Genomic DNA, 56,753 nt, shown 5'->3' with positions numbered 1-56,753 from the left:
CACCGCCGTTCGGGACGCGCTCACCGCCACGCTGACGGAGGCCGGCACCCCGCCGCTGGTCATGTGCCACATCTCGCACGTCTACGAGAACGGCGCCTCCCTGTACTTCACCGTGGTCTCGGCCCAGGGCGACGACGACGCGGTCGCGCACTGGACCCGCGCCAAGCACGCCGCCAACGAGGCGATCCTCGCCGCGGGCGGCACCATCACCCACCACCACGGGGTCGGCACCGACCACCGCGACTGGTACGTCCGGGAGGCGGGCCCCCTCGGCGTCGAGGCGCTGCGCGCCGTCAAGCGGCGGCTGGACCCGGACGGGCTGCTGAACCCCGGCGTCCTGCTGCCCTCCGACTGACCCCCACCGACCGACGCCACCCATCCCCGTGAGACAACAGTCCGGCACCAGCCGTCAGCCCGGAGGCACATCGATGCGACAGTTCACCGCCGTCGTCAACCCCACCGCGGGCGGGTCCACCTCGGCCGCGGCACTGCTCGCGGTGGCCCGGCTGCTGCGGGAGGCGGGGGCCGGGCTGGAGACCGAGTACAGCCGGAGCCTGGCGCACGCACGGGAACTCGCCCGGCAGGCCGGCGACCGCGGCCGGGTGGTGCTCGCCGTCGGCGGGGACGGAATGGCCGGCGGCATCGGCGGCGCCCTCAGCGGGACCGGGGCGGTGCTCGGCCTCGTCCCCGCCGGCCGCGGCAACGACTTCGCCCGGATGCTGGGCCTGCCCCGTGATCCCGCCGCACTCGCCGACCTGCTCCTGCACGGCGAGCCGCGCCCCGTCGACACCGTCGAGGTCACCTCGGCCGTCCACGACCGCGCCGTCGTGCTCGGCAGCGTGTACGCCGGCGTCGACGCGCTCGCCAACCGCCACGCCAACCACGCGCGGCTGCTGCGCGGCACCGCCTCGTACTACGCGGGCGCGCTGCGGGCGATCACCACCTGGCGCCGAACCCGCTACCGGGTCACCGTAGACGGGCAGGAGCACTCCTTCGGCGGCTACACCGTGGTGGCAGCCAACTCCGGCTACTACGGCTCGAACCGGCGCATCGCCCCCGGCGCCCGGGTCGACGACGGCCTACTGGACGTCGTCATGATCCACGAAGCGCCGCGCCGGCTGTTCTTCGCCCTGATGAACGAACTCGAGTCGGGCACCCACGTGCACCGGCCGCAGGTACGGGTGGTGCGGGGCAGGGAGGTCCGCATCGAGGCCGACCGGGCGGTACCGTACGGCGCCGACGGCGAGGTCGAGGCCGTCCTGCCGGTCACCGCCAGGGTGCTGCCCGGCGCCCTGCGCGTCCTGCACTGAACACACCGCCGGGCCGGACGCCGACACGGCACCCGGCCCGGCGGCGAGCGGGTCTCAGACCTGGGTGTTGAAGCGTTCCCACACCCGGTGCGCGCCCAGCAGTTCGGTGACCCGCGACAGCGCGGCCGTACCGGATTCGGCGACGACCACGCCGGGAGCGTCGGTGGGCACGCCCGCCGCCCCGAGGGCGGCCTCGCCGCCCGCCCAGACACCGATGGCCTTGCCGTGCCGGAACGCCTCGGACACCAGCAGGTTCACCCGGGGGTCGGTAGTCCGCCCCTGCGCGGGCGACGGGGCGGACTTGGCGTCCCGCGCGGTGTAGGCGTCGCTGCCCACGCCCGGCGTCCCCGCCAGCAGGACGGCGTCGAACTCGACCGAACGCGCGGTGGCGTAGGTGCGCTGGACGCTCAGCGCCCCGTCGCCCGAGCCGAGGGTGCCGCCGGTCGGCGCCACGACCAGCGGGACCATGCCGGCGTTCAGGACCGCCTCGCGCACGGCACGCACGCCGTCCACGTCGCCGTCCTCGCCGGTCACGATGCCGATGATGCGGCCGTCGGCCGGCCACGTCCGGCCGACCTGCGACAGCGCCGGGCTGGGCTCGACGTCGGCCAGTGGCACCGTCGGCTTCGGGGCCGGCAGCCCGAGGCCCGCGGCGACCGCCTCGCACAGCTCCGTGTCGATGTTGGCCAGCACCTGCAACGCCCGTTCCTTGATGGCCTGTTCGTAGCACTTGCTCAGCTCGAAGGTGTAGGCGCCGATGATGTGCTCGCGCTCCACCGGGCTCATGCTCAGCCAGAACCGGCGCGGCTGGCTGAAGTGGTCCGCGAACGACTCCGGCGCCTGACGCACCTTCGTCGCCTCCGCGACACGCACCGGCGCCTCGATGTACGCCCCGGTGTCCGCTCCCGCGGTGAACGGGCAGCCACCGTCCAGCGAGTTGGGCCGGTAGGGGGCGACGCCCCGGTGGACGGCCGTCTGGTGCATGCCGTCGCGCAGCATGTCGTTGACCGGCGCGTGGGGGCGGTTGATGGGGATCTGCGCGAAGTTGGGGCCGCCCAGGCGGGTGATCTGGGTGTCCAGGTAGGAGAACAACCGCCCCGCGAGCAGCGGATCGTCGGTGATGTCGATGCCCGGCACGAGGTGGCCCACGTGGAAGGCGACCTGCTCCGTCTCGGCGAAGAAGTTGGACGGGTTGCGGTTGAGGGTCAGCAGCCCCACCGGCTGCACCGGCGCCAGCTCCTCGGGGACGATGTTCGTCGGGTCCAGCAGGTCGATGCCCTCGAAGGTCTGGTCGGGGGTGTCGGGGAAGGTCTGGATGCCGAGCTCCCACTGCGGATGGGCCCCCGACTCGATGGCGTCGGCGAGGTCCCGGCGGTGGAAATCGGGGTCGACGCCGTTGATGAGCTGCGCCTCCTCCCACACCAGGGAGTGCACGCCCAGCCTGGGCTTCCAGTGGAACTTCACCAGCGTCGTGCCGCCCTCCGCGTTCACCAGACGGAAGGTGTGGACGCCAAAACCCTCCATCATCCGGAAGGAACGCGGGATGCCCCGGTCGGAGATGTGCCACAGGGTGTGGTGGGTGGCCTCGGTGTGCAGGCTGACGAAGTCCCAGAAGGTGTCGTGCGCGCTCTGCGCCTGCGGGATCTCCCGGTCCGGCTGCGGCTTGACGGCGTGGATGATGTCCGGGAACTTGATGGCGTCCTGGATGAAGAAGACCGGGATGTTGTTGCCGACCAGGTCGAAGACGCCCTCGCTGGTGTAGAACTTCGTCGCGAACCCGCGTGTGTCCCGCACGGTGTCGGCGGACCCCCGCGAGCCCACCACCGTGGAGAAGCGCACGAACACCGGCGTCTCCACGTCCTCGGCGAGGAACGCGGCCTTGGTCACGGAGGCCGCCGTGCCGTAGCTCTGGAAGACACCGTGCGCCGCCGCGCCGCGGGCGTGGACCACGCGCTCCGGGATGCGCTCGTGGTCGAAGTGCATGACCTTCTCGCGCAGGTGGTGGTCCTGCAGCAGCACGGGCCCGCGCGGCCCGGCCTTCAGCGAGTGGTCGGTGTCGTACAGCCGGGCGCCCTGAGCGGTCGTCAGGTAGCTGCCGGACTGCGCCATCCTGGCCTGGTCGGCGCCCGTGGGCTGACCGGTCGGCGACACGGTGTCCGGACCGCTCTGGTCCGGCTTGGGGGGCAGCGGATCCCGCGGCTCGGTGGGTTCGGCGACCGAGGGGGACTCGGTGGCGGGCCTGCCGGGAATCCCCTCGGCCGGTCCACCACCGTCGCCCTGCAGGCTCTCCGTGACCTTGTGGGCTACCCGCTTGAGGGGGTTGGCCTCGCTCATCAGCCATTTCTCCGTTCTGGGCGGGCCGCTGCGCGCGGCCGGACGTGTTCGAGCACCGACTGCCGTGGTGGCGCCGTGACCGCGTACCCAGACACCGGGGCTCAAGGCATGCGCAGTTGCGGCGGGTCGTGTCCGATGAGATCGGGCGAGGCGTGCGGGACAGCGGACGTTCGCTCAGCCGGCGGTCTCCTCGTCGGTGGTCCCGCCCTGACGCCGGGGCGCGGCGGCGGCCTCCGCCGGAGCGTCGGACGGAACCGACTCGGCCCGGGCCGCGATCACGGCGCACGACGACTGGTCCATGGGGGAGCTCCTTCTCACCGGTGCCGTACCAGCGTCACCGGCCCGGATGCGGCGCGCCACCGGAGACGAGCGCACGGGGGAGCGGCGCACACGATCGCGCGCGGGGCGGCACGGCATCGCCCCCGCGTCCGCCGGGCCCTGGGCCACGATCCCCTGGGGCCGGCCTTGCTCGAACATGCGCGGCGGCCGTCGACGGCCGCCGCGCGCCGTTCAGGAGGACTTCGTCGGCGTCTCCCCGTCCGGCCCACCCGCCACCTGCGTCACCCGTACCGGATCGAAGGAGACCCGGGTGCGCGCACCGCCGTCCGCCCAGACCACGTCGACACCGGTGTCGTCGGCCGTGACCTCCGTGACGGCTTCCGCCAGCGGACCGGGGCCCGGCGCGGCGGTGAGGGCGGCCAGACAGACGTGCACGGTGGTACCGCCCGCCGCGCCGCTGAGGCGGGGCATCCGCGCCCACGGGGTGTAGGCGGTGCCCCGCGGGGCGCGGACCGTTTCGGGGCCGGCCTCCCAGCCGTGCAGTCCATGCAGCGCCGAGACCAGGGACTCCTCCGGGCCGGTGGCCCACCCGGTGTGCGTGACCCGGGCCCCCGCCGGTGCTCCGGCCACCCGGTGCACCCGCAGTTCGTACGGCCCGTGCGCCACGGTCACGCTCTCCACGCGCAGCCCCGGCACCATCGGGGGCCCGCCCGCGAAGACGGGCCGGTGCCAGGACGCCGCCCAGCCCCAGCCGTCGCCCTGTCCGGCGCCGAGTGGACGGATCCGGCGCCGCACGCTGCGCCGGCCGTTCACCTCCACCGACAGATGGTTGTCCGCGACGTTGTCGGACGCCGTCGGACCGGTCCGCGTCGAGTACGCCTGCCGTCCGTAGTGCGGGTCGTCCTCGGCGGCCGACTCGCCCTCGTGCGGCCGTACGTGGTCGCTGCCGTGGTTGTGCAGCCGGACGATCCCGTCGGCGCGCGTCGCCTGCACCAGCAGTCCCGGCGCCGGCAGGGCGAGCACCCGGTCGGCCTCCTCCACCGGCGCGGGTTCCTCCGTGGCCGTCCACAGCGGATGACCGGCGGGCGCCAGCAGCGACACGAACGCCTTCGACGCCCAGTAGGGCGAGGCCGGCCCGGAGTACGGCTGCAACGTGGCCTCGTGCGGCCCGTACCAGCCGAGGCCGAGCAGCCCGTCGCCGGTCAGCGCCCCGCGGTCGAGGAAATGGCGCAGGCTGCCGCTCGCCAGCCGCCGGGAGGCGCCCGGCGTCAGCGGGGTGTGCCCGGTCAGCGCGCCCAGGCTCACGGCGGCCGAGGCGGCGAAGCGGTACGTCAGCGACCGGCCGAAGTGCAGCGGCGCCCCGTCCGCGCCGAACATCAGGGCGAAGCCGTCGAGGTGGGCGCGCAGCCGCTCGCCGTGACGGACGGCGATCCCGGTGTCACCGCGCAGGTGGGCGTCCAGCACCGGATACAGGTGCAGGGCCCAGCCGTTGTAGTGGTCGAAGGCGCGGCCGTCGCCGTCGGCGTACCAGCCGTCGCCCCGGTACCAGCCCTCCATCAGCTCCGTCGCGCGCTCACGGGCCGCCGCCGTCTCGGCGTCGCCGCGGCCGACCGACTCCAGGAATCCGGCCACGGTGTAGGGGAACAGGTACCAGTTGTTCGGTGCGGGCACGTGCCGCAGCGCCCCGCGCAGCCACTCCTCCGCCCGGTCCTGGACCCCGGCGTCGAGGTTCTTCCACAGCCAGGGCGCGGTCAGCCGCAGCCCGAGCGCGACCGACGCCGACTCGACCATGGGCTGGCCCTGCACGTCGTGGTCGAGGATCAGCGGCCAGGACTCGGTGTCGTCGCGGCCGGGCGTGCGGGTGCCCGACGCCAGGCCCCGCGCGTAGCGGTCCAGGAAGCCGTGAGGATCGTCGCCGCCGGCGCCCGCCACCCGGAAGGCCGCCGCCAGGAACGTGCGGGCATAGCCCTCCAGGCCGTCGGACCGGACGCCCGAGCGGGAGGGCCGGCCCGGCAGGTCGAGCAGGGCGCAGCCGGGGGTGCTCCAACGCCAGGCCGCGGTCAGGAGCCCGTCGGCGACGGCCTCCCAGTGGGCCCGGGTCCAACCGGTGTACGGGCTCGACGCGCGGTCCTCGGCGGGCAGTTCGAACGGGATGCTCATGCCAGGAAGGCCAGCCTTTCGCGTCGTACGGGATGGAGGAAGCCGGCACCGGACGCCCAGCGGGCGGTCTCGGAGAGCGCGAGATCGGCCAGCCGGCGCCACTCGTTGCCCTCGGAACCGGCGAGATGGGGGGTGATCAGCGCGTGCTCGGCGTCCCACAACGGATGCTCCGGCGGCAGCGCCTCGGGATCGGTCACGTCGAGCACGGCCCGGACCCGGCCCGCGAGGACGGCGTCGGTCAGCGCCTCCTGGTCGACGACCGCGCCGCGCGAGGTGTTGATGAGCACGGCGCCGTGCGGCATCGCGTCGATCAGCTCACGGCTCACCAGGTGGCGGGTGGCCGGCAGCAGCGGCGTGTGCACGCTGACCGTGTCGCAGCGCGCGAACAGCTCCGCCGGCTCCACGCGTTCGACCCCGAGGGCGGCCGCGTCCGCGTCACCGACGTACGGGTCGTGCAGCAGCACGTGGATGTCGTGCGGGCGCAGCAGCTCGATCACCCGGCGGCCGATCAGCGAGGCCGACAGGATGCCGACGGTGCGGTGGTAGTTGCCGACGGTGCGCGGGGTGCGCAGCCAGTTGCCGCGCGTCCGGGACACCCGGTAGTCACGGGCCCGCTCCAGGACGCCCTTGCCGGTCAGCAGGATCATGCCGAGGGTGTACTCGGCCACCGGCACGGCGTTGGCCGCGGCGGCGGAGGAGACCTCGATGCCGCGCTCCCAGCACGCGTCGGTGACATGCCCGCGGACGCTGCCCGCGGTGTGCACCACGGCCCGCAGCCGCGGCGCGGCACGCAGCACCTCCGCGTCCAGCGGCGGACAGCCCCAGCCGGTGATCAGCAGGTCGGTGTCGGCCAGCAGGGACCTCGCCCGCGGTGTGGACAGGTCGTCCAGCACCGGGAACGGGGCGAGGTCGCAGAGCGCGCGGAACGCGGCGAGCGACTCCGGGTCGAGGACGGCCGAGGCGGCGTCCTCGGACATGGCCACGGCGGCGCGGGGCCGGAATCCGGGGCCGGGGGCGTGCACGGTCACTTGACGGCTCCGGCGGTCAGTCCGCTGCGCCAGAAACGCTGGAGCAGCACGAAGGCGAGGATGAGCGGCAGTACGGCGAGCAAGGAGCCCATGATCACCACGGGGTAGTACTCCGGTGAGACGGACGCGGAGCTGTTCCACTGGTACAGGCCGAGGCTGACGGGATACAGGTCCTGGTCGGACAGCATCACCATGGGCAGGAAGAAGTTGTTCCAGATGGCGGTGAGCTGGAACAGGAACACGGTGATCAAGCCGGGGCCGAGCATCCGCAGCGCCACCCGGGCGTACGTGGTCAGCTCGCCCGCCCCGTCCACCCGCGCCGCCTCCAGGACCTCGTCGGGCACGTAACCCCTGCTGAAGATGCGGCCGAGATAGACGCCGAACGGATTGAACAGCACCGGGATGAACACCGCCCAGAAGGTGTTGACCAGGCCGGCCTCGGAGGCCATCAGGTACAGCGGCAGCGCGAGGACCGTCTGCGGCACCATGACCGCCGCCAGCACCAGGCCGAACAGCTTCTCCTTGTGGCGGAAGCGGTACTTGTCGAAGGCGTACCCGCAGGCCACGCTCAGCAGCGCGCCCACACCGGCACCCAGCACCGCGTACAGCAGGCTGTTGACGTACCAGCGGCCGTACAGTCCGCCGTCCATGGCGAACAGGTCCTCGAGGTTCTGCACGAAGGAGAAGTCGCTCAGGGACAGCAGGTCGCTGCCGAACAACGCGTCCCGGTCCTTCGTGGCGGCGAGCACCAGCCACAGCACGGGCAGCAGGGTGTAGAGGACGGAGATGGCGACGACCACGTTGACCGTCGTACGGCCCAGCAGCTTCGGGCGCGGCAGGGAGCTGTCGGTGGCGCTCATCGGGCCTCCTCGGCGACGTCGGCGCGGCTGGTGAAGCGGGTGACGCCGTAGGACAGGGCGATGGTGCACACCAGCAGGACCACCGAGGCGGCCGCCGCCAGGCTGTAGTTGTTGCGGGTGAAGGCCGCGTCGTAGATGTACATGCTCGGTGAGAACCGGGAGTTGATCATGGGGGACGACTGGCTGAGCAGCATCGGCTCGGTGAAGAGCTGCAGCGCCCAGATCAAGGTGAAGATCGCCACCATGACGACGGAGGCGCGCACCAGGGGCGTCTTGACCTGGAGCGCCGTGCGCACCGGTCCCGCCCCGTCCACCACGGACGCCTCGATCACCTCGCGGGGCACGGCCTGCAGGGCGGCGTAGAAGACCACCATGTTGTAGCCCAGGTTGCTCCACACGGCGATGTTCACGATGGACGGGATCACCGTGTGCACGCCGAGGAAGTCGATCGTGATGTCGGCTCGGGCGAACAGGTCGATCACCGGGCTGATGCCCGGGGTGTAGAGGTACAGCCAGATCAGGGCCGCGATGATGCCGGGCACCGCGTGCGGCAGGAACAGGCCCAGCTGGGCGAAGGCGCGCAGGCGGACCACGCCGGAGTCCAGCAGCAGGGCGAGGGCGAGCGCGCCGGCGACCATGAGCGGGATGTAGATCAGGCAGTACAGCGCGACGGTGCCGAGCCCGCCGAGGAACGTGGGGTCGGTCAGCACGGCCGCGTAGGAGCGCAGACCGACGAAGACGGTGCGCTCGGGGCCGAAGCCGAGGCCGGGCTGGTCGTCGCTGTAGAAGCTGAGGTAGACGGCGGTGCCGACGGGGATCAGGAATATGGTGAGCAGAAGGGCGAAGAACGGCGTCATGAGCACGCCGCAGGCGGTCAGTTGACGGCGCCTGGCCGCTCTGCGGGCGCGCAGCCCGGCGGCGGAGGGGGCCGGGTCGGCGGCGCGGACCGTGCCGGCCGGCACCCGTTGCTGGGTGGTCGCGGTCATGGGGTGTCACCTGCCTTTCGTCGGCTCAGGTGCTGTGCTGGGTGGTGGAAAGGCCGAGGGCCTTGAGGTCGGGCATGGTCCCCTCCTGCGCGGTCCGCAGGGACTCGACGATGCTGCCCTGGCCGCCGCCGACGCGGGCGAAGGAGTCCTGCATCACCTTCTGGGTGGCGCTCATCCGCGGCCCCCAGACCCATTGCTCGCCGATCTTCGCGGCCTCCTCCTCGAACAGGCCGTAGATGTCCTGCCCGCCGTAGTACGACCGGTCGAACGCCTCGCGTCCCACGGAGACCAGGCCGGGGGCGGCCGGGTACTGACTGCTGGTGCCGCTGGAGAGCCGGGCGCGCAGGGCGTCGGGGTGGGAGACCTGCCACTCGATGAACTCCATCGCGGCCTCGGGGTGACGGCTGTCCTTGGTGACGGCGAAGGTGGAACCGCCGTGCGTGCCGACGGCCGGGCGGCCGGTGTCCCACTGCGGCAGCGGGGCGATCCGCCACTGACCCTTCTGCCCGGGCCGCGCGTTCATCTGCGCCCCCGCGTCCCAGGCCCCGCTGAGCCGGGTGAGGACCAGTCCGTCGCCGATCTGCGCGTCGGACTGTCTGCTCTCGACGGCGTTCATGAAGACGTCGTCGCGGTCGATGAGCCGTTGCCAGTACGACGCCACCCGCCGGCTGGGCGCATCGGCGAGGGACACGTTCCAGGCGCCGCGGGAGGTGTCGAACCACCTGGCTCCGGCCTGCCAGGCGTACGCGGCGAACTGCGTCATGCCGTCGGTCGGGAACAGCACCAGCCGCCGGCCGGGCGCCTTGCGGCGCACGGTGGCCGCCTGCTCGGCGAACTCGTCCCAGGTGCGGGCGACTTCGAGCCCGTAGTGGTCGAACAGGTCGGCGCGGTAGTGCATCACCATGGGCTCGACGTCCAGCGGCACGCTGAACACCCGCCCCTCGAAGGTGGTCAGCCCGAGCGCCTGCGGCAGCAGTCTGCGGCGCAGGCGCTCGCCGACCAGGTCGGTGATGTCACGGGCGACGCCGTCGATGGCGTACCCCGGCACCTGCGGGTACTCGATCGTGGCGACGTCGGGGGCGTTGCCGGCCCGGGCGGCGTTGCTGAGCTTGGCGTAGCCGCCCTGCCCGCCGGAGGGGATCTGCTGGAAGTCGACCTGGATGCGGTCGTGCGTGCGATTGAAGGCGTCGACCACCTCCTGGCTGCCGCGCAGGGCGGACCAGAAGGTGATGCGCGTGGTACGGCTCGTGCCGCCCGACGGCCTGCCGTTGTCCCCGCTGCAGGCGCTCACGGCTCCTGTCAGCGGTACGGCGGCCATCGCGGCGAGCACGGATCGACGGCTGCGTCGACCGGGCATGGCGCCTCCCGCGGCTCCTGCGTGTCTGCGGACACGACTGTTCGGGACACGGGAATACTCAACGCCCCAGCGCAAACGGTCAATAGATCGATCAGAAGAAAATAAAACGCTCAAACGCTCATTCAGTTGACCCGTCAGTCGACCCGCCAGATGAGCTGTCCCTCGAGCCGTCACCCGAGTCGTCGGCCGCGTCGTCGATGCGTCGCGTCGATCCCCGCACCATCAGCCGGGGCAGCAACTCGACCCGCCGGACCGCCCCTCCGGTCTCCGGCGCACCCCTCAGACGCTGCAGCAACAGCTCCGCGGCCACCCGGCCCACCTCCGCCTTCGGCGGGGACACGGCCGTCAGCGCGGGCGTGGCCAGACCGGCCACCACGTCGTCGTACGCCACCACCGAGCAGTCCTCCGGGACCCGCACCCCGTCGGCCGCCAGTCGCTGGACGAGCATCACCGCGTCCACGTCGCCGTGCAGCACCACGGCGGTCGCTCCCACCTTGCGCAGCAGCGCGGGCAACTCGGCCGTCTCGTGCGCGGCGTACGGCCCCTCCTGCCCGGCGTCCGGCGCGCTCAGCGCCCACGCCCAGTCCTCCACCAGCGGATGCTCGCCGGCGATCCGCGTGAACGCGGCCCGCAGCGAACGCGCCGTCGGACTGTCCTCCCGCGTCGCGAACACCATCCGCCGGTGACCCAGCCCCACCAGGTGCTCCACCGCCAGGTGCGCCCCGTACCAGTGGTCGGAGCACACCGAGTCGAGCCCGTGCGGCGCGCTGCCCGGCCGCGGGCGCCGCTCCATCAGCACCGTCGGCACCTCCAGTGCGGCCAGCCACCCGTGGTCGGCCTCCTCGGCCGCCAGACTCCGCCACCGGGGCGCGATCAGCAGGCCCCGGGCGCCGTCCTCCAGCGCGCGCTCGACCAGCGGGCGTTCGGCGCCGGCCGCCTGGGGCGCGATGTGCAGCGCGAAGCGCAGGCCGGCCTCGTCCAGGACCGTGCGGGCGCCGTGCAGGATCTCGTTCAGATACGAGTGCCGGGCCGGGACCACGACGGCCACCCGGTCCGCGTCCTCCAGGCCGCCCGTGGGCGCCTCCCGGGCGGGCACCGTCGAACGGACGACGCCGTGCCCGCGCAGCAGCCTGCCCTCGCGGGTCAGCTCCTCCACGTCCCGGCGCACCGTCACCACCGAGACCTGCAACTCGGCGGCGAGGTCACGCACCCGCGCGGAGCCGCGCGCCTGCACCGCCGCCAGAATGCGCTGGCGCCTGAGATCGACCGGCTCCCGCATCGGACCTCCCCCACCCGGAGATGTTCGTTTGAGCGTTTCAGCGCCATCATAACGATCGCGCGGTCCGGTCGTCCGGGTGCTCGGTCCCCCGTTCAGGGCTCCGGATCGGCGAGGAGGGGACCCAGCGGCCCCAGGTCCAGGTTGAGGTCGCTCCGGCTCAGGCCGTGCTGCGCGCACAGGTCGTCCATGCGCTCGTCGAGCAGCATGAGCGCCGTGCCCAGCCGGTCCTCCTGCTCCGCGCTCAGTGTGCCCTCGTCGAAGCGACGCACGGCCTGGCGTTCCATGAGCTGCCGGAGCAGTTCCACGACGGTCAGCACGAGGGAGGCCAGGTCCTTCGTGACCCGCTCGGGGTCCAGGTCGAGGGCGTGGGCCGGGCGGGCGGTCACAGCGGCCCGCTGTCCGACCAGGGAGCGGGCATCCGCTCGTTGACCGACGACAGCAGCGCGTGCAGTGAGATGCGCACCAGGGGAACGTCGGCGATGGCCAGCACCAGGTCCCCGCTGACGACCACTCCGGTGGCCAGGACCCGGTCCAGCAGGTCCACGAGCGGGAGCCCGACGGGCGCGTACGGCTCCGGGCCGTCCCAGGGCACGTGCGCCGGGCCCGGCGAGCGGGTGTCCACGCCGGTCACGGAGCGTCCTCCCGTTCCGTGTGCTCGCTCTCCTCGTCCAACCGGGCGAAGGAGTACGGGATCCAGGGCCCCGACGCGCTGACCTCCACGGCCGGGTGCCGGCCGTCCGCCCCGATCCGGTCCAGGGCCGCGGCGAAGGCGGCCCGCTCCGCGTCGTCCACCAGGTAGGCGGCGTTGAGCAGTTGCGGGGCGCGGCGACCGGTCAGCTGCTCGCTCTGCGGACGGTGCCGCGTCGCCGCGACGGCGTGGCGCCGCAGTTCCGCGTCGACGGCCTCCGCCTCCGCCAGGGCCTTCCCGCGTGCGTCCAGCCGAGCGCGCCGTCGTGCGCTGGCGCGGCTGAGGTAGGCCCGTCCGCCGGTGCCGGTGCCGGTTCCGGTGCCGGTGTCGGTGGCGCTTTCGAGGGGGGCGTTCGTCTCGGCGGCGTGCACCTTCACCGCCCACTCCGTACGGTCCGCGAGCCGGTCGAGCAGGGATGCGAGCGCCGCCTCACGCGAGGCGACGGCCCGCGCCGCGTTGAGGTCGCCCCGGTACAGGGTCGCCATGGGCAGCGGCACCACGGTGCCTGCCCGAGAGGCCGCCTCGACGCCTCGGTGGTGGGCCCGGGCGCAGCGTTCGAGGTCGTCGGGGGTTTCGAGACGTTCCCTCAGCGCGGTCTCGTCGAAGAGCGCCGCCGGCACGTCCTGGACGACCAGGCACAGGCTTCCGGCCCGCAGGACGCGCAGTGGACCACCCTCCTCGTGCGCCGTCGTCATGACCAGCGTGTCCTCGGAGGGCGGGGTGCGGGTGACGGCGAACGCCCAGACGACGGTGGGGGACCGCGCGTCCCGCGCGCCGGGGGCCGGAACAACGGCCGGGTGCCGGCTCACCGGACGGCCTCCACCGTCTCCTCGGCGGCGTCCTCGAGGGCGTCGAGCCGGGCGCGCAGGCGCGCGTTCTCCTCGGCCAGCGCGTCCCGGGCGGCCCGCGAGGAGAGCGCCGGGTCGGTCTCCCACCAGTCGATGCCCGCCTTCCTCGCGGTGTCCACCGAGGCGATGAACAGGCGCAGCCGGATGGTGAGCAGCTCGATGTCGAGCAGGTCGATCTTGATGTCGCCCGCGATGACGATGCCCTTGTCGAGGATCCGTTCGAGCAGGTCCGCGAGGTTGCCGGTGACGGGCGCGTAGGGCTGCGGGCCGAGGTCGGTGCAGCCGCGGTCGACGTCGGTCACGGAGCGCTCCCCGGCATGTCACCGACGCGGGCGGGCGCGTTCGTCGTCACCGTCACCCTCCTCGTCGTCCTCGTCCGTGTCGCTCTCCTCGTAGCCGTCGTCCTCGTCGTCCTCGGCGGTCTCATCTTCTCCGTCGTCCTCCTCGTACTCGTACTCCTCCTCCAGCGCCTCCTCGTGGGTCCGGACGACTTCGCCGTCGCGGATCTCACCGCGCCAGCCCTCCACCTCCCCGTCGCCCCGCAGGGTGACGTACCGCGCGAAGTGCTTCAGGTCCAGCCGCAGCCGGCGTCCCTGGGCACGCCACAGATTGCCGGTCTTCTCGAAGAAGCCCGACGGGTAGTACTCGACGACCACGACGATCCGGGTCAGTGAGGGCGCCAGCGCGTGGAAGGTGACCGCCCCGTTGGTGCTTCCCTTGGCTCCTTCGGAGGTCCAGACGATGCGCTCGTCGGGCACCTGCTCCTGGACGGTCGCCTTCCAACTTCGGCTGGACGGACCGATTTTGACGTTCCAGTCGGAGCCGGTCTCGTCGTTCCGGCCGACGCTGCGGACCCCCTTGGTGAAGCGGCTGAAGTCCTCCAGACACGTCCACTGGTCGTAGGCGGTGCGCAGGGGGACGCCGACGTCGACGGTCTCCATGATGTGCGTGGCCTTGACGCTGCCGCCCCGCGCCCCGCCCCGCGCGCCGGAGCCCCGGCCGTGGGCGTAGTCCGTCAACCGGTCGGTCAGCCCGCCGATCCGGTCCCCCGCTCTGCCCACGAGGCTGTGTCCCTTGGCGGAGAGGTAGCCGCCGAGGGCGTCCTTGAGCCCGCTCACGGGCGACGCCTCGTCGTGTTCGTCGCGGACGCGTCGGTCCTGGGTCGTGGTCATCCCCGGCCCTCCGCGCCCGGACGACCCGTGGTCCGCTTCGCCGGAGCGGCGGTCTTCTTCGCGGGAGCCCTCTTGGCGGGAGCCTTCTTCGCCATGCGGCCGGGAGCGGCCTTGCGCGGCGGCGCGTTCCCGGCCGGCTTGTCGGCAGCCTTCCGGGCCGCCTCCCGCGGTGGCGCGGGAACGGGCTCGTCGCCCTCCTCCTCGGCCTCGTCCTCCTCCTCGGGGTATCCGTCCTCCTCCTGGGGGTGTCCGTCCTCGTCCTCGTAGCCGTAACCGTCCGAGTCGTCGTCGTAGTAGTGGTCGTCGTCGTACTCCGTGTCGTCGTAGTCCTCCTCGTCGCCCTCACGGCTCGCGCCCGTGAGTGCGTCGGTCCGGTCGCGGAGGGTGTCGGCCAAGCCGGTGAGGCGGCGGTTCGCGGCGGCGGTGAAGGCCGCGCGCCCGGCGGTCAGCAGCTCGCCCCGCACCTGTTCCGTCAGCTCCTGCAGCTGTGGCGCCTGCTGGAGCCTGCCCAGCCCCTGGGACAGCACCCGGCCGGGGGAGAGGCCGAGGCGCCGGCCCGCCAGGTAGGAGCCGACCGCCAGGGCCAGTCCGGCCTTCCGTGTGCGGCCCAGCAGATACCCGCCGGCCACGGCCGCCGCCAGGGCCGTTCTGTTGTCGTTCATGGATGCCCTTCCTGATGCCTTCCGTGTGCCGGGACCACGGTCACGGGCATGCGGCCGTGCCGGCGGACCGCGGGACGTTCGAGGAGCGCGAGCAGCCGCTCCTCCTCCCTCTCGAAGGCCGCCTCGTCGATGGCGCCCTCGTCCAGGGCCCGGTTGAGCGCGGCCAGGCGGGCGTGGACCGTGCGTGGGTCGTGGGCCTGGCGCCGGGCTTCCTGGAGCAGGTGGTCGGCGACCCACATCGTGCCGCGCACGGGCGCCAGCGGCAGCAGCAGGAGACCGCTCACGATGCCCACCGCGTCACCGCCCGGCCGGCGCGGGACGCGGGTCCACGAAGCTGTAGCACGGCAGGGGCCCGGTCACGCTGAGGGCCAGCCGGTCCCCGACCTCGCGTGCCCGATCGTCCAGGGCCTGCCGGAACCGGGGCTCGTCGGCGGAGCGCACCAGGAACGACGTGCTCAGCACCTGCTCGTCGTCGACCGGGCCCTGCACGGTACGGACGGCGAGCGGAGCGAGGTGGGTGAGGACCTCCTGCGCCGCGTGCCGTGCCTCGCGGCGCACGCTCCGGGCGAGTGCCTCGCCCAGCCGGACGTTGGCCTCGTAGTCCGGCCGCCGCCGTGTCCGGCGGGCCAGCGCCCGCAGGTTCTCGTCACGGCGTACCAGTTCGGCGAAGTAGCCCGGCACGACCGCTCCTTTGACGTTCATCTCGACGCACCCCCGGACGCGGTCGAGCTGCTTCGTCCAGTGCGCCGCGTCGGACCGCAGCTCGGAGCGCAGGACGCCCGCTTCGGGGGAGAGGACCGCGAACCGCATGGGCAGTACGGGGCCCTGCGCCGCAAGTTCGTCCAGCACCGCCTGATGGGCCGACAGGTCACGGCGCCGGGGAAGGAGCCGGACGGGCGCCGCCGACACCGCCGCGCACAGCCCGGACTCGGTCAGCAGCCGTACCGGGGCGCCGTTCACCCCCTGGGCGCGCGGGGTACGGACTCCGGCGGGCGTGATGCCGTAGACGTACAGGGCGTCGAGGGCGGTGGCGGTGGCGGCGGTGGTGGTGATGGCTGCGGTCACGGTCATTCCTCCGTCTCCGGGCGTCGGCGGGTGCGCGGGCGTGGACGGTCGTCCTCGGCGCGGGGACGTCCGGCCGGCCGGCTGCGGGGCCGCTGGGGGCTCCGGCCGCGTTCCTCACGCCCGGCGCGGGGCAGCGGCTCCTGTTCCTCCGTCTCCTCCTCGGGGGTGAGCAGACCCCGCACCTTGTCGGTCAGGGAGCGCGCGGTGCGCCTGGCGCCCGCCCTGCCGATGGTGGCGGCGACCGGGCCGCCGAACAGTTCGGGGACGGTCTTGGAGCGCACGTCGTGCTCCAGGTCGAGGCGGTTGCAGGCTTCGGCGAACCGCAGGTACGTGTCGACGCTCGCGACCACGATCCGGGCGTCCACCTTGAGGATCTCGATGCCGACCAGGGAGACGCGTACGAAGACGTCGATCACCATGCCCCGGTCGAGGATGAGTTCGAGTACGTCGTAGAGGGTTCCGGCGCGGGGCGCGCAGACTATGTCGTCGTCGTAGGTGATCATGCGGTCCTTCCGGGAGCGGGCCTCGGGGGCCGGTCACTGGTCCTGGGCACCGCGCCGGTAGCGGGCGATCCGGCGGTACTGCAGCAGATCGCCCGCCGGGTCCAGTTCGACCTCGTAGGTGGCGAGCAGGCTGGTGGTGTCCGGGATCCGCGCCAGCTCCAGCACGTCCACGTTGACGATCCAGCCGTCCTCCTCGCTCCGGCACACCGCGGAGACGCCTTCCAGGCGGTGCCGGACGAGTTCGGCCAGCCCGTCCGCGGCGCGCTGGGCGGCGTCCCGGGCGTCCCGCACGCCACGCCCGCGCGAGGTGGGGGAAGTCGTGCCGCGCCGCCGCTCGCCAGGTTCTGTCATGCTGACCACTCTGGCCGCGTGGTCCACTCGGCGCGTGTGCAGTTACCCCATCCGGGGCTGCGGTGGACGCCCGCTCACGGCGGCGGGCACCGCCCTGCGGGTGCGCGGGCCGGTGTCAGGCGCCCGGTGCGGTGCCCCGGCGCCGGCAGTGCAGGAAGAGGTGCGGTTCCGGCACGGCGTCCGGGTGGGCGGGGGTGAACAGCAGCTCCTCCCGGTCCAGAACCTCCAGACCGGCCCCGTGGACCAGGTCGGTCAGGCCCTGTGCGGGGAAGCTGGTCACGCGCACGGGCCGGCCCATGAAGAGACCGTCGACGCCCTCCACGTCCAACGGCACGGTGGCGAGCACCAGATGTCCCGCCGGTTTCAGCGCCCGCACCAGCCGCCGCACGACCTCGGCCTGCGTCCGGCGGTCCATCTGGAGCAGTGAGAAGTACACGCACACCGCGTCGAAGGAGTCGTCCGCGAGCGGGGTGTCGAGGATGTCGGCACATCGGAAGGACGCGGCGGGCACCTGCCGGGTCGCGAGCTCCACCATGACGGGTGAGACGTCGACGCCCAGCACGTCGTGGCCCGCGCCGGCGAGGGTCTCGGCCGTGGGCCGGCCCGTGCCGCTGCCCACGTCCAGCACCCGGCTGCCCGGCGCGAGCCGCCCGAGAAGCCACTCCAGGGAACGCCGGTGCGCCTCCGAATCCGCGAACGCCTTCTCGTAGGCGGCGCCCAGCGCGTCGAACACGGCGGCGGCCTGCGGCCGTTGCTGCTCGTCGGTCACGAGGGTCCCTCCGTGGGGTGTGCCGGTGCCGGGCATCGTTCCACCGCGGGCGGGCGGCCGACAAGGGCGCCCCCCGCCGGGCGCGCCGCCGACAGGCCGGCCGCCGGTGACCGGTCGGCGCAGAGCCTGGTACACCGACGCGGTGGTGAACCCGTGGACCCGGTGCGCGACGGCGTCCGACATCCACGACGTACGGTCCCACCGGGCGGGACCGGTCCCCCGGGTGCGGCGGTTTCGGGTCACGCCGGGATCCCCCTCGGCCGGGCGCGGTGGTACGCGCGCGTGCCCGGCCGGGGCCGCGTTCTCCCCGGCGACGGCCGCCGAACGACGGGTGTCCGGCTCAGGAGCGGCGCCCGTTCCCCTTGGGCGGCAGAAGCTGTTCGCGCAGCGCGGTCAGCTGGTGGGAGGCGTCCACGGCCCGCGCCTCCTCCAGCGTCGTCAGGGAGAGCAGCAGGACGTCCGCGACGACGAGCGCCGTGAGCGCCTCCGACGTGATGCCCGTCGGCGTGTGCGGGGCGGTGAGGACCGCGTCGACGCGGTCGCCGAACTGCTCGCCCAGCTCGTCGGTGACCAGCACGACCCGCGCGCCGACCGCCCGGGCCCGCTCCACCAGCACGGTCAGCTCGTGCAGCGCCCGGCCGGGCTGGAAGATCACCACGGCGTCGCCCCGGCGCAGCGCCAGCAGGTCGTCGGCGAGGGCGAAACCGGTGGCGCCGACGAAGCGCGAGCGGCGGCCGATGCGGCCGAGCGCCAGGGCCAGATGGCGGGCGGCCGGCTCCGAGGCCGCGACCCCGAAGGCGTGGATCTCCCCGGCGTCCGCGAGCGCCGCCACCGCCGCCCGCAGCGCGTCGGAACCGGTCAGCCGCCGGGTCTGCTCGATGCGCTCCTGGGCCTCGTCGAGCACATCGCCCCAGATGGCGTCCAGGTCCCGGCCGACATGGGCGATGCGCTGCTTGAGCCGCACCTCGGGTGCCACGGCCGCGGTGAACCCGGTCGCCAACTCCCGCTTCAGTGCGGGCAGTCCGGCGTACCCGAGGCGCTGGAGCGCGCGCACCACGGTGGCGTTGCTGGTGCCGCTGGCGGTGCCGAGTTCCTGGGCGCCGGCGAAGAGCAGGTGCTCGACGGGCGCGCCGACCAGGTACTGGGCGACCGCGCGCTCGGACGCGGAGAGGCTGTCCCAGTGATCGCGTACGGCCGCGCGGAGCCGGGCCATGCCCTCGGACTCGTCCGCGCCCTGGTACTCGGAGTCTCCGGGCTCTGAAATTTTCATTACGGACATTGACTTCCCTGTGACGGCCGTTACTCTCCTGGACAACGCATTCCAAGAGGAGCGCTGCTCGTAACCGACGTTACAGGACGTCGGCTCTCCGGGCAGCGCTCCCGCAGCGAGGAGAAGAATGACAGCCCCCGCCCCCTCGGCCTCCCCGGCCTCCCGAACCCTCCCCCTGGTCGAGATCTCCGGCGCGCCCCGCGACCGCGGCCGCCAGTACGGCGAGGCCGTCCGCCCACAGTTGCGGGCCGCCATGGCCTACTACGAAGAGGCGTTCGGCCGGTCCGCCGCGCTCACCTGGGCCCAGGTCACCGCACGGGCCGCCCGCTGGCAGCAGCCCGTCGAGGCCTACGCCCCCGACCTGCTGCAGGAGATGCGCGGCATCGCCGAGGGCGCCGGCGTGGACCTGCTCGACGTCCTCGCCCTCAACGCCCGCGGCGAGGTCCTCTACGACAACTCCTTCGCCGACATGGAGGAGTCCCCCGGCCCGGCGTCCGAGGAACGCGCCGAGGGCTGCACCTCCTTCGCCGCCTTCGGCCCCGCCAGCGGCGACGGCCACGTGTGGGCGGGGCAGAACTGGGACTGGCGGGCCGCCGCCGGCGACACCGTGGTCATGCTGCGCATCGTCCAGCCGCCCGCCCCCACCCTGATCATGCAGGTCGAGGCCGGACAGGTGGGCCGGCAGGGCGCCAACTCCGCCGGCATCGCCCTCAACGCCAACGGCCTCGGCGGCCGGTTCAGTTCCGCGATCGGCCTCCCGCAGACCGTCGTGCGCCGCAGCGTCCTGGACCAGCCGGCCATCACCGACGCCCTCGACGTGCTCTGCCGCACCCGTGCCCACATCGCCTCCAACGCGCTGCTCACCTGCCGCGAGGGCTTCGCCGTCGACCTGGAGACCACACCGGCCGGACACGGCTGGCTCCACGCGACGGACGGGCTGCTCGTGCACGGCAACCACTACCAGGCGGGCGTCCCCCGGGCGCTCGCCGCCGACTACCGCCCGCTCTCCCCGGACTCCCTGGTCCGCGTGCCCCGCGCCGAACAGGGCCTCGCGGCCCTGCGCGGCTCCACCGGCCCCGACGAGTCCCGCAAGCTGATCAAGCAGGCCATGTCCGACCACCTCGGCCACCCCGAGTCCCTGTGCACCCACCCCGACCCGCGCAGACCCGCCGTCGAGCACTGGGCGACCCTCGTCTCCTCCTGCGTGGACCTCACCACCGGCGACTACCACGTCACCGCCGGCACCCCCTGCGACCGCGACTACCAGCACCTCCCCTGGAACCTCTACGACGGCCCGTACGGCGACGCCGCCACCGCCGGCCGTCCCGCCTGACACAGGAGATCACCGATGACGAAGAGAAACGCGCGCACCGCGGTGACCGCCGGTCTGGTCGCCGCGGGCCTGATCACCGCCGCCGGATGCAGCGGCGCCGACACCGCCGCCACCGGCGCCGCCCCCGTCGACGCCGCCTCGCTGAAGCTCACCCCCACGACCCCTGCCGCCCACGGCCCCGTCGGCAAGGTGAACTGGCTGCTGGAGGACGAACCCGACTCCCTCGACCTCGACACCCAGGGCAGCAGCGCCGGCCGGGTCGTCCTCACCAACGTCTGCGAACGCCTCTACCAGCTCCAGCCCGACATGACCGTCAGGCCCCTGCTCGCCGAGAAGGCCGCCACCCCCGACGACAGGACCCTCGTCCTCACCGTCCGCGACGGCGTCACCTTCCACGACGGGACCCCGCTCACCGCCGACGACGTGCTGTGGAGCCTGCAGCGGCACGCCGACCCGGACATGGAGCAGAGCGACGAGTTCGGCAACGTCACCTCGATGAAGAAGACCGGCGCGGCCGAGGTCACCATCCGCTTCAAGACCCCCGACGCCCTGTTCACCAAGGCCCTCGCGGGCGACGCCGGCATCGTCTGGAACAAGGAGCAGGTGGAGAAGGCGGGCCGCGACTTCGGCACCCCGGGCCAGGGCGACGCCTGCTCGGGCCCGTACGAGCTGGCCGGCTGGAAGTCCGGTGACTCCATCACCATCCGCGCCCACGACGGCTACTGGGGGGACAAGCCCCTCACCGAGGAGGTCGTCTTCCGCTGGGCCTCCGACAGCGCCCTCGTCAACGCGCTCAAGACCGGTGCGGCGGACGGCACCTACGCCGAGTCGCCCAACACCGCCTCCGCCCTGCGCGGCATCGAGGGCCTCAGCCAGTACTACGGCCCCTCCACCGCCACCCTCGACCTCATCCCCACCGACCGCGGCGGGCTGAAGGACCCGCGCATCCGCCGCGCCCTGTCCCTCTCCCTGGACCGCGCCGGCATAGCCAAGTCCGGCTACGGCGGCCTGGTCGAGCCCTGGGCCACCCCGGTCGGCTCCGGCTCCTGGGGCTACGAGAAGGACACCTTCGCCGCCGCCCAGAAGGAGCTGGACGCCGCCGCCCCCGCCGCGCCCGACGCCGACGACCTCGCCGAGGCCAGGAAACTCGTCGAGGAGGCCGGCGCCCCCACCGACCCGGTCGTGATCGGCACCGACAGCAGCCAGGGCCGCACCGTCGTCGCCAACGCCGTACGCGCCGCCCTCCAGCGCATCGGGATCAAGGCCGCCGTCAAGACCGTGCCGACCGCCCAGTTCGAGGAGTTCTACAGCGACCCCCAGGCCCGCGCCGGCATCGACGTCCTCGCCGGCGACTGGTACATCTCCAAGGCCGACCCCATGGGCTTCTACGACAACGGCCTGTCCGACTCCTCCAACAACTGGGTCGGCTTCGAGGACGCCGACTACGACCGGAAGGTCCGCCAGGCCCTGTCCACCCTCGACGACGCCGAACGCGCCGCCCTCGCCGTCGACGTGCAGCGGCGCTTCACCGAGGCCGCGGTGTGGATCCCCGTCGCCCAGGTGCCCACGGCCCTGGTCCTCAGCACCCGGCTGACCGGCGCCCCCGCCTCGCAGGCGTACCTGTACTACCCGTGGGCCGCCGACCTCGGCGCGAAGAAGGGCTGAGGGCACCATGGCCGTCCGCATCGCGCGGCGCCTGGCCGGTTTCCTGGCCACTCTGCTCGCCGCCTCCTTCGTCATCTTCGCCGCGGTCTACGCCGCCCCGGGCGACCCGGCCGTCTTCCTCGCCGGCGGCCGGGACAAGCTCACCCCCGAGCGCCTCGCCACCGTCCGCGCCCAGTACCACCTGGACGAGCCGCTGGTCGTGCAGTACGGCCGCTGGCTCGGCGACTGCCTACACTTCGACCTCGGCCGCTCCTTCAAGTACGGCGACCAGGTCGCCGACCTGATCACCGCACGCCTCGGCACCACCCTCGAACTGGTCGCCTACGCCACCGTCCTGTTCGTCGTCCTCGGTGTCGGCGCCGGAATCCTCGCCGCCGTACGGCAGTCCACGTGGGTGGACTCGGCGGTCGTCGGCGGCACGACGCTGGCCGCGTCCGTGCCGTCCTTCGTCGCCGCGATCGCGCTGGTGTCGCTGTTCGGCGTGCAGCTCGGCTGGTTCCCGGTCACGGGCAGCGGCCGGGGCTTCGCCGGGACACTGCACCATCTCACCCTGCCCGCCCTGTCGTTGGCCCTGGGCGCGCTCGCGCTCATCAGCAGGGTCACCCGGCAGGCCATGGCGGAGGCCGCCGCCTCCGACCACGTCGAGGCCGCCCGCGCCTCCGGCGTCCCGGAGCGCGAGATCGTCCGCCGGCACGTGCTGCGCAACGCCCTCGGGCCGATCATCACCATGTGCGGCCTCGTCATGGCGGGCATGCTCGCCGGCACGGTGGTCGTGGAGACCGCCTTCGGCATCAGCGGCATCGGCTCCCTGCTGGTGGGCGCCATCAACACCCACGACTTCCCCGTCGCGCAGGCCGTGCTCCTGCTGATGGTCGCCGGCTACATCGCCGTCACCACGCTGGTCGACCTGCTCCACCCCCTCCTCGACCCGCGCGTGAAGCAGGAGGCCCGCACCGCATGACCGCGCTCACCCTCGCCCCGGTCCGCGTACCCGATCGCCGGCCCGTCGGTGTGACCGTCGCCGCCGCAGTCCTCCTCCTGGTGGTCCTCGCCGCGCTGCTGGCCCCGTGGCTCGCGCCCTACGCCCCGGACGCCATCGACCTGTCCGCCTCCCTCGCCGGCACCAGCGGCGACCACCTCCTCGGCACCGACTCCTCCGGTCAGGACCTGCTCTCCCGGGTCCTGCACGGCGCCCGCAGCAGCCTCGTGGCGCCCGTGCTGCTGCTCGCCGTGGCCGCGCTGCTCGGCGTCACCCTCGGAGTGCTCGCCGCCTGGCGCGGAGGCTGGACGGACGCCCTGGTCTCCCGGCTGACGGACGTCATGTACGCCTTCCCCGGCCTGCTGTTCACCGTCCTGATCATCGCCGTGTTCGGCACCGGCACGACCACGTCCGTGCTGGCCCTCGGACTCGCCTACACGCCCACGGTCGCCAAGTACACCCGCTCCCTCGCGCTCGCCGAGTCCCGCAAGCCCTACGTCGACGCCTACCGCATCCAGGGCATGGGCGGCGCCCGGATCTGCGCCCTGCACCTGGTGCCGAACCTGGGCCGCGCGGTCGTCGGCTACCTGGTCGTCCTGTTCGGCGAGGCCCTGATGTCCCTGGCGACCCTCTCCTACCTCGGCTTCGGTGCCCAGCCACCCAGCTCGGACTGGGGGCTGATGGTGCAGGAGGGGCAGGCCGCCGTCGTCCAGGGCGCACTGCTGCCCGCCCTCGTGCCCGGCACGGCCATCGCCCTGGTCGTCGTCTCCTTCAACGTGGTCGGCGTCTGGGCCGCCGACCGGCTCGGAAGGCAGGCCTGATGCTGCTCACCCTCGACCACCTCACCGTCCGGCTGCCGGGCACCGCGCGGCCCGTGCTCGACGACGTCACCCTGCGCGTGGCCGCGGGCGAGGTCGTCGGCCTGGTCGGCGAGTCCGGATCCGGCAAGTCCACCACCGCCAAGGCGGCCCTCGGCCTGCTGCCGGGCACGGCGACCGCCTCGGGGACGGTCCGCGTCGACGACGCCGACGTCCTCGCCCTCACCGGCGAGGAGCTGCGCCGGCACCGGGCCCGTACCGTCGCGATGATCCACCAGGACCCGCGTGCCGCCCTCAACCCCGTCCGCCGCATCGGTGACTTCCTGCGCGAACGCGGCGCCGACCGCGACCGCGCAGCGCAACTCCTCGGCGCCGTCGGCCTTTCCGATCCGGAGCGACGGCTCCGGCAGCGCCCCCACGAGCTGTCCGGCGGCATGCTCCAGCGGGTCGTCATCGCCGGCGCGCTCGCCGCCCGGCCCCGCCTGCTGCTCGCCGACGAGGCCACCAGCGCGCTCGACGTCACCACACAGGCCGAGATCCTCGCCCTGCTGCGCACCCTGCGCGCCGAACAGGGCGCCGGCCTGCTGTTCATCACCCACGACCTGCACCTGGCAGCGGCCTACTGCGACCGCGTGTACGTCATGTACGCCGGACGCATCGTCGAGGAGCGCACCGCCCAGGCGTTCTTCGCCGCCCCCGCCCACCCCTACACCCGGGGCCTGCTGGACTGCTCGCCCACCCTCGGCGACACCTCCCGGCCGCTGCTGCCCATCCCGGGCCGCCCGCCGTCCCTCGGGGACGCCTTCCCCGGCTGCCCGTTCGCGTCCCGCTGCCCGGACGCCGAACCGGCCTGCGAGACCTGGCGGCCCGAGGCGGCGGAGCTGCCCGACGGGGGAGTGGCCGCCTGTCGCCGTGCACCGGCCGCCGTACCCACCGCGACGGAGAGGAACCTGTCATGAGTACGGAGCCGAGGAACGGCCCGGACGCCCTGCTCGTCGTCGACGGGCTGCGCAAGACCTATCCCCTGCCGGGACGCGGCCGGCTCACCGCCGCCGACGACGTGTCGTTCTCCGTGGCACCCGGCGGCTCCCTCGGCATCGTGGGGGAGTCGGGGTCGGGCAAGACGACGGTCGCCCGCATGCTGGTCGGGCTGGTCCGCCCCGACGCCGGCACGGTGACGGTCGACGGCCGCCCTCGCTCCCCGCGCCCGCCGCGGCGCAGGCAGGCCCGGCTGGCCCGTGCCCGGGAGGTCCAGATGGTCTTCCAGGACCCGTACATCTCCCTCGACCCGCGGCTGACGGCGGCCCAGTGCCTGCGCACCACCCTGCGTCTGCACGGACGGGACGAGGCGACCGCCGTCCGCCTGCTGGAGCGGGTGGGGCTCGGTGAGCGGGAGGCCGACGCGCGGCCCCGGCAGCTGTCCGGGGGCCAGCGGCAACGGCTCGCGATCGCCCGGGCGCTCGCCGTGCAGCCGCGCGTGCTCGTCCTCGACGAGGCCGTGGCCGCCCTGGACGTGTCGATCCAGGCGCAGATCCTCCAACTCCTCGACACCATCCGCCGGGACACGGGCGTGGCGCTGGTCTTCGTCAGCCACGACCTGGCGGTGGTCCAGCACGTCACCGACGACGTCCTGGTCATGCACCGGGGGAGCGTCGTCGAACAGGGCCCGACACAGCGCGTCCTCGCCGAACCGGCCCACGACTACACCCGGCTGCTGCTGGCCGCCGTCCCCCGGGAGGGCTGGGACCCCGAAGGCGCGGTTCCGGCACGGGCCTGACACCGCCCGGCCGACGGGGGCGGGCCGGGGCCGAGTCCCGCCGAGGACGAGACCGGCCAGGCCCCGCACGACCGCGACGGCGCCCGCCCAGCGGCACCCGGACGGAGAACGGGCCGCCGGCGGCCTCGACCCGCAGGCTGGGACCGGTGTCCGCGCCGACCTCGCCCGGGACTCCGCCGAGCCCGGCCTGCGCGAGGCCGTCGGCAAGGCAACCGGCGGGGCAGGGCTCGCCCGCCGCCTTCGGCTTCGCGGGTGGGCCGCCCGGGCGCGAGCAGCCGGTCCCGGTCCTCGAGCCGAGGGCCGGCCGGTCCTGACCGATGAGTCGCCCGGCTCACGGACGGAACCCGCTTCGGCCGCCTCCAGCTGCGCATCCTCGACGACTACGGCTTCGGCACGCCGGTCGCCCTTGCGCGGCTCGGCTGCCGGTCCCGCGCCCGTGAGGTGAGGGATTCCTGAGAATCCGCGAGGCGTTTGAACGCTCCGGCCCCCGGTTCCGTATGGAGCCGGGGGCATTTCCGTACCCGAGTCCGCCATGACGTAGGAGCACGCCTTGGGACACAACAGGCGCAGACGCCCGACGGGCGCCCGACGCGCGACCTTCGCAGCGGTCGCGCTGATGATGGGCGGCGGCGGTCTGGTCGCCGTGAACGTGTACGCCTCAGCGACCGGGGCCGGCGCGAACGACCCCGTTCCGCTCGGCAGTTCCGGGATCGCGGCCACCGTCGACTGCCCCGACCTGACCGAGCGGCTGACGACCGTTCCGGAGCAGGCGCGGGCGGACGTCGACACCGAACTGGCCCGCCTCGACGAGCAGATCGCCACGGCCTACCGCCAACTGCAGGAGGCGGCAGCCACCGCGGACGACGGCGACCTCGACGAGGGCGCCGTCCTCGACCCGTTGAAGACGGAGCGGGCCGGCACGATCGAGCGCATCGTGGCGGCCGTCGACCGCGTCGGCGACCGTCCCGCGGGCCTGGAGGCCCTGGCGGACTGCTCGCTGCGACGCGTCGAGGCGGCCCCGGCACAGGACGGCGAGACGTCGGCCGGAGGCCAGGACGGCGGTGACCGACAGCCCGGCCAGGACACGCAGCCGGATGCCGGCGAACAGCCGGGCGGCGACGAGCAGCAGGGCAACGGCGGACAGGCGGGCAACGGCCCCGTCGCCGCGGACTACGCCGACATCACCACCGTCCAGCCCGCCGCGGCGAGCCCGCGCCGGGAGGCGGACGCCTCACGCGGCTCCTTCACGACCAGTTGCGGCGTCAACGCCGAGGGCCTGTTCAACTCCGACAACGTGATCGCCGCCCCGGGCGTCACCAACGGCGCCCACCACTTCCACGACTACGTCGGCAACCAGGCCAACGACGCCTTCGTCAGCGACGAGGAGCTGGCCGCCGCCGACACGAGCTGCGTGGACCAGGGCGACAGGTCCTCGTACTACTGGCCGGTGCTGCGGCTGCAGAACGGCACACAGGAACAGGACGCCGAGTCCCCCGGCGGCGGCATCGAGGGGAACGCCGGCGAGATCGTCACCCCAGCGGAGGTGACGCTGACGTTCGTGGGGAACGAGCGCGGCGAGGTCACGGCCATGCCGCGCCTGCTGCGCATCATCACCGGCGACGCCAAGGCGTTCGTCAACGGAACCGCGAACGCGAACGCCTCCTGGAGCTGCACCGGCTTCGAGGACCGGCAGCTGAAGGACAAGTACCCGCTCTGCCCGGCCGGCAGCGACGTGGTGCGCACCTTCACCTTCCAGAGCTGCTGGGACGGACGGAACACCGACAGCGCCAACCACCGCACCCACGTGGCCTTCGCCGCCGCCGACGGCACCTGCCCGGACGGGTTCCGGCCCATCCCGCGGCTGGTGCAGCGCGTCGTGTACGACGTCGACGCGCCCAGTCTTCGGGACGGTGGCAGGACCACGCCGCTGTTCGCCGTGGACTCCTTCCCCGAGCAGCTGCACAAGCCGGTAACGGACCACAGCGACTTCATCAACGTCTTCGACGAGGCCCTGATGCGGGAGATGGTCGACTGCATCAACGCCGGCCGCGAGTGCGGTTCGGACACGCCTCCGGGATCGGGCCCGGGGCAGGGCGAGGACCCGCAGGAGCAGCCGACGCAGGCCCCCGAGAGCCCGGAGACCCCCGAGAGCCCGCAGGCCCCCGAGAGCCCGGAGGCCCCCGAGAGCCCGGAGGCCCCCGAGAGCCCGGAGGCCCCCGAGGCCTCCCGGACACCGGACGACGGGGCCGGCCAGGGGGACCCGGGGGACGACGACGGCCCGCAGACCGCCGAGCCGTCGAACGGGCCGACCGCCACCGCCTCGGCACCCGCCGACCCCGGCCAGGACGGCCAGGACGGCCAGAGCGGGGAGAACCCCGCACCCCCGACCCGGGACGGCCAGGAGAACGCCTCCGGCAGCGCGGCGCCCAAGGCCGCCACCTCGCCCGCGGCCACACCGGACGACGCGAGCGGTGCGGCGGCACCCGGTCCGACGCGGGACGCGGACGGCGGTGACGCAGCTGCCGCCGGGTCCGCGAGCGAGCCGCAGGGGACGCAGGGCGGGCTCGCCGAGACCGGCTCGGGCCTGGGGCTGTGGCCGGCGGCGGCCGGTGGTGTCCTCGTGGCCGCCGGCTGTCTGGTGCTGCTCCGTTCCAGGCGGCGTTCCGTGTGACACCACGGTGACCCCGGGGGGCGGGGGAGGGGTCCCGCCCGCCCGGTGGTCCACGTGCGTGTGTCGGTCCCGCGAAGCACCTCGTGTCCGGAGGGGGGTGCGGTATACGTCCCCTCATGGACTACTACGACCTCGGCGCCCACGGCCGCCCCGTGACGACCTCGTCCCCCGAGGCGCAGACGTGGTTCGACCGCGGACTGGTGTGGACGTACGCCTTCAACCACGAGGAGGCCGTCTCCTGCTTCGAGGCCGCCGCGGCGGCCGACCCGGACTGCGCCATGGCGTACTGGGGCATCGCCTACGCCCTCGGTCCGAACTACAACAAGCCGTGGGAGGCGTTCGACGAGCGGGAGCTGACGCGGACCGTCGACCGCGCCCACGCAGCCGTGGAGCTCGCCCACGAGAAGGCGGCGGCAGCCGGTGCCGTCGAACGCGCCCTGATCGGCGCGCTGCGGGCCCGCTACCCGCAGGCGCGGGCCGCCGAGGACTGCTCGGTGTGGAACGCGCCGTACGCGGAGAGCATGCGTGCCGCGTACGAACTCGCCCCCGACGACCTGGACGTCGCCGCGCTCTACGCCGACGCGCTGATGAACCTGACGCCCTGGCAGTTGTGGGACCTGCGCACGGGTCTGCCCGCCGAGGGCGCCCGCACGGTCGAGGCGAAGGAGGTCCTCGACCGGGCGCTGGCCACCGAGGCCGGCCGGGAGCACCCGGGCGTCGTGCATCTCTACGTCCACCTCATGGAGATGTCGCCCACCCCCGAGGCCGCCCTGACGGTCGCCGACCGGCTGCGCGGACTGGTCCCCGACGCCGGCCACCTCCACCACATGCCGTCGCATCTCGAAGTCCTCTGCGGCGACTACCGGCGCGTGGTGTCGGACAACACCGCCGCGATCGCCGCCGACGAGAGGTACCGGGCCCGCGCCGGGACGATGAACTTCTACACCCTCTACCGGTCGCACAACTACCACTTCAAGATCTACGGTGCGATGTTCCTCGGCCGGTCCCGGCCGGCCCTGGAGACGGCCGCGCAGCTGGAGGCGTCCATCCCCGAGGAGCTGCTGCGCGTGGAAAGCCCGCCGATGGCCGACTGGCTGGAGGGCTTCCTGGCCATGCGGGTGCACGTCCTGATCCGGTTCGGCCGCTGGGCCGACATCCTCGAGCTGCCGCTGCCCGCCGACCCCCGCCTGTACTGCGTGACGACCGCGATGCTGCACTACGCCCGCGGCGTCGCCCTCGCAGCCACCGGCAGGGTCGCCGAGGCGGAGGCCGAGCGCACGCTGTTCCGCGAGGCGGTGGCCCGGGTGCCGCAGACACGCACGCTGTTCAACAACACCTGCGTCGACATCCTCGCCGTCGCCGCGGCCATGCTCGACGGCGAGCTGGAGTACCGCAAGGGCGACCACGACGCCGCGTTCGCCGCCCTGAGGCGGTCGATCGAGCTGGACGACAGCCTCCCGTACGACGAACCGTGGGGGTGGATGCAGCCCACCCGGCACGCCTACGGCGCCCTGCTCCTGGAGCAGGGGCGGGTGGCCGAGGCCGAGGCCGTCTACCGGGCCGACCTGGGGCTCGACGACACCCTCCCGCGCCCCCTCCAGCACCCCGGGAACGTCTGGTCCCTGCACGGACTCCACGAGTGCCTGCTGCGTCTGGGAAGGCAGGGGGAGGCGCGCATCGTGGCGCAGCAGCTGCAGCTCGCCGCGGCATTGGCGGACGTACCGGTCGAGACGTCCTGCTTCTGCCGCCTCGAAGCCGTCCCCTCCGCGGGGGAGACGGGCGGCTGCTGCGCCACGGACCGCTGAACGGGCCGGCGGCCGGTCGTCGAGCGCGTCCGGCAGCCACCGGGGGACTCCTTCTCCGGCGTCTTCGGCCCGCCGTGGCCCGTACGATGCGCGGCGGCCGACGACGCCTGCGCCTCCCCGCCGGGGCACCAGGCACCGAGCCGGGCCGGGCGTCTATACGATGGCGCCTCGGAAAACGGACAGCGGGCGGAAGGAAGACAGGGCGTGACGGATCACCGGCGTCCCCGGCGACGGGGGCAGGGCGAGCTGGAGGCGCTCGTGCTGTCGGCGCTGCGCGAGGCCGAGGGCCCGGCGACGGCCGGCTGGGTGCAGGAGCGCCTGGGCGGAGACCTCGCCTACACCACGGTGATCACGATCCTGACCCGGCTGCTGGACAAGGGCGCCGTCACCCGGGAGCGCTCCGGCCGGTCCTTCGCGTGGACCCCCGCCTCGGACCAGGCCGGCCTGGCCGCCCGGAAGATGCGCAAGGTCCTGGACGCCGAGAGCGACCGGGAAGCGGTGCTGGCCAGCTTCGTGACCGGCCTGGGACCGGACGACGAGCGGCTGCTGCGGGAACTGCTGGGCGACTCGCGCGACGACGGCGAAGCCTGACGCGGCATGGGGCTCTTCGTCTTTCTGCCGCTGGTCCTGCCGTTGACGGCATGGCCGATGGCGCGTCTGGCCGAGCAGCATCTGCATCCGCGGACCGCGACCCGGCTGCTCACCGGCGTGGCCGCGGTGATGGCCCTGTGCAGCACGGTGTGCCTGGCGCTGGTCATGGTGGTCGGCACCGCGCAACTGCCGGGAAACCCACTGCCCGACGGCTGGTCGGATCCTCAGGTGCGGGCGGCGGTCCCGTACGACGAGGTGGTCGGCAAGGCGGCGATCCCCGCGCTGTGCGCGGTGGTCGTGGCCTCGGCGCGGGCGCTGTGGCGGCACGGCCGGGTGCGCCGCCGCGCCCACCGCGCGCTGGCCGGGCTGCCGGGCACGTCGGTGGCCGTCCTGCCGGACGACGTGCCCTACGCGTACGCGCTGCCCGGCGGTCGCCGCGACCGCGTGGTGGTCACCACGGCCCTGCTGGACCGCCTCGACCCCGCCGAGCGGCGGGCGCTGTTCGCCCACGAGCGGGCCCATCTGTCCGCCCGGCACCACCGGTTCCTGCTCGCCGTCAGGCTGGCCGCGCTCGCCAACCCCTTCCTGCGGCCCCTGAGGACGGCCGTGTCCTTCACGGCGGAGCGGTGGGCGGACGAGGAGGCCGCGCGGGCCGTCGGCAGCCGTCGGACGGTGGCGACCGCGATCGGCAAGGCGGCCCTCGTGTCCCGGGGCACCCCGGTCGCCACGCTCGCCGGTCTCGCGGCGCCCGGCCCCGTGCCGCGCCGGGTGGCGGCCCTGCTCGGCCCGGCCCCCGCGGCACGCACCTGGCCGTCGGTGTTCACCTCGGTGGGACTGGCGGCGTGGGCAGCGGCCTTCGGAACCGCCGTGTCGGCGATGTCGTCGGCGAACTCGGCCGTCACCATGTTCCTGATCCTCCGCGCCGCGACGCCCCTGTGAAACGCGGCGCCGGCCGCGTCGGCGTCGGCCTCCCCGCGGACGCACGCCCGGGAGACCTGCTGACCGTACGCGCCGCGGGCGCCTGCCGCCCGTCCATGGCCTCCGGCCTCCCGCTTGACGGCCGCCCGTCCGCGGTCGCAGCTCGCGACGAGGCGCCCGCCCGCCGGTTCGCCGCGCGTCCGCGGCGGACGGGCGCAGCCCGGACGTGGGCGCACAGCCCCGACGATCCCGTCCGGCTCCCGTCGAGCGGCCGGCCGAGGGCGCCGGGTGGCGGTCAGCCCATCAGCCCGGCGGCCAGGGTCGCCCCCAGCTCCCAGCAGGCGGCGAGGTCCGCCTTGGCGGGCTCCCCGGTCACGTTCACCGCCGGTGCCGCGCGCTGCCAGCCGAGGCCCGTGGTCACCGACTCGATGCCGCGCACCGCGCCCGTCGTGTCACTGCCGCCGTGCACGTAGTAGCCGAACGGCCGGCCGCGGGTCTCGTCCAGGCACGGGTAGTAGACCTGGTCGAAGAAGTGCTTCAGGGCCCCGGACATGTACCCCAGGTTCGCCGGCGTGCCCAGCAGGTACCCGTCGGCCTCCAGCACGTCCACCGCCGTGGCCGTGAGCGCCGCCCGTCGGACCACCCGGACCCCCTCGATCTCCGGTGCGGTCGCCCCGGAGACGACGGCTTCGAGCAACGCCTGGCAGTTCGGCGACGGCGTGTGATGGACGATCAGCAAAGTGGCCACAGCCCGAAGCCTGCCGTCCCACCCCCTGCGCCCGCAAGAAAACGCCGCCCCGGAGCGAAGGCGCGCGGTCTTTGCGGACCGTCCGGCCGGACCGACGGCCGTACGGGTAGACTCGGGTCCGTTCGCGTTCGATCAGGACCGGGAAGACAGCGAGGTGAGGTTGATGACCGCGCACGAGGCCACCCTTCGTGACGCCCGGGTCTCCCTCACGTCCCGGGCCGTGGCCTGATCCCGTTCCGACCGGCCTCGCCGGGAGCGTGAGCTCGCGAGGCACTGAGCCGAACGCAACCCGAGAAACGGATTCCCGTCCCTCATGACCAACACCTGGATCACGCGCGCCGAGACCGGCGCCGACATCCCCGCCATCCGCGACATCCTCCGCGCCGCCTTCCCCACGCCGGAAGAGGCCGACCTCGTCGACGCCCTGCGCGCCGACCCGGCCGCGTGGATCGACGGCCTGTCGCTCGTCGCGGCCGACGCGGACGAGCGTCCCGTCGGCCACGCCCTGCTGACCCGCTGCCACATCGGCGACAGCCCGGCGCTGTGCCTGGCACCCGTCGCCGTCCGGCCCGAGCTGCAGCGCAGCGGCGCCGGTTCCGCGGCTGTCCGTGCGGCCCTGTCCGCGGCCGAGCGCATGGGCGAGCGCCACGTCGTCGTCCTGGGGCACCCGGCCTACTACCCCCGGTTCGGTTTCTCCCGGGCCTCCGCCCACGGCATCGGGCTGACCATCGACGTCCCGGACGAGGCCCTCATGGCCCTCACCCTGGACGCCGCCCACCCGCTGCCCGCAGGTACCGTCCGCTACGCCGCGCCGTTCGGCATCTGACCGTCCGACGGCCGTAGCGGGCCCGACATGAGGACGGGGCTGCCCACCGTGAGTGGTGGGCAGCCCCGTCCGGTTCCGCGGTGGTGTCGGCCGGCGGCTCAGCCGACCGGCGCCGCCGGTCCGCTGTCCGCGGTCGACGGGCTGCCGCCGGTCCGCTGTCCGGGGACGGCGGCCGATTCGACGGCGGCCCCGCCGGACTCCTCGGCGAGCCGCTCCATGCCGCTGGTGGTCTTCAGCGGCTTCTCCTTGATGAAGACCACGGCGACCAGCGCGAGCAGCGCGAACGGCGTGGCGATCAGGAACAGGTCGGCGGTGGCGACGCCGTAGGCGTGCTCCACGATCTCCCGCATCGGGCCGGGCAGCGTGCTCATGTCCGGGACGCTGCCCTCGCCGCCGCCGGATCCGCCCTCGGCCGCGCCGGCGACGCCTGCCTTCTCCAGCCCCTTGGTCATCTCGCTCGCGACCCGGTTGGCGAGGATGGCGCCGAGGACGCTGGTGCCGATGGTGCCGCCCATGCTGCGGAAGAAGGACAGCACCGAGGTCGCGGCGCCCAGCTCGGCCGCGGGTACGTCGTTCTGCGCGGCGAGCACCAGGTTCTGCATCAGCATGCCGACGCCGATGCCGAGCACGGCCATGTAGATGCTGAGCAGCCCGAAGGGGGTGTCGGCGTCGATCAGGGAGAGCAGCGCGAGGCCGGCGGTCATGATGACCGCGCCCGCCACCAGGTAGCTCTTCCACTTGCCGGTCCGGCTGATCAACTGCCCGGCGACGGTGGACGACACCAGCAGACCCAGGATCATCGGCAGGCTCATCAGACCGGCGATGGTCGGCGACTTGCCCAGGGAGACCTGGAAGTACTGGGAGAGGAAGACGGTCCCGCCGAACATGGCGACACCGACCAGGAGGCTGGCGACCGTGGTCAGGGTGACCGTGCGGTTCCTGAAGATGTCGAGCGGGATGACCGGCTCGGCGGTACGGGCCTCGACGAGGACCGCCAGGGCCAGCAGCAGCACGCCGCCGACGACCAGTGCGGCGGTCTGCCAGGACGCCCAGTCGAACTGGTTGCCCGCCAGGGAGACCCAGATGAGCAGCGCGCAGACACCGGCGACGATGAGGAAGGCGCCGAGCCAGTCGATCTTCACCTGGCGCTTGACGGTGGGCAGCTTCAGCGTGCGCTGCAACAGGAAGATGGCCAGCAGGGCGAACGGCACGCCGATGAAGAAGCACCAGCGCCAGCCCAGCCAGTCGGTGTCCACCAGCACACCGCCGATCAGCGGCCCGGCCACGGTGCCGATGGCGAAGACGGCACCGAAGATGCCGGAGTACTTGCCCAGTTCCCGCGGCGGGATGACGGCGGCCATGACGACCTGCGCGAGCGCGGTCAGGCCGCCCGCGCCGATGCCCTGCACGACCCGGCTGAAGATCAGCAGAGTCGTGTCGTGGGAGAAGCCCGCCAGCAGCGAGCCGACCACGAACATGCCGAGCGAGAGCTGGAGCAGCAGCTTCTTGTTGAACAGGTCGGACAGCTTGCCCCACAGGGGCACCGTCGCGGTCATGGCCAGCAGTTCGGCGGTGACGACCCAGGTGTACGAGGACTGGCTGGCGCCGAGGTCGGCGATGATCGTGGGCAGCGCGTTGGACACGACGGTGCCCGCCAGGATGGCGACGAACATGCCGGCCATCAGGCCGGACATGGCCTGGAGTATCTGCCGTTGGTCCATGGAGGTGGGCGGCGCGTCGGCGGGCGCCTGAGAAGCGGTCACGACATCTCTTTCGGGTGGTGATCGGCTGGTGGTCCGCGCGGGGCCGGACGACGGCTGGTGTCGGCACGCTCCGGGGCGCGGGACGAACAGGGGGGTGCCCGCCTCCGGGAGGCGCGGGCGGCCGGTGCGGTGGCTACGCGGGCGGTGCGGGCAGACCGGCGGCGAGGAGGTCGAACACCTCCTGGAAGACGTCCAGGAAGGCGACGTCCTTCTGACGGGCGCACCAGTGCTCGACACTGGTGCGCACCGCGGCGACCGCGACCGCGGCCAGCAGCCGCGGGTAGAGGTCGAGCGCCTCGCGCCGCTCCTGGTCGGAGGCTGACGGGTCACCGTGGCGGGTGCTGCCTGAGCGGATGCGCGAGGCGATGGCCTCGGCCAGTTCCGTCTCGTGCGCCATGTGCGCCACGAGGCTGCGCACCAGAAGGTGCGGCGAGGCATGCAGCACCTCGGCGTGCAGCCGCCACAGCTCGTGCTGCTGCTCCGCCTCGGCGAGCTCCGCGGCCATGGCGTCGCGCAGGGCCTGGAGGGGGGAGAGGGCGGCCGGCGCGTCGAGCACCGAGTGCCGCATGCGTGCGCCGGCGTCCGCGTCGATCGCGACGAAGGCGTCGTCGCGCGTGTCGAAGTAGTTGAAGAAGGTCCTCACCGACACGCCCGCGGCCGCGCTGATGGCTTCCACGGTGACCTTGTCCGCCCCGTGTTCGGCCGCCAGCCGTACCGCTGCCTCGGCGAGGGCGGCCCGTGTCGCCCGCTTCTTCCGCTCGCGCAGTCCGCCCCCCGCGGCGCCCTTCTCCGACATAAGTTGCATGGTATGCAAAGATGCATGGCATGCAAAATTCTTTTCCCGTGAGCTGATCGGCCGCGGGTCCGTACGAGGACGCCGGGCCCGCACTCGGCAGGCCGGCGTCCCCACGGCTGACGGAGATCAGCCGATGGCCAGCCTCGCCAGGGTCTCCCGGAACGGGACGGTGCCCTCGGCGGGCCGGTTGTGCGGCAGTCGGGCCAGGACGGCGGCCATCCCGCAGGTGTTGGTCACCCCCGAGAAGACCAGACCCGCGCCGATCGCTCCGGACAGCCAGTGCGCGGGCCGCCAGGCCAGGCCCGCCACGAAGCCGGCCGCGACGAGCGACCCGGCGACGAGGCGGACCTGCCGGTCCATGGGCCAGGGGGTGCGGGCGCCGGCCGGACGTTCGACCGGGTGACCGGCCGCTGTCCAGGCGCCCGTACCGCCCTCCAGGTCCGCCGCCTCGACGCCCAGGTCCGCGAGCCGGGCGCGGCCCTTGGCGGACCGGGCGCCGGAGGCGCAGACGAGCAGCAGCGGCCCGCGCGCGGCGGCCGACGCCAGCGCCTGGACCGCCTCGTCCAGGCGGTCCAGCGGGACGTTGTGGGCGCCGGGGAGGTGACCGCCGGCGTACTCGCCGGGGGAGCGGACGTCGACCACGGTGAACTCGTCGAGGCGGGTGGCGATCTGTTCGCAGGTCAGGGTGAAGGGGGTGGTCACGGAACGGAACCTTTCTCGGGGGTACGCACCCGCACGGTACGATACCCGTGGGGGTATGTGGAGGAGGAAGTGTGGAACTCGACATGTCGGCCGACGAGCTGAAGTCGGCCCTCAACCGGCTGCGGCGCGCTCAGGGGCAGCTCGCCGGAGTCATCCGGATGATCGAGGAGGGCCGGGACTGCGAGGACGTGATCACCCAGCTCGCGGCCGTCTCCCGGGCCCTGGACCGGGCCGGGTTCTCGATCATCGCGACGGGCCTGCAGCAGTGCATGACCAGCGACGACCCGCAGGTGCGGGACTCCGCGCAGATGCGGGCCCGGCTGGAGAAGCTCTTCCTCTCCCTGGCCTGACCCGCCGGCGGCTCACAGCACCGCCGTGGCACCCATCGCCACGGCGACGGCCAGCAGTACGGTGCCGAAGACGCGTTGCAACGTCCCGGCGGACGCCCTGGCCGCCAGCCGTCTGCCGTCCCAGGCTCCCAGGACGGCCGTCGCCAGGAACGGCAGGAGCAGCGTGACGTCCAGGTGCACGGCGGCGTTCGCCCGGGCCGTGAGAGCCACCACCGCGTTGCTGACGACGACCAGCAGACTCGTCCCGACCGCCGCGCTCATCGGCACGGCCAGCACCGTCACCAGCGCCGGCACGGCCAGGAAGCCGCCGCCGACCCCGAGGAAGCCGGTCACCGCTCCGAGTCCCGCCCCGGCCCCGGCCGCGCGGACACCCGTCACCGCCCCGTTCGCGCGCGGTGCGCGGCGGCGCAGCATGTGCAGCCCGGCCAGCGCCGACAGGGCCGCGAACAGCGCGGTCAGCACCGCCTCCGGGACGTGCGCCGACAGGGCACCGGCCACGGCGGCGGGCAGCAGACCGGCCGCCGCGAACAGCGACCCGGCCCGCCAGCGCACCGCGCCGGCCCGGGCGTGGGCCAGCAGCGCGGTGACCGACGTGACGATCACGACGACCAGGCTCGCGGTGGTCGCGGCCGCCGGGCTGAAACCGAGCAGGTAGATCAGGGCCGGCACGGTGAGGATGCTGCCACCGGCCCCCAGCGCGCCCAGGGCCAGACCGGCCACGGCCCCCGCGAGCAGGGCCAGGATCCACGGGCTCATACGGCTGCCCCGAAGGACGGACGCGCGTTCCCGGCAGCAGTGCCCGGGGCGGCCCGGTGCCGCGGCGGCCGGACCGGCGCCGGCGTGCGGTCAGTCACGGGTGCGGGAGACGAGCGGGAGTCCGGCCGAGGCCGCCGAGGCGAAGCCGTCGTCGACGGCCACCACACGACGTCCGGCGGCATCGAGCACCGACGCGGCGATGGCGGCGCGCATCCCGCCCGCGCAGTGCACCCACACCGTGCCCGGCGGCACCTCGTCCAGACGCCGGTGGATCTCGTGGACGGGAAGGTGGACGCTGTCCTGGATCCAGCCCTCCGCGCGCTCGGCGGCCCGGCGTACGTCGACCACCACCACGTCCTCCCCGCGTCGCCGCGCCGCGGCCAGATCGGCGAACGCGGCCCGCGGGAACGAGACCGGCCGGGACCCGTCGGCGACCCAGTCGTCCGGGGAGCCGACGGCCGCGGCGGCGGGGCGGTCGATGCCCACCCGGGCCAGCTCCCGCTGCGCGCGGGCGACGTCCCGCGCGCTCTCGGCGAGCAGGGTGACCGGCTTGCCCCACGGGATCATCCAGGCCAGATAGGTCGCGAGCTGCCCGTCGACCGCGAAGTTGAACGCCCCGGCGACATGCCCCGCCGCGAAGGCCACCCGGCCGCGCAGGTCCACGACCCACTCACCGGCGGCGAGCCGCCGGGCGATCTCGGCGGCGTCGGCACGCCGCGGCTCGGTCAGATCCACGGGCGCGGGGCCGCCGGCGTTCACCGGGCCCATGTGCGCGTAGTAGGCGGGCACGTCGTCCAGCCCCGCCAGCAGTTCCTCGACGAACGTCTCCACGTCCTGGGCGAGAGCCGGGTTGGCCGCCTTCTCCGCGCCGATCGTGCTGTGCGCGCCGCCGGTCCGGGCGGCCGAGCAGAAGCTGCCGAACCCGTGTGTGGGCAGCACGGCCACCTCGTCGTCCAGCTCGGCCGCCAGGCGGTGGGCGGACGCGTGCTGCGCGTGGGCGAGCTGTTCGGTCAGCCGCGGTTCCACGAGGTCGGGGCGGCCCACGCTGCCGATGAGCAGTGATCCGCCGGTGAAGGCGGCCACCGCCCGCCCCGACTCGTGCAGGACGTACGAAGTGTGGTGCGGGGTGTGACCGGGCGTGGCCACCGCCCGCAGGACGAGTCGGTCGTCGACGGGCTCGGTGTCCCCGTCGGCCACCGCCACGCGGTCGTACGCCACCTCGGCCCCGGCCGGCACCAGATAGCGCGCGCCGGTCACGCGGGCCAGTTCCAGGCCGCCGGTCACGTAGTCGTTGTGGACGTGCGTCTCGGCGACGGCGACGATCCGCACCCCTCGCCGCGCGGCCTCGGCGATCAAGCGGTCGATGTCCCGCGGCGGGTCCACGACCACGGCCGACCGGGCTCCTCCCGCCAGATAGCTGCGGTTGCCCAGCCCTGAAGTATCCAGGACGTCGACAAAGAACACGGCACTCTCCTTCGCACACTCGAGGAAATTACCCCCGGGGGTATCGCTGCGTCCCACCGTAACAGAGATACCCAGGGGGGTATTTTCGGAAGAGGCGTCCTGCCGCCCGGTACCGGAGGAGCAAGGGCTGCGTGCGGAAGGAGAGCGGGGGTAAGCGGTGCACCAGCAGGGCCGCCGTCGGAGTCGGCGCCGACGGCGGCCCTGCGGTCTCCTCTCTCGTCGGCACGCAGCTGCGACCCTGGCAGGCTGCGCCTGAGCGTCCGTCGGCCCCGTTCGGGAACGGACGTGACCCGAACGGCCCTGTCGGGTACCCGACCGGTCGGCGGAGGGTGGTGGGATGTGCACCGGCGCCCGCCCGGACGCACCCGCCGGCCCGACCGCTGTCCCGACACGGAAAGGACCCCCGATGTCCGTCGACACGCAACAGGCGCCCTCCGAGCTCACGGACGAGGAGCTCGCCTCGCTGGACGCCCACTGGCGCGCCGCGAACTACCTCTCCGTCGGCCAGATCTACCTGATGTCCAACCCCCTGCTGACCGAGCCGCTGCGCCCCGAGCACGTCAAGCCGCGGCTTCTCGGTCACTGGGGCACCTCACCCGGCCTGAACCTCGTCCACACCCACCTCAACCGGGTGATCAAGGACCGTGATCTGGACGCCCTGTGCATCTGGGGCCCGGGACACGGGGGGCCGGCCGTACTGGCCAACTCCTGGCTGGAGGGCTCGTACACCGAGACCTATCCGGACATCACCCGGGACGCGGCCGGGATGGCCCGCCTCTTCAAGCAGTTCTCCTTCCCCGGCGGCGTGCCGAGCCACGTCGCTCCCGAGACGCCCGGCTCCATCCACGAGGGCGGCGAACTCGGCTACGCGCTCTCGCACGCCTACGGCGCCGCGTTCGACCACCCCGATCTGGTGGTCGCCTGTGTGATCGGCGACGGCGAGGCGGAAACGGGCCCGCTGGCCACCTCCTGGCACTCCAACAAGTTCCTGGACCCGGTCCACGACGGCGCCGTCCTGCCGATCCTGCACCTCAACGGCTACAAGATCGCCAACCCCACGGTCCTGGCCCGGCTCCCCGAGGCCGAACTCGACGAACTCCTGCGCGGATACGGCCACGACCCCGTCCACGTCACCGGCGACCGGCCCGCGGCCGTCCACCGCGCGATGGCCCACGCCATGGACACCGCGCTGGACCGCATCGCCGCGATCCAGCGCGCCGCCCGCGAGGACGGCGCCGGCGACCGGCCCCGCTGGCCGATGATCGTCCTGCGCACGCCCAAGGGCTGGACCGGCCCGGCCGAGGTCGACGGCCTGCCCGTGGAGAACACCTGGCGCGCCCACCAGGTCCCCCTGTCCGCCGTACGGGACAACCCCGAGCACCTGCGGGAGCTGGAGCGGTGGCTGCGCTCCTACCGCCCCGGGGAACTGTTCGACGACCGCGGCGCCCCGCGCCCCGACGTCCTGGCATGCGTCCCCGCGGGCAGCCGCCGCCTCGGCGCCACCCCGTACGCCAACGGCGGACTGCGCCTGCGCGAGCTGCCCCTGCCACCGCTTGAGCGGTACGCCGTCGCCGTCGACAAACCCGGCGCGACCATGCACGAACCCACCCGGGTCCTCGGCGACCTGCTGCGGGACGTCATGGACGCCACCGCCGGCCGGCGCGACTTCCGCCTCGTCGGCCCCGACGAGACCGCCTCCAACCGCCTCCAGGCCGTCTACGCCGCCAGCGGCAAGGCATGGCAGGAAGAGACCCTGCCCGTCGACGAGAACCTCGACCGGCACGGCCGGGTGATGGAGATCCTGTCCGAACACACCTGCCAGGGCTGGCTGGAGGGCTACCTCCTCACCGGCCGGCACGGACTGTTCTCCTGCTACGAGGCCTTCGTCCACATCGTCGACTCGATGGTCAACCAGCACATCAAATGGCTGCGCGTGACCCGCCGCCTGCCCTGGCGCGCCCCCATCGCCTCCCTCAACTACCTGCTCACCTCCCACGTGTGGCGGCAGGACCACAACGGCTTCTCCCACCAGGACCCCGGCTTCGTCGACCACATCCTCAACAAGAGCCCCGAGGCCGTGCGGGTCTACCTGCCGCCGGACGCCAACACCCTGCTCTCCGTCGCCGACCACGCCCTGCGCAGCCGCGACTACGTCAACGTGATCGTCGCCGGCAAACAGCCCTGCTTCGACTGGCTGTCCATGGACGAGGCACGGGTCCACTGTGCGCGGGGCGCGGGCGTCTGGGACTGGGCGGGCACCGAGGACGGCAGCCGCGAACCCGCCGTGGTGCTCGCCTGCGCGGGCGACGTCCCCACCCAGGAGGTCCTGGCCGCCGCCCAACTGCTCCGGCGCCACCTGCCCGAACTGGCCGTGCGCGTGGTCAACGTCGTCGACATCGCCCGGCTGCTGCCCGGCGAGGAACACCCGCACGGGATGAGCGACTTCGAGTACGACGGACTGTTCACCGCCGACAAGCCGGTCATCTTCGCCTACCACGGCTACCCCTGGCTCATCCACCGGCTGGCCTACCGGCGCACCGGCCACGGGCACCTCCACGTGCGGGGCTACAAGGAGATCGGGACCACGACCACCCCGTTCGACATGGTGGTCGGCAACGACATGGACCGCTACCGCCTCGTCATGGACGTCATCGACCGCGTGCCCGGCCTCGCCGTGCGCGCCGCGGCGGTGCGCCAGCGGATGGAGGACACCCGGCTGCGTCACCACGACCACATCCGCGAACACGGCGTCGACCTGCCCGAGGTCGCCGACTGGGCCTGGGACAGCTGACACAGGGACCTCGGGGGACCGCGCGAAGGGACACCACCTCAGTGACCGCAACCCCCTCGACCTGGGACTACGACCACTACGACCCCGCGGACGAACGGCTGAGGGAGTCGCTGTGCACGCTGGGCAACGGCTACTTCGCCACCCGCGGCGCCCTGCCCGAGTGCGCCGCGGACGACGTGCACTACCCGGGCACCTACGTGGCCGGCTGCTACAACCGGCTCACCTCCACCGTCGCCGGCCGCCAGGTGGAGAACGAGGACATGGTCAACCTCCCCAACTGGCTGCCGCTGCGCTTCCGGACGGCCGGAGGGGACTGGCTCACCCCGGACACCGCCCCGGTGCTCGACCACCGCCAGACCGTGCACCTGGACTCGGGCGTGCTGGAGCGCCGCACCCGCTACAGCCTCGGTGACGGACGCGTGCTGTCCGTCCGCCAGTTGCGTCTGGTGCACATGGCCGACCCCCATCTGGCGGCCATGCGCACGGAGTTCGCGGTGTCGGACGGCACCGCGGACCTCGACGTCGAGGTGGCCCTCGACGGCGGGGTCGCCAACGCCGGGGTGCCGCGCTACCGGGAGCTGGAGGGCCGCCACCTGACCCACGTGCACACCGGCGGCGTCACCGACGACACGGTGTGGCTGCGCTGCCGCACCCGGACCTCGGACATCCGGATCGGGATGGCGGCCCGGACGAAGGCCGACGCGCCGGTCACCTCGGGCCGGGAGCGGCTGCGCGCCACCCAGCGCACGACCCTGCACCTGGAGGCCGACCGCACCCTCCGCGTCGACAAGACGGTGGCCCTGCACACCTCGCACGACCCGGCGATCAGCGATCCGCTGCAGGCCGCCGTGGACCGGGTGGCCGACGCACCGGACTTCGACGAGCTGCTGGTGACGCACCGGACGGCCTGGGGCCAACTGTGGCGCCGGGCCGAACTGGACGTACCCGGCGAGGCGGGCAGCATCCTGCGTCTGCACCTCTTCCACGTCCTGCAGACCCTCTCCCCGCACACCGCCGACCTCGACGTGGGGGTACCGGCCCGCGGACTGCACGGCGAGGCGTACCGGGGGCACGTCTTCTGGGACGAGCTGTTCGTCCTGCCCTACCTCAACCTGCACTTCCCCGAGGTGTCCCGGGCGCTGCTCCACTACCGGCACCGCCGGCTGTGGCGGGCCCGCGCGGCGGCCCGGGCGATCGGGCGGCGGGGCGCCCTGTACCCGTGGCAGAGCGGCAGCGACGGACGCGAGGAGACCCAGCAGCTCCACCTCAACCCCCATTCGGGCCGCTGGCTGCCGGACCACTCGCATCTCCAGCGGCACGTCGGCTCGGCCGTGGCCTACAACGTCTGGCAGTACTGCGAGGCGAGCGGCGACGCCGAGTTCCTGCACACCAGGGGCGCCGAGATGCTGCTGCAGATCGCCCGCTTCTGGGCGGACTCGGCCACCTGGGACGAGCACCTGGGCCGGCACCGCATCCGAGGCGTGGTCGGCCCCGACGAGTACCACGACGCATACCCCGGCGCCCAGTGGCCGGGCCTGGACGACAACGCCTACACCAACGTCACCGCAGCCTGGGTCCTCACCCGCACCCTGGAGGTCATGGACGCCCTGCCCGCACCCCGGCGGCGCGAACTCGTCGAACGCACCGGTCTGGACGGCGGCGAGCTCGAGCAGTGGCAGGACGTCTCCCGCACCCTCCACGTGCCCTTCCACGAGGGTGTCATCAGCCAGTTCGAGGGGTACGGCGACCTGGCCGAACTGGACTGGAGGGACTACCGCAAACGGTACGACGACATCCGGCGGCTGGACCGGATCCTGGAGGCCGAGGGCGAAAGCGTCAACCAGTACCAGGCGTCCAAGCAGGCCGATGTGCTCATGCTGGGCTACCTGTTCTCCCCGTCCGAACTCCAGTGGCTCTTCGGGAGGCTGGGGTACAGCCTCGACGAGGAGACCTGGCGGCGCACGGTCGACTACTACCTCGCCCGCACCAGCCACGGCTCCACCCTCAGCGGGCTCGTCCACGGCTGGATCCTCGCCCGGGCCCGCCGCGCCGAGGCGTGGACGTTCTGCCAGGAGGCCCTCAAGGGCGACGTCGCCGACCTGCAGGGCGGCACCACCGGCGAGGGCATCCACCTGGGCGCCATGGCCGGCACCCTCGACCTCGTCCAGCGCGGGCTGACCGGGCTGGAGACCCGCGCCGGGGCACTGTGGCTGGACCCGGTGCCGCTGCCGGAGCTGTCGTCGTACGGCTTCTCCATCCGCTACCAGGGCCACTGGGGCGTGCGGCTCCGGCTGGAACACGGGCGGCTGGAGATCGCCGTACCGTCGTCCGACCGTCCGCCGCTCGAGGTGCGGCTGCCGGACCGCACGGTCCGGCTGCAGCCCGGAGACACCTGCCGGCTGGTGCTCCCGGACTGACCCGCAGCGGCCGGCCCGGGCGCCGGCGCGTCAGCTCCAGAGGGGATACGTCACCGTGCGGGGGTACCCTTCGGGCCTTCCGTCGTGGTAGGTCAGGCTCATCCGGGTGAACTGCTGCCGGTCGGGGTCCTTCTCCCAGGTCCGCGGCTGGTCGAGCCGGACGGTCACGGCGTAGGAGCGGAACGTTCCGACCGCGCAGTAGGGCTTGCAGTCGTTGACCACGTTGACGCCCCGGGCCATCGCCGACTGCGAGCCCCAGCGCGACCAGTTCAGCGACACCAGGTGGCTGTTGCCGTCCCCGCAGGCGAGCAGGAACGCGCCGGGGCGTACCTCGGGGCTCCAGAAGCAGTCGACCAGTACGGGGTCCCGTGCGTGGTGGTGCCCGGTCCGCTCCGCCGACGGCGCGGCGGACGCCGTGCCCAGGGGTATCGCGAGCGCGGCGGCGGCACAGAGCGTGACCGCTGTCCTCGTCGGGTGTGTGCCCATGTCTGCTCCCGCCCGTCTTCCGGAGGCTCGTCCCGCTGCCTCACCCGTGGTCGGTTGTCTCCGCTCTCGTCTTCCCGGTTCCGACGCTAAGGCCGTGTCCCAAGATGCACCACTCGTACGGAGTAGCGCCCGAGGGTCCGACGTCGTGCCGTCGGCGAGGAGTGCGCTATGATGGATCTTGAAGGCGCCGCCCGCCGAGGACGGCGGCTGCTTGCGTTGGTGGTCCAAGGAAAGACGCCCCGCTTCCTGCGGGGAGATGCAGGTGCAAGGCCTGCCCGGCGCTCGAGAAGGAACCCCGTTCCCGCGACAGCGGGAGCGGGGTTTTTCCTGTGCGACGCCCGCGCGTGTCCGTTCGTGCGATAAGGCGCCGATTGCATCCACCGTGTGGTCCGCCGGCCGGGGCGCAACCGCGGCCGCCGGCCCGATGTCTCATGCCACCGAGAAAGGCGACCACCATGTGAAGGAGAGCGGCATGCACACGATGACCTCCTCGTCCGCCGCCGGCCCGACGCGCATCCGCGACGCCCAGGACGACTTCCTCCTCCAGCCGCCCAACCCGGGCGAACGCGTTCCCTGCCGGATCGATCCCGTCGATCTGCGCCGGCTGGACCTGCACGCCATCCTCACCGCGGCCGGCATCGCCCCCTCGCCCGGGGACCACGACGCCATCGAACAGCTCAGCAGGCTTCCCGGCAGCGTTCACGTGGCACTGCACCGATGGCTGGCGGGCACCCGCCACATCGAGTCGGCCACGGTGCAACGGCCCCACCGCCCGGCGGACTTCGGCTGACGCCGTCAGCGGACGACGGTGACGACCTCGACGCAGGGCTCCGCCCTCGCGGACGCTCTCGAAGCGTGCCCGCGACGGCCCAGACGATCACAGCGGCGGCTCGGTGGTCGGCGGTGACTCCCCGGAAGGCGCGGCCTGCGACATGTCACCCCTGTGGGGCGCCGAGCGACCGGGACCACTGTGCGTCGCTCCCGTGTCCCTCCGGGTGCGTCCTCCCAGCCGGTGCGCCATGGTGAACGAGTCGCCCCATGGCCGGGCCCGGCCCGGCCCACCCGACCGGCACCAGGGCGGAGGCTGAGGGACCGTGCAGGACATCGACCGATCGGGGCGCGCGGCAGCGGGGGAGGGGGACGCCCTGGAGGGCGCGCTGCTGACCACCCTGCTCGCGCGGTCCACCGCGGACCTCGTCGTGCTCGACGACCGGTTGCGGGTGATCTGGGCCCACGGCGCACACGGGGAAGCGGCCCGGCACCGCGTCGGGGACCGTTTCGGCGACGGATGCCTGCTCGACGACCCGCCCGCGTTCGAGGCGCTCGTCGGCCAGGCGCGGGCGGGACCGGAACCACACCTGTTGCGGACCACCGGCCGCCGCACGGGAAGCGAGGGCCCTTCACGCAGCCTGCTGCTGACCGCGCAGCGGCTGGACGGCCCGGACGACGGTACGCCGCTCGGCGTACTCGTGGCCGTGGACGACGTGACGGAGGGCGAACGCGCCGGCCGCCGGGCCGCCGCGGTGGCCGCCGTACGGGAATCCGTCGGCAGGACGATGGACGTCACGGCCACCGCACGGGAACTCGTGGACTGCCTGGTGCCCGACTACGCGGGCATCGCGGCCGCGGACCTGGTCGTCGACGTGCTGCACGGTGACGAGCCGCCGCCGGCCGCCGAGGTGGAGGGCAGGCCGCTGAGACGGGCTGCCGTGACCAGCGCGGTGACCCTCCCCGAGCACGCCTCGGTGGACCTGCGGTACGTGCCCCCGCGGACCCCGTTCGGGCGAGCTCTCGCCGACATGCGCCCGCGTCTGGTCGACCTGGACTCGGAGGTGGTGTGGCTGGACGCTGACCCGGAGTGGAACCGGGCCGTGCGGATGGCGGGGGCGCACTCCCTGCTCATCGCCCCGCTGGCGCTGCACGGCACCGTCCTGGGCATGCTCACCCTGTACCGCCTCGGCGGTGACGAGCCGTTCTGCGCGGCAGACCTCGAAACGGTGGCGATCCTGGCCACACGTGCCGCGCTGACCATGGACAACTCGCGCCGGTACCAGCACGACCACACGATCGCGGCCACCGTGCAGCGGCGTCTGCTGCCGCAGACGGCCCGCCCGCGGGCGGCCCTGGACACGGCCCACGCCCACCGGGTCGGCCGGGACAGCAGCTGCTGGTACGACACCATCGCCCTGCCGGGCGCCCGCACCGCGCTCGTGGTGGGTGCCGTGGCAGGCGGGGGCATCGAGTCGGCCGCGGCCATGGGACAACTGCGCCTGGTCGTCAGGGCGCTGGCCGAGCTGGACCTCGGCCCGGACGAGTTGCTGGCCCGTCTGGACGAGAGCGCCGCCCGGCTGGCCAAGGAGCGGGCCGCGCTGCCCACCGGTGACCCCCTGCACCGCGAACCGCTCATCGCCACGTGCGTGTACGCCGTCTACGATCCGTCGACCCGGCACTTCGTCACGGCCTGCGCCGGAGGGACGGCGCCGCTGATCGTCTCCCCTGAGGGCCGCGTGTGGACGCCCGAGGTGGCACCGGGACCGGCGTTGGGATCCACGGACCTCGCGCCGCTCGCCAACTCGGTCGTCAGCGTGGCGGAGGGCAGCGTACTGGCCCTGCGGGCCGGCGGCTTCGTGCGCGAGCAGGAGCTCGCCGACGCGCCGTTGCGCGGCGCCCTCGCGCGGCCCGGCCTCGGCCTGAACGAGCTGTGCGACGCGGCGGTCTACGCCCTGCCCGACGCGGCCCTCCAGGAGGGCGCCGTACTGCTCCTCGCCCGCACCGGCACGCTGCCCCCCGGACACGTGGTCACCGCCGACCTCGCACACGCCCGGACCAGCCCTGCCGAGGCCCGTGACATCGTCCGCGAGAAGTGCGCAGTGTGGGGCATCGACGAGGACATCGCCCGCGGCACCGAACTCGTCGCCAGCGAACTCGTCACCAACGCCGTCCGCTACGGGGCCCCACCGGTGCGCATGCGACTGCTCCTGTCCGACGTACTGACCTGCGAGGTGTACGACGACGGCGCGGCCGCCCCCCAGTTGCGCCACCCGCGCACCATGGACGAGGGAGGCCGCGGCCTGTATCTGGTCGCGCGGTTCGCCGCCCGGTGGGGCGTCCGCCCCACCGACACGGGCAAGGTGCTCTGGGCCGAACAGCCGCTGCACGACGGCACGCGGCGTCGTCCGGCGAGCTCTTCGCCCGAATCGCCGGAAACGTGAGGCTCGTGCACGATGTAGCTGGTCAGCACCCGGCGATGGGATGGATCCATGAGCACAGGCACGTCAACCGTCACGGCACGCCCGCGCCGAAGGCCGGTCGTGCTCACCGTGTGCGCGGTGATCACCGGCATGGCGGCTCTCGTGTCCTGCGGCGGTGACGGCGACGGCGAAGGTGCGCCCACCCCGACGCCGACCGCTCCCGACACCGCGAGTTTCACGGGCGAGGTGCCGTCGGCCCTGGCGTCCGAGGCGGAGTCGAGGAAGGCGGAGGCGCGGGCCTCCGCGTCCGCGGCGGCGTCCTCGGCCTCCGCGGCGGCCTCGGCGTTCGAGGCATCCGTCTCCGCGGAGGCCGAACGCGCCCGCGCGGAGGCCCAGAAGCAGCTGAAGAACGTCGACGGTCGGGGCAACGCGACGAACGAGGTCTCGATGACGGGCCTGCCGCTGTCCGAGACCAACGGCGTGCGGGCCCTCGTCGTCAACATCACCAACCGCACCGACGAGACCGCCTCGTACGCCGTTCAGGTCGACTTCAGCGACGCGGACGGCAAGGTGGTCGAGACGCGGTACGTCGGAGCCCAGGACCTCGCACCCGGCAAGCAGGCGCACCCGCTCGCCATCAGCAGGAAGCCCCCGGAGCCGCCGCTGACCGCGAAGATCGCCAAGGCGCAGAGGTACTGACGCCCCGTCGGTCACCGGCCCGTGCTGAGGTCGACCCCCCGCCGGGCCAGGGTCAGGACGCCCATGACGACCAGTGCGACGCCGAGCGCCTGCGGCAGCAGCCACCAGTCGGTGCGTACGTCCTCGCGGTAGAGGACCACGCCGAGCAGGAGGCTCACCGTGGCGTCCCCCAGGGTGAGGGCTGGCTGGGAGGCGACCAGGGGGCCGCCCTGCATGGCGTGCTCCAGCAGGAGGACGGCGCACACTCCGGCCACGGCGAACGCGTAGGTCTGCCAGGCGGTGAGGAAGCCGACCAGGCCGTCCGTGTCCAGGACACGCATGGAGTCCTTCATGAGCCCGGCCGTGAGCGCGTAGCACACCGCGGTCGCCGCGCCGAGACAGCCGGCGCGGGCCTTGCCGACGGGCCGCCTCAGACCGGCCGCGGCCAGCAGGACGGCGGCCCCGGCGCAGGCGCACAGCGTGGGCACCCAGCGGGTCACGGACACGTCGGCGACACCGTGGTCCGGCGCGGCCGCCGCCAGCGCGAGCCCGAGTCCGACGACCACGCCACCCACCGCGAGCCACATGACGTCGGGCAGGCGGCGGCCGGTCATCAGCGAGGCCAGCAGCAGCGCCAGCGGAAGTTCGAGAACGAACAACGGCTGGACGAGTGACAGCGGCCCGGTGGCCAGGGCCGCCGCCTGCCCCACGCCGGCGACGACGACCGCCAGCATGCCGCCGAGCCAGATCGGCCGGTGCAACAGGTCGACGACCAGTCCCGGACGGAATCCCTGGGACTGCGGCACGCTCAGCGCGGCACGCCGTTGGAGCACGGTGGCCAGCGCGTTGCTGAACGCGGCGAGGAGTGCGAAGAGCACCGGCAGCACGAAACCCATCCACCGATCCTCGCCCGCGCCCCGGCCGGCCGCGCGTCGGCACGGCGGACGACGCGAACGGCTGACGTGTGATTCAGCTGCCGGTCTGTCCGGACGTGGGCTCCGCCGGGGCGTCGCCCGTCGCCGCGGGTGCGTCGGATGCGGTGTAGTACACGGAGCTGCCCTGCTTGCTGCGCTGGGCCTGGTTCTTGGCGACGAGCCCTTCGAGCGTCGTGCGCACGACGGTGGGCTTGACATTGCGTTCGGGGTGGGCGCCGGCGAGCGCGCTGGTGACTTCGGCGGCGGAGCGCGGCTCGCCCTGCTCGACGAGGTGGGCCCGGACGAGTTCGACCAGCGTGGGCCGCGCCTGCTGGGCGGATCCCGTGCGAGCCGGCGACTTCTCGGCGGTGGCCTTCTTCGTGGTGGCCTTCTTCGTGGTGCTCTTCTTCGTGGTGGTCTTCTCGGCGGCGGCCTTCTTCGGCGCGGCCTTCTTCGTGGCGGCCTTCTTCGGCGCGACCTTGTTCGTGGCGGCCTTCTTCGTGGCCGGCTTCTCGGCCGTGGCCGTGGAGGACTTCCTGCTCCGGCTCCGCCCGGTGCCACCCGACCCGGTGCCGGCACCGTCGCGCGGGGCGGGCACGGCGGCCGCGCCAGAGGTGGTCTCCCGCCGAGCGGACGGCGGCTCGACGCCCAGCGCCTGCTGCATGTTCACCAGCAGGGCGTGGTCGTGCTGCAACGCGGCGAGCTGCTGCTGCAGGGCGGTGATGTCCGCGCTGACGCGCTCCTGTTCCTGGACGTTGAGCTCCAGGTCGCCGGTCACCTGGGCGGTGTACTGCGCTGCCAACGCGGTGGCCTGGCTCGTGGTTTCGGGCATGTGGTCGACTCTCCTGGTTTCGCGGCCGTGAGCGGCGCCGGCAGCGGCTGATCGCATCGCTGTGGGCCGTGCTGACACAGAGATGGTACGGACGAATCACACATGTCGTTCCCCATGGTCCTCGGCGTGCTGCCCGGCGGACATGTGTGCGGTGCCGTCATGCGAACGGTGCGAGCGCGCCGGTCACCCGCACTCGCCGTCGGGCGTCGACCTCACCGGCTCCCTCCGGACGGCTGGTGCGGCCGCCCTGCCCCGTGCGGCGAATGCCCCCATGAGTGCGCGTACTCGGAGGCGGGCAGCACTACTTGTTGCGGGCCGCCAGACGGTCCACGTGCCGTGCGGCCTCGCGTGCCTCACGCTCGGCCCCGGCCAGCGCGTCCGTGGCCGCCCGGTCCCGCTCCTCGGCGGCCCGCCGTTCCCGCTCGGCCCGTTCCAGGTCCTGCTGCGCCTGCCGCAGTTGCCGCTCGGCGTCGGAGACGCGCTGCCGTGCCTGCTCGTGGACCTCACGTGCGCGACGGAGCGCCGCGTCGGCGTCCGCGTGTTCCGCGTGCCGGTCACGCAGCCGTCGGGCGGCCGCCTCCGCAGCCTCCTCGGCCCGCGCGAGCTCCTCCCGCCGCTTGCGGCGCCGCTCGGCGAGCTCGTCCTTCCGGGTGCTGCGTGCGGGCGGCGGGGCGGCCGGCCGGGACGGCCGTGCCCGCGGGCCCGGGGACGGCGTGGCGGTGTCGGAGGGGAACGCCGACGGTGGCGTGAGGGCCGTCTCCAGGCGTCCGCCGGCCCACCGGTCGGCCGCGTCCGGATCCGCGAGGACCGCGCGCAGGGTCGACTCCACCTCCCTCTGCGCCGCGTCCGACAGCGGGTGTCCGGCGTCGCGGGCGAGCCCGGCGGCCTGCCGGGACAGCGCGGCCACGATGCGCCGGCGCTGTGCGGAGAGCTCCTTGAGCCCGTCGGCGTCGAGGGTTCGGTGCGCCTGACGCAGGGCCCGTCCCAGTTCCAGGAACTGCGCGCTCTCCTCCGGCTGGGAGCGCAACAGCAGGTTGGCCGCCCAGGCCGCCCGTGTGGGCCGGCGTGCGGCGTGGATCCGGCGGGCGTCGTCGGCGCGGCCGGCCGTCCTGGCCGTGACGGCCAGCTCCTCACGGCGCGAGACGAAGTCGGGCGGCGGCGTGGCGTAGAGCTCGTCCAGAACCGACTCCACGTCGTCCTCGGCCCCGCGTCGCCGGCGTGTGTCCTTGCGCTGCATGCTCCTCAGCCTCCACCGCGACGGCTACGACCGGTTCCTGTCTACGGTCATGCCGGGCACCTCGCGACCCGAGGACCGTTACCGGGCCGGGGCAGCGGTGCGAGTCGCCGGCGGGACGTTCGAAGCCGGTCGGGCGAGGGCCGACCACTCCTCGCGGAGGATGCCGAACAGCACCCGGTCGTGGCGTTCCCCGGCCACCAGCACCGCGGACCGGAGGCGGCCCTCCTCACGGAAGCCGAGCCTGGTGAAGGCGCGGACGGCACGCTCGTTGCCGCCCCAGGTGTCCAGTTCCAGCCGGTGCAGCCCGTACGCGCCGAACAGGTGGTCCATGAGCAGCCGCAGCGCGTCGGAACCGTGACCGCGGCCCCAGAACTCCTTCTCGCCGATGGTGATGCCCAGCGTGGCCACCCCGGCGTACGGATCCAGGTCCCGGTAGTCGGCCATGCCTATCACCCGTCCGCCGGCCAGGTCCTCGACGGTGAACACGGCCGACTCCCTCGGGCTCAGCCGCAGCATCGTGTCGAAGGCGAGTGCGATCGCCTCCGACGTGACCGGCCCGAAACACGGGTCGCCGGCGGCCGCCCAGCGCACCACCTCCGGGTCGTTGCGCCATCGGAGGTGGTGCTCCGCGTCCTCGGAGCGCAGTGCTCGCAGCCGTGTCGACGTGCCTTCGATCATGGCCGGATCCTAGATGGGAGGCCTGCCGAAGAGAAACGATTATTTGCCTAAGGGGTTTAGGCAAAGGCACAATCGACTCCGGCAGGACGAGAGGACGGTCATGGTGCGCGCGGGGCTGAGCACGGCCCGCCTGGTCCAGGCGGGTGCGGAACTGGCCGACGAGGTCGGCTTCGACCAGGTGACCGTCTCGGCGCTCGCCAGACGGTTCGACGTCAAGGTCGCGAGTCTGTACTCCCACGTGAAGAACTCCCACGACCTCAAGACGCGGATCGCCCTGCTCGCCCTCGAGGAACTCGCCGACCGGGGCGCCGCGGCACTGGCCGGGCGGGCCGGCAGGGACGCCCTCACCGCGCTGGCGAACGTCTACCGCGACTACGCCCGCGAGCACCCCGGCCGCTACGCGGCGGCCCAGTTCCGCCTCGACCCGCAGGCGGCGGCCGCGAGCGCGGGTGCCAGGCACTCCCAGATGACCCGGGCGATCCTGCGCGGCTACGACCTGGCGGAACCCGACCAGACGCACGCGGTCCGGCTGCTCGGCAGCGTCTTCCGCGGTTACGTCGACCTGGAGTCCTCCGGCGGCTTCAGCCACAGCGCCCCCGACTCGCAGGAGACGTGGTCACGGATCCTGGACGCCCTCGACACCCTGCTGCGCAACTGGCCCGCACCGTGAGCGGGGTCCGCCCGGGGGGCGCCGCCTGACGGCGCCGCGGGCCCGGCCCTCTGTGTGACGATGCTTTGGTATACCATCTGCCGGATGTCGGATGGACGGACCAACGATGCGACCGGCGGCACCCGCGGTGCCTCGTCGGTCTGGCGGGCGCCGGGGATGCCGGCCCTGCTCGGCTCGACCGCGCTGGGATTCGCCGGATTCGCGCTGCTGATGCCGGTCGCACCGCTCTGGGTGCTCGACGGCGGGGCCGACGAACTGGGCGCGGGAGTGGTCAACGGCGTGCTGATGCTCAGCACGGTGCTCGCCCAGCTGCTCGTGGGGCGAGTGCTCGCCCGCCTCGGCTGGCGCTGGACACTCACGCTCGGGGCCTGTCTGCTCGGAGCTCCCGCACCGGTGCACCTCCTCACCGACGACGTCCGGGCGGTGACGGCGCTCGCGGCGGTGCGTGGTCTCGGGTTCGGGATCATCACCGTGTGCGGCGCCATGGGGGTCGCCGCCCTCGTGGAGCCCGCGCGTCGCGGCCGTGCGGTCGGGGCCTACGGACTGGCGGTCGCGGTCCCGCAGTTCCTCCTGGTCCCCGTCGCGCCCTGGTTCGCCGAGGCGATCGGGTTCTGGCTGGTGTTCACGCTCTCCGTCGTCCCCCTGCTCGCCATTCCGCTCGCCCCGCCCGTGGCCCGCGCCCTGCGCACGGCGGACCGGCCGTCCCCCGCCACCGCCCGGCGCGCCGAGCGCCGCGACGCCGCCGGACTCCGCCGGGCCCTGACGGGGCCGATCGCCGCCCTGCTCGCGATCACCTCGGCCGGCGGTGCCGTGCTCACGTTCACTCCGGGCCTGGACCCCGACCCGACCACGGTGTACGTGGCGCTCCTGGTGTTCACCGGAACTGCGGCACTGTGCCGTTGGGGCTTCGGAGGCTACGCGGACCGCAGGGGCGCCGCCCCGGCGATCGCACCGCTCCTCTTCGTCGGCGCCGCCGGACTCGCGGCCATCGGCGTGGGCACGGCGAGCGGCCACGGCGCCGCCGGGCGAGTCCTCCTGGTCGTCGGCATGCTCGCCGTGGGCGTCGCGTACGGCGGTCTGCAGAACCTGACCCTCGTGCAGGCCTTCGCCGCCGCCGGCGAGCAGGCGCGCTCGGCCGTCGGCACGGCGTGGAACGTCGGCTTCGACGCGGGCACGGGGCTCGGCGCCCTCGCGGCCGGCGCGGTCGCCACCTCGGCCTCCTACACGGCCTCGTACGCCGTTCTCGCGGTCGTCACCGCGCTGGTGGGCGCCGGTTGGGCGGGTTCGCGGTGGCGGGCGAAGCGGTGTGCCCGGAGCCTCCCGGCCGACGGTCCACGCGAGTCATCCAGCCGCTGAGCCACCGCGGACGACCGCTGCGAAACGGCGGGCGACCTCGTGCCACACCTCGGTCGCCGCCGGCTCGTCGCGTTCCGCGGTGCGGCACAGTTCCTCCGCGTCCACCCCGTGGGCCCGCAGCCGCTCCGGGTCCCACGACCGGACCCGGTCCGCGTCGGCCTCGGGGTGGAACTGCACACCCCACGCCCGGTCGCCGACCCGGAACGCCTGGTAGGGACAGTGTTCGCTCTCCATCAGCCAGGCAGCTCCCGGAGGCAGAGCGGTGACGGCGTCCACGTGGTGCTCGATGCCCGTCACCCGTCCGGGCAGCCGCCGGAACAGCGGATCGGTGCCGGCCTCGGAACGCACCGTCAGCGGCGTGCTGCCGAACTCCGGCGTGCCGGACCGGCCCCGCACCGTGCCGCCCGCCACCTGGGCGAGGAGCTGTCCGCCGAGGCAGATCCCGAAAACGGGGACGTCCCGCCCGAGCGCCTCGGCGACCAGCGACCGGGTGGGTGCGAGCCATGGTGCGCGGTCGTCTTCGTCCGGGAGGTAGCCGCCGCCGAGAACCATCAGACCCCGGTAGGGCTCCAGGCTCCCGGGGAGAGCGGTCCCGGCGTAGGCGTGGACCACGTCGGGCGTCACCCCCTCCGCGGCCAGCCAGTCGCCGAAGCGGCCCGGCCCGCCGCTCGGACCGTTCTGCACCACCAGCAGCTGTGACACCCGCCCACCCCTTGCCTCGGATCAGTGCCTCGGACGACCTTCACTGTGACTGCCCACGGCGGGGTGGGGCGGAACCCCGGAACCCCGCCGTGGGCCGGCCGGCGCTCAGGTCACACGGAGGCGTGGCGATGGGTCGGGTCGCCGTCGAGGACGGTGAGCAGTACGGGAACGTCGTGCAGTTCGGTGGCCGGGGTGGTGAGCGGGTCGACGGCGAGGACCGTCAGGTCGGCACGGTGACCGATGGCGATCCGGCCCGCGTCGTGTTCCTCGCCCGCCGCGTAGGCGGCGTTGACGGTCATCCCCCGGAGGGCCTCCAGAGCCGTCAGCGCCTGCTCGGGACCGTGCGGGGCCTGAGTGAGGTCGCGGGTCGGACGGCGGTGCCGGGCACCGGCCATGACGCCCAGCGGCGGGTAGGGGGCGATGGGCCAGTCGGAGCCGAGGACCACCACGGCGCCGGAGTCGTGCAGATCGCGGCAGCGCCACGCGCGCGAGGCCCGCGGCTCGCCGAGGCGCCGCGACCAGTTGTCGGTGTGGTCGGCCCGGGTGAAGTCGCAGCAGTGGGTGGGCTGCATGGAGGCGACGACGCCGAGTTCGGCGAACCGGCGCAGGGTGTCGTCGGGGACGGTCTCGATGTGCTCGACCCGGTGGCGCACCCCGCGTCCGCCGTCGGCCTGGGCCTTCTCGACGGCGTCGAGGACATGGCGTACGGCCGCGTCGCCGATCGCGTGTGTGGCCGTGGGCACGCCGGCCCTGTGCAGCTCGCCGACGATGCGGGTGTACTCCTCGGGGTCCGGCCAGAAGGCGTGCCGGGACTCGCCGTGACAGTCCGGGTGCTCCAGCCACGCGGTGCCGTTGTCGATGGTGCCGTCCATGAAGATCTTGACGCCGTCGGTCCGCCACAGCCGCCCGCCCGCACCCTGCTGCTCGACGAGCGCGCGGACGCCGTCGGCGTCGGTGCCGGGCTGGCACCAGGGCGCGACCCGCAGGCGCAGCGGGAGTCGCCCGGCCGCGTCCAGTTCGGAGAAGAGCGCGAGGCTGTCGCCGTTCGCGTCCATGACGTGGCCGCCGGTCAGACCGGCGGCGGCCATGGCCCTCAGCGCGGCGGCGAGCCGGTCCCGGCGCTCCTGGCGCGTGGGCTGCGGGGCCACGCGCTCCACCAGCTCGCACGCGGCGTCCTCCAGGAGCAGACCGGTGGGCCTGCCCCCGGCGTCGCACACCACCTCGGCCGTGGCCTGGGCGAAGGAACGCGGCCCGTCCACACCGGCGAGTTCCAGCGCACGCCGGCTGGCCAGCGCGGAGTGCGCGTCGAAGAGCAGCAGGAACGCGGGCACCCCGTCGAGCACGGCGTCGAACGGCGCCGTCTCGACGGGGCGGTCGCCGAAGACGTTGGGGTCCAGGCCCCAGCCGTGCAGCCATGCGCCGGGGGAGAGGTCCCGTACCGCGCCGGCCAGTACCGCGCGCACCTGCTGCAGGTCGGTGCAGGAGGACAGGTCCAGGCCGTGGGTCAGGTCGGCGCCGGTGACGGGATGGATGTGCCCGTCGACCAGACCGGGCGTGACGACGCCCCCCTTGACGTCGATCACCGTCGTCGAGGCGTCCGCGAGTGCGCGGATCTCCCGGTCGTCGCCCAGGGCGGTGATCCGCCCGTCGGCCGCGGCCAGTGCGGTGTGCGGCAGGAACGCGCCGGTGGCCGGGTCGAGCAGACGGGCCGAGAGCAGGATGAGAGAGGTGCGCACGTGAGGCTCCTTGGAGGCGGTCAGTTCGAGTTGGCGGCAGCCGTCAGGGTGCCCGCGGGCAGGCCGAGTTCGCGCTCCGCCGTGGTGGCGGGCATGCGCCGGACCGCCGGCGGGTCGTCGTCGGTGTCGACGCTGTTGACGAGCATGCCGAGGCCGTCGAGGACGACCAGGATCTGGATGGC

The 56,753-nt window shown here is 73.6% G+C and carries 55 protein-coding genes (2 of these 55 only partly in view); 21 read left to right on the top strand and 34 right to left on the bottom strand.

Going from position 1 to position 56,753, the window contains the following annotated elements:
• Together IE260_RS20655 and IE260_RS20650 are read left to right on the top strand one after the other, a co-directional pair.
• A protein-coding gene (locus IE260_RS20655) for an FAD-binding oxidoreductase (RefSeq protein ID WP_189873971.1) crosses the window boundary here: on the top strand, positions 1-355 show its final stretch. The gene continues 1,244 nt to the left of window position 1, outside the view; only the last 355 of its 1,599 coding nucleotides appear in the window; its start codon lies off the left edge, out of view; the stop codon is at positions 353-355.
• A gap of 73 nt (positions 356-428) precedes the next feature.
• A complete protein-coding gene (locus IE260_RS20650) occupies positions 429-1,310 on the top strand; it encodes a YegS/Rv2252/BmrU family lipid kinase (protein WP_189873969.1) in 882 nt (293 codons plus the stop codon).
• A gap of 54 nt (positions 1,311-1,364) precedes the next feature.
• On the opposite strand, the gene IE260_RS20645 is transcribed toward IE260_RS20650, so the two are convergent.
• From IE260_RS20645 to IE260_RS20555, 20 genes are all read right to left on the bottom strand, one after another.
• Positions 1,365-3,644, bottom strand: a complete 2,280-nt coding sequence (locus IE260_RS20645; RefSeq protein ID WP_189873967.1) for a catalase — start codon at positions 3,642-3,644, stop codon at positions 1,365-1,367.
• 174 nt (positions 3,645-3,818) lie between these two features.
• Positions 3,819-3,944, bottom strand: coding sequence for a hypothetical protein (locus IE260_RS42610; RefSeq protein ID WP_268254929.1), 126 nt, complete (start codon positions 3,942-3,944; stop codon positions 3,819-3,821).
• A gap of 210 nt (positions 3,945-4,154) precedes the next feature.
• Complete coding sequence (locus tag IE260_RS20640; protein WP_189873965.1) at positions 4,155-6,083, bottom strand: DUF2264 domain-containing protein; 1,929 nt, start codon at positions 6,081-6,083, stop codon at positions 4,155-4,157.
• A complete protein-coding gene (locus IE260_RS20635; RefSeq protein ID WP_189873963.1) occupies positions 6,080-7,111 on the bottom strand; it encodes a hydroxyacid dehydrogenase in 1,032 nt (343 codons plus the stop codon). Before IE260_RS20635 ends, IE260_RS20640 begins: the two co-directional genes overlap by 4 nt.
• Complete coding sequence (locus tag IE260_RS20630) at positions 7,108-7,971, bottom strand: carbohydrate ABC transporter permease (protein ID WP_189873961.1); 864 nt, start codon at positions 7,969-7,971, stop codon at positions 7,108-7,110. The genes IE260_RS20635 and IE260_RS20630 overlap by 4 nt, the downstream gene beginning before the upstream one ends.
• Complete coding sequence (locus IE260_RS20625) at positions 7,968-8,957, bottom strand: carbohydrate ABC transporter permease (protein ID WP_189873959.1); 990 nt, start codon at positions 8,955-8,957, stop codon at positions 7,968-7,970. Before IE260_RS20625 ends, IE260_RS20630 begins: the two co-directional genes overlap by 4 nt.
• Before the next feature lie 25 nt (positions 8,958-8,982).
• Positions 8,983-10,314, bottom strand: coding sequence for an ABC transporter substrate-binding protein (locus IE260_RS20620; protein ID WP_189873957.1), 1,332 nt, complete (start codon positions 10,312-10,314; stop codon positions 8,983-8,985).
• A gap of 118 nt (positions 10,315-10,432) precedes the next feature.
• Positions 10,433-11,593 carry a substrate-binding domain-containing protein gene (locus IE260_RS20615; RefSeq protein ID WP_189873955.1) on the bottom strand — a complete coding sequence of 387 codons (1,161 nt, stop codon included), beginning with the start codon at positions 11,591-11,593 and terminating at the stop codon, positions 10,433-10,435.
• A 92-nt stretch (positions 11,594-11,685) separates the two neighbouring features.
• A complete protein-coding gene (locus IE260_RS20610; RefSeq protein ID WP_189873953.1) occupies positions 11,686-11,979 on the bottom strand; it encodes a gas vesicle protein K in 294 nt (97 codons plus the stop codon).
• On the bottom strand, positions 11,976-12,185 hold the full coding sequence (locus IE260_RS20605) for a gas vesicle protein (RefSeq protein WP_189874160.1): 210 nt from the start codon (positions 12,183-12,185) through the stop codon (positions 11,976-11,978). The genes IE260_RS20610 and IE260_RS20605 overlap by 4 nt, the downstream gene beginning before the upstream one ends.
• A 35-nt stretch (positions 12,186-12,220) precedes the next feature.
• The gene (locus IE260_RS20600) at positions 12,221-13,090 is read right to left on the bottom strand and encodes a GvpL/GvpF family gas vesicle protein (RefSeq protein WP_189873951.1); all 870 of its coding nucleotides are present in this window, start codon (positions 13,088-13,090) and stop codon (positions 12,221-12,223) included.
• Positions 13,087-13,431 carry a gas vesicle protein gene (locus IE260_RS20595; protein WP_189873949.1) on the bottom strand — a complete coding sequence of 115 codons (345 nt, stop codon included), beginning with the start codon at positions 13,429-13,431 and terminating at the stop codon, positions 13,087-13,089. The genes IE260_RS20600 and IE260_RS20595 overlap by 4 nt, the downstream gene beginning before the upstream one ends.
• Positions 13,432-13,449: 18 nt before the next feature.
• Positions 13,450-14,301 (bottom strand): SRPBCC family protein, encoded by an 852-nt coding sequence (locus tag IE260_RS20590; protein ID WP_189873947.1) that lies wholly within the window; start codon positions 14,299-14,301, stop codon positions 13,450-13,452.
• Positions 14,298-14,963 (bottom strand): hypothetical protein, encoded by a 666-nt coding sequence (locus IE260_RS20585; RefSeq protein ID WP_189873945.1) that lies wholly within the window; start codon positions 14,961-14,963, stop codon positions 14,298-14,300. The genes IE260_RS20590 and IE260_RS20585 overlap by 4 nt, the downstream gene beginning before the upstream one ends.
• Entirely contained in the window at positions 14,960-15,256 is a 297-nt protein-coding gene (locus IE260_RS20580; RefSeq protein WP_189873943.1) for a gas vesicle protein GvpG, read from the bottom strand. Before IE260_RS20580 ends, IE260_RS20585 begins: the two co-directional genes overlap by 4 nt.
• Before the next feature lie 4 nt (positions 15,257-15,260).
• A complete protein-coding gene (locus tag IE260_RS20575) occupies positions 15,261-16,034 on the bottom strand; it encodes a GvpL/GvpF family gas vesicle protein (protein ID WP_189873941.1) in 774 nt (257 codons plus the stop codon).
• Positions 16,031-16,531, bottom strand: a complete 501-nt coding sequence (gene gvpJ / locus IE260_RS20570) for a gas vesicle protein GvpJ (RefSeq protein WP_189873939.1) — start codon at positions 16,529-16,531, stop codon at positions 16,031-16,033. Before gvpJ ends, IE260_RS20575 begins: the two co-directional genes overlap by 4 nt.
• A gap of 33 nt (positions 16,532-16,564) precedes the next feature.
• Positions 16,565-16,882 (bottom strand): gas vesicle protein GvpO, encoded by a 318-nt coding sequence (locus IE260_RS20565; RefSeq protein WP_189873938.1) that lies wholly within the window; start codon positions 16,880-16,882, stop codon positions 16,565-16,567.
• 115 nt (positions 16,883-16,997) lie between these two features.
• Entirely contained in the window at positions 16,998-17,687 is a 690-nt protein-coding gene (locus IE260_RS20560; RefSeq protein WP_189873936.1) for a class I SAM-dependent methyltransferase, read from the bottom strand.
• Between the two features lie 304 nt (positions 17,688-17,991).
• Positions 17,992-18,921, bottom strand: a complete 930-nt coding sequence (locus IE260_RS20555) for a MurR/RpiR family transcriptional regulator (RefSeq protein WP_189873934.1) — start codon at positions 18,919-18,921, stop codon at positions 17,992-17,994.
• 127 nt (positions 18,922-19,048) lie between these two features.
• Between IE260_RS20555 and IE260_RS20550 the strand changes: the two genes are divergently transcribed.
• From IE260_RS20550 to IE260_RS20505, 10 genes are all read left to right on the top strand, one after another.
• On the top strand, positions 19,049-20,254 hold the full coding sequence (locus IE260_RS20550; protein ID WP_189873932.1) for a C45 family autoproteolytic acyltransferase/hydrolase: 1,206 nt from the start codon (positions 19,049-19,051) through the stop codon (positions 20,252-20,254).
• Between the two features lie 15 nt (positions 20,255-20,269).
• On the top strand, positions 20,270-21,919 hold the full coding sequence (locus IE260_RS20545) for an ABC transporter substrate-binding protein (RefSeq protein WP_189873930.1): 1,650 nt from the start codon (positions 20,270-20,272) through the stop codon (positions 21,917-21,919).
• Positions 21,920-21,926: 7 nt separating this feature from the next.
• Complete coding sequence (locus IE260_RS20540; protein ID WP_189873928.1) at positions 21,927-22,880, top strand: ABC transporter permease; 954 nt, start codon at positions 21,927-21,929, stop codon at positions 22,878-22,880.
• Positions 22,877-23,719 carry an ABC transporter permease gene (locus IE260_RS20535; protein WP_189873926.1) on the top strand — a complete coding sequence of 281 codons (843 nt, stop codon included), beginning with the start codon at positions 22,877-22,879 and terminating at the stop codon, positions 23,717-23,719. Before IE260_RS20540 ends, IE260_RS20535 begins: the two co-directional genes overlap by 4 nt.
• Complete coding sequence (locus IE260_RS20530; RefSeq protein WP_189873924.1) at positions 23,719-24,675, top strand: ABC transporter ATP-binding protein; 957 nt, start codon at positions 23,719-23,721, stop codon at positions 24,673-24,675. Before IE260_RS20535 ends, IE260_RS20530 begins: the two co-directional genes overlap by 1 nt.
• Positions 24,672-25,493, top strand: a complete 822-nt coding sequence (locus IE260_RS20525) for an ABC transporter ATP-binding protein (protein WP_189873921.1) — start codon at positions 24,672-24,674, stop codon at positions 25,491-25,493. Before IE260_RS20530 ends, IE260_RS20525 begins: the two co-directional genes overlap by 4 nt.
• A 616-nt stretch (positions 25,494-26,109) precedes the next feature.
• Positions 26,110-28,164: a DUF1996 domain-containing protein gene (locus tag IE260_RS20520; protein WP_189874158.1), complete on the top strand. Its 2,055-nt coding sequence runs from the start codon at positions 26,110-26,112 to the stop codon at positions 28,162-28,164.
• 116 nt (positions 28,165-28,280) lie between these two features.
• Positions 28,281-29,969, top strand: a complete 1,689-nt coding sequence (locus IE260_RS20515; protein ID WP_189873919.1) for a tetratricopeptide repeat protein — start codon at positions 28,281-28,283, stop codon at positions 29,967-29,969.
• A 204-nt stretch (positions 29,970-30,173) separates the two neighbouring features.
• Complete coding sequence (locus tag IE260_RS20510) at positions 30,174-30,560, top strand: BlaI/MecI/CopY family transcriptional regulator (RefSeq protein WP_189873917.1); 387 nt, start codon at positions 30,174-30,176, stop codon at positions 30,558-30,560.
• Positions 30,561-30,566: 6 nt separating this feature from the next.
• Entirely contained in the window at positions 30,567-31,499 is a 933-nt protein-coding gene (locus tag IE260_RS20505) for a M56 family metallopeptidase (RefSeq protein ID WP_189873915.1), read from the top strand.
• A 274-nt stretch (positions 31,500-31,773) separates the two neighbouring features.
• Here the strand turns inward: IE260_RS20505 and IE260_RS20500 are convergent, their stop codons facing one another.
• Positions 31,774-32,226: a flavodoxin family protein gene (locus IE260_RS20500; RefSeq protein WP_189873913.1), complete on the bottom strand. Its 453-nt coding sequence runs from the start codon at positions 32,224-32,226 to the stop codon at positions 31,774-31,776.
• A 313-nt stretch (positions 32,227-32,539) separates the two neighbouring features.
• Here IE260_RS20500 and IE260_RS20495 point away from each other — a divergent pair, with 313 nt between their 5' ends.
• A complete protein-coding gene (locus IE260_RS20495) occupies positions 32,540-33,052 on the top strand; it encodes a GNAT family N-acetyltransferase (protein WP_189873911.1) in 513 nt (170 codons plus the stop codon).
• Positions 33,053-33,150: 98 nt separating this feature from the next.
• Here the strand turns inward: IE260_RS20495 and IE260_RS20490 are convergent, their stop codons facing one another.
• From IE260_RS20490 to IE260_RS20480, 3 genes are all read right to left on the bottom strand, one after another.
• The gene (locus IE260_RS20490) at positions 33,151-34,773 is read right to left on the bottom strand and encodes an MDR family MFS transporter (RefSeq protein ID WP_189874156.1); all 1,623 of its coding nucleotides are present in this window, start codon (positions 34,771-34,773) and stop codon (positions 33,151-33,153) included.
• Between the two features lie 175 nt (positions 34,774-34,948).
• Positions 34,949-35,620, bottom strand: coding sequence for a TetR/AcrR family transcriptional regulator (locus IE260_RS20485; protein WP_189873909.1), 672 nt, complete (start codon positions 35,618-35,620; stop codon positions 34,949-34,951).
• A gap of 117 nt (positions 35,621-35,737) precedes the next feature.
• Entirely contained in the window at positions 35,738-36,313 is a 576-nt protein-coding gene (locus IE260_RS20480; protein ID WP_189873907.1) for a rhodanese-like domain-containing protein, read from the bottom strand.
• A gap of 71 nt (positions 36,314-36,384) precedes the next feature.
• Here IE260_RS20480 and IE260_RS20475 point away from each other — a divergent pair, with 71 nt between their 5' ends.
• The gene (locus tag IE260_RS20475) at positions 36,385-36,663 is read left to right on the top strand and encodes a metal-sensitive transcriptional regulator (protein ID WP_189873905.1); all 279 of its coding nucleotides are present in this window, start codon (positions 36,385-36,387) and stop codon (positions 36,661-36,663) included.
• 12 nt (positions 36,664-36,675) lie between these two features.
• Here IE260_RS20475 and IE260_RS20470 read toward each other — a convergent pair whose 3' ends face one another.
• On the bottom strand, positions 36,676-37,419 hold the full coding sequence (locus IE260_RS20470) for a sulfite exporter TauE/SafE family protein (RefSeq protein ID WP_189873903.1): 744 nt from the start codon (positions 37,417-37,419) through the stop codon (positions 36,676-36,678).
• A gap of 90 nt (positions 37,420-37,509) precedes the next feature.
• A complete protein-coding gene (locus tag IE260_RS20465) occupies positions 37,510-38,883 on the bottom strand; it encodes an MBL fold metallo-hydrolase (protein ID WP_189873901.1) in 1,374 nt (457 codons plus the stop codon).
• Positions 38,884-39,289: 406 nt separating this feature from the next.
• Between IE260_RS20465 and IE260_RS20460 the strand changes: the two genes are divergently transcribed.
• Positions 39,290-41,674, top strand: coding sequence for a phosphoketolase family protein (locus tag IE260_RS20460; protein ID WP_189873899.1), 2,385 nt, complete (start codon positions 39,290-39,292; stop codon positions 41,672-41,674).
• Positions 41,675-41,715: 41 nt separating this feature from the next.
• Positions 41,716-44,091, top strand: coding sequence for a glycoside hydrolase family 65 protein (locus IE260_RS20455; RefSeq protein ID WP_189873897.1), 2,376 nt, complete (start codon positions 41,716-41,718; stop codon positions 44,089-44,091).
• A 30-nt stretch (positions 44,092-44,121) separates the two neighbouring features.
• Here IE260_RS20455 and IE260_RS20450 read toward each other — a convergent pair whose 3' ends face one another.
• The gene (locus IE260_RS20450) at positions 44,122-44,577 is read right to left on the bottom strand and encodes a hypothetical protein (RefSeq protein WP_189873895.1); all 456 of its coding nucleotides are present in this window, start codon (positions 44,575-44,577) and stop codon (positions 44,122-44,124) included.
• Positions 44,578-45,049: 472 nt separating this feature from the next.
• Here IE260_RS20450 and IE260_RS20445 point away from each other — a divergent pair, with 472 nt between their 5' ends.
• The 3 genes from IE260_RS20445 to IE260_RS20435 all read left to right on the top strand — a co-directional run bounded on the left by IE260_RS20445 (position 45,050) and on the right by IE260_RS20435 (position 48,467).
• The gene (locus IE260_RS20445) at positions 45,050-45,367 is read left to right on the top strand and encodes a hypothetical protein (RefSeq protein ID WP_229880952.1); all 318 of its coding nucleotides are present in this window, start codon (positions 45,050-45,052) and stop codon (positions 45,365-45,367) included.
• A gap of 304 nt (positions 45,368-45,671) precedes the next feature.
• A complete protein-coding gene (locus IE260_RS20440) occupies positions 45,672-47,789 on the top strand; it encodes an ATP-binding SpoIIE family protein phosphatase (protein WP_229880950.1) in 2,118 nt (705 codons plus the stop codon).
• A 48-nt stretch (positions 47,790-47,837) separates the two neighbouring features.
• On the top strand, positions 47,838-48,467 hold the full coding sequence (locus IE260_RS20435) for an FxLYD domain-containing protein (protein ID WP_189873893.1): 630 nt from the start codon (positions 47,838-47,840) through the stop codon (positions 48,465-48,467).
• Between the two features lie 11 nt (positions 48,468-48,478).
• Here IE260_RS20435 and IE260_RS20430 read toward each other — a convergent pair whose 3' ends face one another.
• The 4 genes from IE260_RS20430 to IE260_RS20415 all read right to left on the bottom strand — a co-directional run bounded on the left by IE260_RS20430 (position 48,479) and on the right by IE260_RS20415 (position 52,107).
• Positions 48,479-49,342, bottom strand: coding sequence for a DMT family transporter (locus IE260_RS20430; RefSeq protein ID WP_189873891.1), 864 nt, complete (start codon positions 49,340-49,342; stop codon positions 48,479-48,481).
• Positions 49,343-49,415: 73 nt separating this feature from the next.
• Positions 49,416-50,192 (bottom strand): hypothetical protein, encoded by a 777-nt coding sequence (locus tag IE260_RS20425; RefSeq protein ID WP_189873890.1) that lies wholly within the window; start codon positions 50,190-50,192, stop codon positions 49,416-49,418.
• 301 nt (positions 50,193-50,493) lie between these two features.
• A complete protein-coding gene (locus IE260_RS20420) occupies positions 50,494-51,429 on the bottom strand; it encodes a hypothetical protein (RefSeq protein ID WP_189873888.1) in 936 nt (311 codons plus the stop codon).
• 78 nt (positions 51,430-51,507) lie between these two features.
• Positions 51,508-52,107 carry a GNAT family N-acetyltransferase gene (locus IE260_RS20415; RefSeq protein WP_189873886.1) on the bottom strand — a complete coding sequence of 200 codons (600 nt, stop codon included), beginning with the start codon at positions 52,105-52,107 and terminating at the stop codon, positions 51,508-51,510.
• Positions 52,108-52,207: 100 nt separating this feature from the next.
• On the opposite strand from IE260_RS20415, the gene IE260_RS20410 reads away from it, so the two are divergent.
• Both IE260_RS20410 and IE260_RS20405 read left to right on the top strand, forming a co-directional pair.
• The gene (locus IE260_RS20410; RefSeq protein ID WP_189873884.1) at positions 52,208-52,777 is read left to right on the top strand and encodes a TetR/AcrR family transcriptional regulator; all 570 of its coding nucleotides are present in this window, start codon (positions 52,208-52,210) and stop codon (positions 52,775-52,777) included.
• Positions 52,778-52,861: 84 nt separating this feature from the next.
• On the top strand, positions 52,862-54,133 hold the full coding sequence (locus tag IE260_RS20405) for an MFS transporter (RefSeq protein ID WP_229880947.1): 1,272 nt from the start codon (positions 52,862-52,864) through the stop codon (positions 54,131-54,133).
• On the opposite strand, the gene IE260_RS20400 is transcribed toward IE260_RS20405, so the two are convergent.
• The 3 genes from IE260_RS20400 to IE260_RS20390 form a co-directional block, all read right to left on the bottom strand.
• The gene (locus tag IE260_RS20400; RefSeq protein ID WP_189873882.1) at positions 54,119-54,835 is read right to left on the bottom strand and encodes a type 1 glutamine amidotransferase; all 717 of its coding nucleotides are present in this window, start codon (positions 54,833-54,835) and stop codon (positions 54,119-54,121) included. The genes IE260_RS20405 and IE260_RS20400 overlap by 15 nt on opposite strands.
• A 110-nt stretch (positions 54,836-54,945) precedes the next feature.
• Positions 54,946-56,571: an amidohydrolase gene (locus IE260_RS20395; protein WP_189873880.1), complete on the bottom strand. Its 1,626-nt coding sequence runs from the start codon at positions 56,569-56,571 to the stop codon at positions 54,946-54,948.
• A 20-nt stretch (positions 56,572-56,591) separates the two neighbouring features.
• Positions 56,592-56,753, bottom strand: the final stretch of a protein-coding gene (locus IE260_RS20390) for a TetR/AcrR family transcriptional regulator (protein ID WP_189873878.1). The gene runs 483 nt beyond the window's last position; the window shows 162 of its 645 coding nt (coding positions 484-645); its start codon lies beyond the right edge, outside the window; it ends in the stop codon at positions 56,592-56,594.

Source organism: Streptomyces viridiviolaceus, from assembly GCF_014650995.1.
GTDB lineage: Bacteria > Actinomycetota > Actinomycetes > Streptomycetales > Streptomycetaceae > Streptomyces > Streptomyces viridiviolaceus.
This window is presented reverse-complemented; position numbering and strand designations above follow the sequence as displayed.

Coding starts and splice junctions, on each gene's coding strand:
- IE260_RS20535 (WP_189873926.1), top strand. CDS start 22,877: ATGACCGCGCTCACCCTCGCCCCGGTCCGCGTACCCGATCGCCGGCCC.
- IE260_RS20630 (WP_189873961.1), bottom strand. CDS start 7,971: ATGAGCGCCACCGACAGCTCCCTGCCGCGCCCGAAGCTGCTGGGCCGT.
- IE260_RS20560 (WP_189873936.1), bottom strand. CDS start 17,687: ATGCCCGGCACCGGCACACCCCACGGAGGGACCCTCGTGACCGACGAG.
- IE260_RS20585 (WP_189873945.1), bottom strand. CDS start 14,963: ATGAACGACAACAGAACGGCCCTGGCGGCGGCCGTGGCCGGCGGGTAT.
- IE260_RS20545 (WP_189873930.1), top strand. CDS start 20,270: ATGACGAAGAGAAACGCGCGCACCGCGGTGACCGCCGGTCTGGTCGCC.
- IE260_RS20615 (WP_189873955.1), bottom strand. CDS start 11,593: ATGCGGGAGCCGGTCGATCTCAGGCGCCAGCGCATTCTGGCGGCGGTG.
- IE260_RS20640 (WP_189873965.1), bottom strand. CDS start 6,083: ATGAGCATCCCGTTCGAACTGCCCGCCGAGGACCGCGCGTCGAGCCCG.
- gvpJ (WP_189873939.1), bottom strand. CDS start 16,531: ATGATCACCTACGACGACGACATAGTCTGCGCGCCCCGCGCCGGAACC.
- IE260_RS20645 (WP_189873967.1), bottom strand. CDS start 3,644: ATGAGCGAGGCCAACCCCCTCAAGCGGGTAGCCCACAAGGTCACGGAG.
- IE260_RS20450 (WP_189873895.1), bottom strand. CDS start 44,577: ATGGGCACACACCCGACGAGGACAGCGGTCACGCTCTGTGCCGCCGCC.
- IE260_RS20565 (WP_189873938.1), bottom strand. CDS start 16,882: ATGACAGAACCTGGCGAGCGGCGGCGCGGCACGACTTCCCCCACCTCG.
- IE260_RS20515 (WP_189873919.1), top strand. CDS start 28,281: ATGGACTACTACGACCTCGGCGCCCACGGCCGCCCCGTGACGACCTCG.
- IE260_RS20490 (WP_189874156.1), bottom strand. CDS start 34,773: ATGGACCAACGGCAGATACTCCAGGCCATGTCCGGCCTGATGGCCGGC.
- IE260_RS20620 (WP_189873957.1), bottom strand. CDS start 10,314: ATGCCCGGTCGACGCAGCCGTCGATCCGTGCTCGCCGCGATGGCCGCC.
- IE260_RS20550 (WP_189873932.1), top strand. CDS start 19,049: ATGACAGCCCCCGCCCCCTCGGCCTCCCCGGCCTCCCGAACCCTCCCC.
- IE260_RS20505 (WP_189873915.1), top strand. CDS start 30,567: ATGGGGCTCTTCGTCTTTCTGCCGCTGGTCCTGCCGTTGACGGCATGG.
- IE260_RS20495 (WP_189873911.1), top strand. CDS start 32,540: ATGACCAACACCTGGATCACGCGCGCCGAGACCGGCGCCGACATCCCC.
- IE260_RS20405 (WP_229880947.1), top strand. CDS start 52,862: ATGTCGGATGGACGGACCAACGATGCGACCGGCGGCACCCGCGGTGCC.
- IE260_RS20530 (WP_189873924.1), top strand. CDS start 23,719: ATGCTGCTCACCCTCGACCACCTCACCGTCCGGCTGCCGGGCACCGCG.
- IE260_RS42610 (WP_268254929.1), bottom strand. CDS start 3,944: ATGGACCAGTCGTCGTGCGCCGTGATCGCGGCCCGGGCCGAGTCGGTT.
- IE260_RS20525 (WP_189873921.1), top strand. CDS start 24,672: ATGAGTACGGAGCCGAGGAACGGCCCGGACGCCCTGCTCGTCGTCGAC.
- IE260_RS20520 (WP_189874158.1), top strand. CDS start 26,110: ATGATGGGCGGCGGCGGTCTGGTCGCCGTGAACGTGTACGCCTCAGCG.
- IE260_RS20650 (WP_189873969.1), top strand. CDS start 429: ATGCGACAGTTCACCGCCGTCGTCAACCCCACCGCGGGCGGGTCCACC.
- IE260_RS20460 (WP_189873899.1), top strand. CDS start 39,290: ATGTCCGTCGACACGCAACAGGCGCCCTCCGAGCTCACGGACGAGGAG.
- IE260_RS20445 (WP_229880952.1), top strand. CDS start 45,050: ATGCACACGATGACCTCCTCGTCCGCCGCCGGCCCGACGCGCATCCGC.
- IE260_RS20625 (WP_189873959.1), bottom strand. CDS start 8,957: ATGACCGCGACCACCCAGCAACGGGTGCCGGCCGGCACGGTCCGCGCC.
- IE260_RS20470 (WP_189873903.1), bottom strand. CDS start 37,419: ATGAGCCCGTGGATCCTGGCCCTGCTCGCGGGGGCCGTGGCCGGTCTG.
- IE260_RS20485 (WP_189873909.1), bottom strand. CDS start 35,620: ATGCAACTTATGTCGGAGAAGGGCGCCGCGGGGGGCGGACTGCGCGAG.
- IE260_RS20425 (WP_189873890.1), bottom strand. CDS start 50,192: ATGCCCGAAACCACGAGCCAGGCCACCGCGTTGGCAGCGCAGTACACC.
- IE260_RS20590 (WP_189873947.1), bottom strand. CDS start 14,301: ATGACCACGACCCAGGACCGACGCGTCCGCGACGAACACGACGAGGCG.
- IE260_RS20575 (WP_189873941.1), bottom strand. CDS start 16,034: ATGACCGTGACCGCAGCCATCACCACCACCGCCGCCACCGCCACCGCC.
- IE260_RS20540 (WP_189873928.1), top strand. CDS start 21,927: ATGGCCGTCCGCATCGCGCGGCGCCTGGCCGGTTTCCTGGCCACTCTG.
- IE260_RS20555 (WP_189873934.1), bottom strand. CDS start 18,921: ATGAAAATTTCAGAGCCCGGAGACTCCGAGTACCAGGGCGCGGACGAG.
- IE260_RS20420 (WP_189873888.1), bottom strand. CDS start 51,429: ATGCAGCGCAAGGACACACGCCGGCGACGCGGGGCCGAGGACGACGTG.
- IE260_RS20415 (WP_189873886.1), bottom strand. CDS start 52,107: ATGATCGAAGGCACGTCGACACGGCTGCGAGCACTGCGCTCCGAGGAC.
- IE260_RS20410 (WP_189873884.1), top strand. CDS start 52,208: ATGGTGCGCGCGGGGCTGAGCACGGCCCGCCTGGTCCAGGCGGGTGCG.
- IE260_RS20435 (WP_189873893.1), top strand. CDS start 47,838: ATGAGCACAGGCACGTCAACCGTCACGGCACGCCCGCGCCGAAGGCCG.
- IE260_RS20430 (WP_189873891.1), bottom strand. CDS start 49,342: ATGGGTTTCGTGCTGCCGGTGCTCTTCGCACTCCTCGCCGCGTTCAGC.